The sequence below is a fragment of the Streptomyces sp. NPDC002209 genome, assembly GCF_042890265.1.
Lineage (GTDB): Bacteria > Actinomycetota > Actinomycetes > Streptomycetales > Streptomycetaceae > Streptomyces.
In genome coordinates this window covers 1-54,752 of record NZ_JBIARX010000026.1, presented here as the reverse complement: position 1 = coordinate 54,752, position 54,752 = coordinate 1, and the positions used below count along the sequence as shown (strand labels likewise).

Genomic DNA, 54,752 nt, shown 5'->3' with positions numbered 1-54,752 from the left:
GTCCGTCGCTGCCCAGCCCCCCCCCGAAGGACGCATGCCACCTCCTGCACCCCACAACGCATGGCTGCCCTGATGCTCCCCCGCTGATGCCTCAGCCCACTCACCGTCACTTCACTGGAGCTGTACTTTTTGTGCTCCCTGCTCACTCCCACCCAGCCTCTCGTCAGGACAACTTGCCTCAGCCGCTCTGGTGAGGCCTGCGACCTACACCTCCGAAAGTCAGCCCCATTGGAGGGCTCGACGAAGGAGTGCGGTCAGTGGCCAGCCGCACCACCCACTCACCTCAACCACGCTTCAGGTCTTTGCATCACACCACCCGCAGCCGCCAACATTCACCGGCCACCCCGGCGGGGCACCGCAAGCCCGCCAGGGCTGAGGAGCTACCGACCCTGGGCGAGAGCGGAGCGATGTGGACGGTGAACTCATCTTCCAAGTTGGCCAGGCTTGCTACATGGAAATCGCACCTCAACCCGAAAATTCCGTCACACCGGCTGAAAACCGACCCACAAAATGGCACCGCCAAGCGGCGATCTCAAGCCTTCTGGTGTGAAGGGACGTTCCGCCCCCTGGAAGGCCTCCAGAAGGCCGCACGCGACCTTTCGACCGTTCAGAGGGTGCTGCAAGGCCCTTATTTCTGCGCGATGCAGCGATGCATGTGACTGAGCGCGATAGTTGGCCCTTGAGCACGACAGTTGACCCCTGAGCGTGATAATTGGACTGCGGGGTGGCGGCTGGGAGGGGAACCGCTCGCGATGATCCCGGAGCCCGTCAGTAGGCTCCAGCACCATGACCAGCGATATCGGCTTCACCTGCTCGTGCTGCGGGACCCAACATCCTGAGCTGCTGATGAACTACACGGCCGAGGCCCCGGCGGTGTGGGATCCGGCCTTCGCCAACGCTGATGACTGCCTGCTCTCCTCGGACCAGTGCGTGGTCCGCGGGCAGCACTACTTCGTCAAGGGCATGATCGAGATACCGGTCATCGGCAGCGACAAGGTGTTCTCCTGGGGCGTTTGGGTCTCGCTGAGCCGCGAGAGCTTCTCCCGGGCTGCGGATCTGTGGGACACCCCCGGCCGCGAGGCCGAGAAGCCGTACTTCGGCTGGCTCACCACTGACCTGCCGATCTACCCGACCACGACCCTCAACCTGAAGACGTACCTGCACACCCGCCCGGTCGGTGAGCGCCCCTTCGTCGAGCTCGAGCCCACCGACCATCCGCTCGCCGTCGAACAGCGCACGGGGGTCACCCTGGACCGCGTGCGACAGATAGCGACGGCTGTGCTCCACTCCGGTGACGGCGAGCAGCAGTGACGGCTGACGACTCCGTATCGCCGATCCCGGTTGGGCCCGCTGGCCTCAGCCGCAGAGCCCAGAGGTTCGTCGAGGTGGACGGTATCCGTCTCCATCGACGTGACATCCGGCGACACCGCGGTGCGTGGATCAGGCACGGGATCCCCGTTTAGGAGATCGAACGGGCCGCAGCCTTCCAGGACCGGTGGGGCGGCCTCGCCCTCCCGCCGGCACCGTTCTATGAGGGCGGCCCGCGCATCCTGGACGCCGACTGCCCCGAAGGATCGGCCGCAGAGGGCTGGTCATTCCGGCGGGGGGCTGCCGGGTGTCCATGGCCTACGGATTCATGATCGGCCCTGATGGGGCATTCGGAATCGACGCCTACCACTGGACGCCCCTGCATGCGAGCACGGACGGATGGGTGGAGTCCTTGGCGCTCGCCGTGCATGCCCGTCGCTGGGCCAAGATCACCACACGGCTCACGGGCAAGGCCGCCGCGGCATTGGACCTCGGCGGCTACGAGCCGGTGCCCGAAGTGCAGGGCGTGACCGATACCTGGTGGCGGGGCAAGGACTCGCTCGTCGCCCTGTACCGAGGTGAGGCCGTAGGCCTTGACGCCCCGCAATGCCTTGAAGCCCAAGGTTGGCCACAGCCTCAGTACCTGATCCATATCCCCGTGGTACTCCTCTGCCGACGTGAACTTGGTCCATGTAGCGTCAGCGCCGGGGGGATGAGATGAACTTCGACGAGAACGAACCGCAGTCTGTTCGAGAGGAGCGCTTCGCCGCAGAACGGGCCGAACGCAGAGAGGCACGCAGGACCGCGTTACTCGACTCGCGAGGAGCCCACCTCGGCGTGGCCATCGTGACCATCGCCCTGGTCCTCCTCACCTGGAACAGGAAGCTGGTCGCTCTGGGCGTCGTCGGCGGAGTCCTTCTGTTCTGGTTCTCCGCAGCCGTCGCATGGGCCTACGCCGACGGGGACCATGGCCGACACGCGCTCCAGCGTGCATACAACATCACTTTCGGATGGGGCGGTTGGTTCTGAGCACCAAGATCAGACCCAGGAATGGCGATTCGACGTTCGGGGCGTTGCCGTTCGTCGAACGATTCGCTTCGGGAACGCCAATCCCTCATCAGGCACCGCCGCGAGCAGAACACGGCGTCTGACCGCCGATCCACCCCGGCCACCCAACCCGTCCCGCACACGGGACACACCACCCGGCCCGACCCGCCCAACTCCGACTGCACCCGCCGCCGCAACCGACGCTCCCGCCGCCACGACCTGGCGCGACACGACGTCGAGCAGAACACCGCGTCCGACCGCGCGGCCGACCCAAGCCGGTCACCACACCCCCCGCACACCCGCTCCCCGGGCCGCCCGGATCCCTCAGACACCTCCCCAGCCTAGAACCCCAAGCCCGCCAAGAAGCGGGATATGGATCAGGTACTCAGTTCCGCGGGACGGCCCGGTGCCGACGCCTGGACAGCTGCCCGGGCAAGATGGGTACGAAGACCTGCCAGCCCTGAGTACGCCCGCGCAAGCGAGTCGGCGCCGGAGCCGATTGCCTCTACCCATGCACGAGACGACTCCCTTCCTGACCAGCGACCGCACCGCCGCGACCCCTGTCACCGACGTGGCGCTGCGGTGGGTCACGACCCTGGCAGCGGCCCTGATTCCGATGGCGTTTCTCTTCGGGGCCTTTGCCGGGATGGCCGCGGAGGCTCATCCTCGAACCGTGGCAGTCGTCACGGTTTGCTGGTTTGGGTCCTGGACGGCTACTCCACTGCTCGTGGCGGCCTTCTGGCTGAGCCGGGACCACCCGGCCCTGGCCAGGGCGGGCCGCTGGGCGGGGTGGGTCGCGCCGGTCCCACCGACGGTCACGATCCTGCTGACCCTTGGCCTGTAAACGGCGGCCCTGCAGCGAACGCGTATTGCCGCCCGCCGGTTCGTCAGCGAAGACAGGCCGTCTGATGGACGTTGCCCCTTTGCGCACGTCGCCAACGTCGTAATGGCCGACTGCAGGAGCATCACTCGGAGCTGGCAGCGAAGGCCCCGATGTTTCGTTGCGGAAGCACCGGGGCCGCAGTTCGGTCCGGTCGTACTGCCCCAGAGCGCTCTGGGCACCGGCCCTGACCCACGCACCCATGTCGGCGCGGACTACCCCAGACCCTAACGGGCCATCGCGCCAGCGACGTCAGGAACCTGCCACTCATCCGCGACCGGGAATCCGGCCGCTCGACCATCCACTCGGCGCGAACCATTTCTATCTCTCCCCGCGGAGTGCGGCCTGTCCCTAGTCGGCACGTGTTCCGCCGGACCGCCCCAGCCGTACTGCCCGAGGTCACTGCCTTGTCCCTCCTCCTCCTCCTCCTCCTCCTCCTCCTCCTCCTCCTCCCCCGCTGGAGAGCATTCACAGGCCTGACACCCCAACACTCCGCGTCGTGTCTCCGCCGATCCGGAGGCCGAAGCGTTCAACGCCTTGCCCCGGGCAGGGCCTGCCTCGCCGGACTTGATGCGATGGCGGTGGCAGGCCGCGGGCGTGATGCCGACAGCCCCCGGAGCAGGCGTAGGCACGCGAGAAGCCCAGCCTCCCTGATGGGGGGCTGGGCTTCCTTGCTTGAGCTGCGCCGGTGCATACGTCGCGTTGCCTTCTTGGGAAATGGCGGTCACCTGCCGGGCGTCCAGGAGCCAGGGGCTCGCCGCTTATAGCGCGCGTAGACGGTCCGCAACTTGCCCGAGGATCTCGGCCAGCTGGCGGCGCCCTTCCCGGGGGAGACCGCGGGAGAGATCGGCGAGCAGGCCTTCGGTGCTGCCGCTGCGCTCGATGTAGCGGTGGAGGAGGCGGGATCGCTGCTCTGGGCTCAACTCTGCGAGAGCCAGGTCCATGACGGCGATCCCGTCATGCCAGGGCACGACGGTCGTGCTGGTGACCTCCTGCTGCGGTGTGCCGGGCGCATCCAGCACGGTAGCGCCGACGGCTGCTGCTGCCGGGGCGGGCGCCGGCGGCACCTGGCGCTCCCCCGCAGGGTGCTGTGGCGTGCTTGTGTTTTGAGCCCCAGCGGACCGGTCGGGCTGGGGCACCGCTCGGACAGGCCCTCCTTCCGCTGCCTGGACCTGGTCGTCCTGCGGGGTGCTTACGGCGTAAGCACCCTCGTCGGGTGTCGGCTCACTTTTGGGACGCGACTTGGCGGCGGCACGGGCCGCGAGGGCCTCTTTGGCTGCCCCGTGCTGTTGTTGCTGCGGCAGCTGTCCCACCTGCCGGGCCACCTCGACAGGGAGGGTCTTGGCCTCAACGGCCTGCTGCAGCTCGGGGGTGAGCTTCAGCAGGGCGAGCCGTTGGGTTACCCAGCCGGAGGACTTATGCAGAGCCTTCGCGACCTGGCGCTGGGAGCCGTGCTTGGCCACCAACGTCTCCAGGGCCCGGGCTTGCTCGATGGGTTCCAGGTCCTTGTCGTGGACTGCCGCCACGAGTGCACTCTCGAGCAGTGTGTCGGCATCTTCCGCGAGTGAGCCATCGAGGTGGGCGGGAAGGTCGTCGAGCCCTGCCATGACCGCGGCGACCAGGCGCCGGTTGCCGGCGACGACGACGTACGCGGCGTCGCCGATGCTCTGCTCGTGGTCGGGGTGGGCGGTCAGGAAAGCCTGCCGGGTGACGACGGCTACGGGCTGGATGAGACCGCGGGCCGCGAGGCTGTCGGCGAGGTCCTCGATGTCCTGGAGTTCTTCGCGCGGGTAGTAAGAGTTGTGAGCCAGCGAGTCGGCGGAGTCCCCCAGCATGTCTGCCTTGCTCATACCGCCTTCACCGCCCGGGCGATCTTCCTCATCTGGTGCGACTGGTCGCAGTCAGGCGCGTAGTCCAGGAGCGGCCGTTGCTTGCGGACGGCTTCGCGCTGCTCCTTGAGGTCAGGCACCACGGCCAGGACGGGCGGGGTTCCGAGGGACTTCCACTTCTCCAGGGACGATGTGGCGATGTAGCCGCGGCGGGAGTCGAACTTGTTGACGACCAGGCCGATCTGCTCGATGACGATGTCGTAGTCGCGGGCCAGGGAGTCGGTCTGCTGGATGAGCATGCCGTAGGCCTGCGCGGAGGTGTCCTCGGCTTCGACCGGGATGACAAGGCCGGAGGAGCCGGGCTTCTCATCATCGCGCTGGCGGCCGTAGTAGAGCGCGGCGTCCATGGCCAGCCCGAGGCTCGGCGGAGAGTCGATGACGATGACGTCGAAGTGCTCTTCGATGGGCGCGAGTGCCCGCTCGAGACCCTCCGCATGAGCCGACAGCGCGAAAGGCTGGCACCTCGGATGAGGCGCCAGCCCTTCGTCCGCATCGCTCCCGCTCAGCCCTGGTGAGCTGCCAGCAGACGCTCCAGCAGCACCGTTCGCTGCTCCTCGTCCATTTTTTCGAAAACGAGGTCGGCTACGGCGTTTCCGTCGTCCCACCGCACCCTGGGCAGCTTGCGGATGTCCATCACCCAGGGGGCATCGTCCGGATCGGCGCCGTCAACAGCGACGTGGGAGTGGGCGGCGTCCAGCTCTGCGGAGAAGGGCTCTTCCTCCGTCGCGGTGGGGCTACTGCCGCCATCTGACGTCAGGTCCTCGGAGGGGCGTGCCGGCGGAACCGACGCGGCCGCCGGGGTGCTTACGGCGTAAGCACCCGCCGTGGATGCCGTACGGCGTGCTTTGGTCTGCTGGCGCTCGGCCAGTGCCTGGCTGGCCGCTTCCTGCTGCTGCTCGCTGGGCATCTGCCCCACGCGGCGGGCGACCTCAACCGGGAGGGTCTTGTCCTCCACCGCCTGCTTCAGGTCTGGGGTGAGCTTCAGCAGGGCCATGCGCTGGGTCACCCAGCCACTGGATTTGCCGAGGGCGCGGGCGACGGCCCGCTGCGAGCCGTGCACTGCGACGAGCCGCTGGAGCGCCCTGGCCTCGTCCATGGGGTCGAGGTTCTCGTGCTGGACTGCGGCGATGAGCGCGGTCTCTAGCAGTGTGTCCGCGTCCTCGGCGAAGGAGTCGTCGACGTGGACGGGGACGTCATCGAGTCCTGCCTGGTTAGCTGCAGCCAGCCGCCGGTTCCCGTCGACGACGATGTACCGGGCGTCGGCGAGCGCCTCCTCGTGCCCGGGATGAGCGGCGAGGAAGGCGGCACGGGTGACGACCGCGAGGGGCTGGATCACTCCGCGGGCGGCGAGGCTGTCGGCGAGCTCATCGACCTCCTTGAGCTCGTCGCGCGGGTTGTACGGGTTGTGGGCGAGGGCGCTGAGGGGAAGGCGACCCGACTCCGGGCTGTCCGGGGCGGGGGCTGTGGCCGACTGCTCCTGGCCGGCGAAGCGCGCGAAGGCGGCGGCGCGGCTGCTGATCGGCTGGGCCACGGCGTCGAAGGTTGCCGACTCCCCCAGCATGTCTGCCTTGCTCATACCGCCTTCACCGCCCGGGCGATCTTCCTCATCTGGTGCGACTGGTCGCAGTCAGGCGCGTAGTCCAGGAGCGGCCGTTGCTTGCGGACGGCTTCGCGCTGCTCCTTGAGGTCAGGCACCACGGCCAAGACGGGCGGGGTTCCGAGGGACTTCCACTTCTCCAGGGAGGATGTGGCGATGTAGCCGCGGCGGGAGTCGAACTTGTTGACGACCAGGCCGATCTGCTCGATGACGATGTCGTAGTCGCGGGCCAGGGAGTCGGTCTGCTGGATGAGCATGCCGTAGGCCTGCGCGGAGGTGTCCTCGGCTTCGACCGGGATGACAAGGCCGGAGGAGCCGGGCTTCTCATCATCGCGCTGGCGGCCGTAGTAGAGCGCGGCGTCCATGGCCAGCCCGAGGCTCGGCGGAGAGTCGATGACGATGACGTCGAAGTGCTCTTCGATGGGCGCGAGTGCCCGCTCGAGTGTGGCGTGGCGAGGGCCGCGGAAGACGGTGAGGCCGGAGTCGAGGAGGAAGGCGTCAAACGCTGCGGGAAGGATCCGCAGGCGGCCGCCGAACCGGTCACCCTCTATGGCCACGGTGAGGTCGATGAGCGAGTGCGTGGCCTGCTCGCGGTGGAGCATGTGGGTGATGAGGCTTTCTTCACCGGCCGGGATTGCCTTGAGCCCGAGCTGGTGGGAGAGGTGGCCTTGCGCGTCGTAGTCGACGAGCAGAACGCGCAGACCGTCAGCGGCCGCTTCCATCGCTCTCTCAAGCGCGTCTGCGTCCGCGATGGGGCCCTCGGCGAGGGCCTCGGCCAGCCCTGCCGACACGGCGGTCTTGCCGACCCCGCCCTTCTGGTTGCAGACGACGATGCGCCGCGTCTGCGGTTGGGCATCGAGGTCTGCAGGGTGTTCCACCAGCCAGAGTGCAACCGACTGGGCCAGTCCCTGGATGTAGGAGACACCGCGATCGCGGCAGTCCTCCTTGAAGGCGTCGTAGAGGCCTTCGGGCAGGAAGGTGCCGAAGGAGGCGGCACCGGCGGTGTTGACGGTGGGAAGCTGCTCGGAGCTGCTGCGCCAGGACTGGATGCCGGCGGTCACGGCGTCCTGCATGTCCGTCTGCAGCTGGGCTGCGCGGATCTTAAGGGCCTGCTGGAGGTAGGCGGGCAGCTTGGAGATCAGCTTCTCCCGCTCACCTCCCTGGTTCGGAGATGACATGCACGGCAGCATACTGCCGCCGAGCAGTATTTCTGGCGTTCCGTTAGGCGTGTTTTGCCTCCAAGTTGCGTTAGTTCCCTGTCCGGAGGGTCAACGAGCAACTCGCTGGTTGCTAGACAGGGTGCTTACGCCGTAAGCACCTACCAGGCCCCAGGCGTCCTTCCGAGGTGCTTACGGCGTAAGCACCGACCCCTCTCAGCGGACCTCGCCCAATCTGACCGAAGTTCGACGACAACCCGGTTCGTTCAGTTTGACCACATCTTGTGGAAGGCCGACCTCGGCTCCGCACCTCGCCACCTTGCCCCCAGCCGGTCGGCACCGACGGCCCACGGCGCTTTGTCTCTGGCGACGACCCCAGACGATGTGCTGCGGCCGGTGTCAGGGGCCCTGGATACGGTTGCCCGGTGAATGGATTGAATGCACCGGGCACCCCCGACGTGCCTGCCCAGCCCGACACCTTGTTGTCTCTCTTAGGCACCGACGAAGCGGCCGTCGCCTTCTTTACCGAGGTCGCGGACCTCGACGCGACGAACCCGGCCGACCACGAGCTGGAAGACGGGGTCCGCCTAGCCTCCGGGGCCCGGCTGGAGCAGTTCGCGCGGGCGGGCTCAGGGGACGCCTTCTGCTTCGTCGGCGAGGGCGGAGAAGAACGCCCAGTGGTGTACGTGAGCCTCGACGGCGAGGCCGGTCCGCTCGCTCTCGGACTGCCGGAGTTGGTGCGGCTATGTCTCGTGGCGCCGTGGTGGCGGGACGCTCCCGGACGGACAGCCGAGGAACTCCAGGCGGTCGCCGACGAGTACCGAAAGGACCTGCCAGACCTCGACCGGCGACGTGACCTCGCGGCCCGGGCGCTCGGCCTCGATCCAGCCGAACTTCTATCCGAAGCAGCAGCCCTGGCCCGGCTCGTCGAACTCTCGAGGGGACCGGTCGCGACGGCCTGTCTCATCGTCGGGTACGACGGCGATCCGCTTGATCCCCTCTTCGGCAGGCTCTTCGGCCCTGATATGCCACCCGCGACACGCGACTGATCTCACCCTCGGGGTGCTTACGCCGTAAGCACCCCGAACTCGCCACCACCAGTCCATGCCTGGGTGCTTACGGCGTAAGCACTCCTCGCCCCGGCTTCACTGTCCCCTCACGGAACGGGTGCTACGTGGTGATATCTCCCCCGCCAGGACGCCTTAAGGCATCTGCAGTCCGAGAGTCCCGACACCAAACGGGCCCTGTCCCCGGCGCGGCCGGGGACAGGGCTTCGAACGGTGCTCAGTCAGAGCGCCCGAGGCGTGTGCGGGCCAAGGTCCGCGCTGGAGACTACGGCCGTTGCCAGCAGCGCGAAGGCGTCACTCTCGTACGGGTCGCTGCAAATCGCGTGATCGCTTACGTCGCATCCGCTCGGAGACCGAACACCGGGCACCCGGCGGGAGTTTCAGCGCCGGTCGAACCAGGTGATGACGACCTGAAGTACAGGGTGGGCCAGTACGTCGATCACTCCTGTAGCGATGCCTGACAGGATCGCTTCAAGCACGTAGCGCTTCTCCTTCGGCCTGGTGGGGGAGGAGGGCTGTTCGGGCATGTCGTGCGTGGTTGTGTTCGTCATGGCGCCGAGATTGCGGATCCGTTGAGCATGCTGCGACATCGCATATCGAGATATGGGGCAAAGCTGCAGGCGAGGGCCGATACGGTCGGATCTCCGGAGCGGATCCGGACCGGAGAAAACCGGAGGTGGGGGTTGTCGCGGAACCAGGAACCGACTTCGGCCCGGGCGCAGCTCGCCCAACGTGTCCAGAGCTTGATCACGGCATCAGGCTTGACGCGTGAGGAGTTCGCGAGTCGCGCCACACAAGTTGAGCGGACACTGTCCAACCCGCCGCCGAGGGTGCCGGTCTTCAACGAGAAGCGGCTCGGGGAATGGTGCGCCGGCAGGCATGTGCCCAGCCAGCGGGTGATGGACACACTCGTTCACACGGCCGAGAGGGCGCGCAGGGAGCGGAGGCTTTCTCCTCTGCAGGTCGGGGCGCACATCCTGTCGATCGACCGGTGCCGCGAGTTGCGTCAGAGGGCTCAAGAGGAAAGGGCCTCGGTGGCCTCGGCTCCGTCCCTGTCACCGGAGGTGGCGCCCGCCAGGTTGGGATTGCCACTCGTTCAGCTCGACCCGGTTCAGCATCTGCAGGTGCACCAGGCCATTGCGGTTGATCGCCGTACGCCGTCCACCGATGGGCCTGGGCAGCTGCCGCAGTACGTGCTACGGGCTCATGACGGTCGGCTTCAATACGAAGTGGCTCAGGTGGTGGCCGGCCAGAGCCGTCTGGTGGTGTTGGTGGGGGACTCATCGACCGGCAAGTCCCGAGCCTTGTGGGAAGCCGTCACTCGACTACCGGCGGGGTGGCTGGTCTGGCGGCCGAGTGACCGTGCCGATCTCCTGCAGGGGCTACGGAGTCAGCATCAGCTGACTCACACCGTGCTCTGGCTCAATGAACTCGAGCGCTACCTTCTCCCCCACGGCCAACCGGACCCCGGCGGACGGGCAGCCAGTGCCTTGATGTCGTTGATGCACGAGGCCGGCCGGGGACCCGTACTGGTCCTGGGCACGCTGTGGCACAGGCACCACACCACTCTCGCTCAGCGTCCCAGCGGCTCCCAGCAGCACGACCCCCACCAGCAAGCACGCACGTTGCTGGACGGTTCCACCCTCACAGTGGCTGAATGCTTCACCTCCGAGGACTTGAGCACGCTGCAGGGCCTCGCTGCGGACGATCCGAGACTGGCCGAGGCCTTGGCCAACGGCGGCAGCAGGATCACGCAGTACCTCGCCGGAGCCCGCGAGTTGGTAGCCCGGTACGAACAGGCATCACCGGAGACCCGCGCTGTACTTGACGCCGCAGCCGACGCCCGCCGCCTGGGACACGGCGAGTTGCTTCCGGAAGTCTTTCTCCGCGCGGCAGCCAGCTCCTACCTCCACCTCGACTACTGGCGGACCCAGACCTCGCAGTGGCGGCAGACGTGGTTCGAACGCGCCGTGCACGTCACCGATCAGGCATGCCGGGGAATCCCGGGCCCTCTCACACAGGAAGTGGCTCCCCCCGGTCAGCCGAACAGCGTCGAGCCTCCGTACCGGCTGGCTGACTACCTACAGGCTCACACCGCGCGCACGAGGCGCGGCGAGTGCCCGCCGGCCGGCTTCTGGGGTGCCGCGGCTGAGCACCTTACGGAGCCGGCTGTTCTCATGTCGCTTGCCCGTGCCGCCCATCAACGTCAGCGACTGCAGATTGCAGACCGCCTCTATCAAGCGGCGGTGGAGTACGGGCACAGCGATGCGCTGTACGACTTGGCGCTGTTGCGGGAGAAGGTTGGCGACCACGGCGGCGCGGACGGTTATGCTCTGCGATCTGTTCGTCATGGCAGCGGGCGAGCCGTGTCCGAAGTGGCTGAGATGCGGCAGGACGCTGATGACTGGAGAGGGGCCGAGCGGCTCTACGTGAAGGCCGCTCAGGTCGGTGACACGTGGGCTCTGTGCTGTCTGGCACGGTTGCGACGGGAAGCAGGAGACTGGACCGAGGCTGAGCACTACGCCCAGCAGGCCGCCGCGCTGGGCGACACCCGCGCATTGCGCGAACTCGCCAGGCTGACGGATGACCTGGGCAGCGCTGAACACTTCGCGTTGATGGCCGCCGACCTGGGGGACACACTCGTCCTGAGAACGCTCGCCCGACAGCACGAGGCGACAGATCCCAAGAAGGCAGAGCGGCTATACCGGTCTGCTGGGGACCGCGGAGATGGCGAGGCTCTGCGCGGCCTTGCCACGATGCGTCAGCAAAGCGGGGACAGAAGCGGTGCCCAGAAGCTGTATCACGAAGCTGCCGATCTCGGCGATACCGAAGCCATGCAAAAGCTCGCACTGAGATACAAAGAGGCGGGTGACGCGCAGGCCGCGGATCGAATGTACCGCCGGGCTGCCGAGCACGGGGACATGCTGGCACTGGGGATTCTCGCCTTAAGGCGGGAGAGGGCCGGGGACCGGGAAGGCGCCGAAGAGTGCGCCCGCGAAGCCGCCAGCCAGGGGGCCGCGGATGCTGTGTGGCTCTTCGTGCAGGAGCGGGAAATGGGCGGCGATCCCCGCGGTGCCGAGGACTATGCCCATCGCTGTGCGCGCGAGGGAGATGCCACGGTTCTGTGGTACCTCATCCAACGACGTGAGTGGATGGGGGACCGGGACGGCGCCGAACGTTTGTACCGCTGCCTCGTCAACCGGGGAGAGACCAGCGGAGTGCTGGGCCTGCTGCGACTGCGTGAATGGGACGGGGATCGCGAGGGTGCCGAGACCTACGCCTTCCAAGCCGCCGGCCAAGGTCACCCCGAGGCCTTGCGACTTCTCATCCAACTGCGACAAGCGGCGGGTGCCGACAAGGATGCAGAGCGGCTGGCGCACGAGGCAGCCGACCGAGGCGACACGGCCCCCTTGCTGAGCACAGCGAATCGGCGCGAAAAGAGCGGGGATGGAAAAGGCGCTGAGCGGCTCTACCGGATAGCTGCGGATCGAGGCGACGCCAAGGCTCTCCTGGCCTTGGGCCGGCTGCGTGAGGCTGTCGGGGACCACGATGCGGCCGACGAACTGTACTGCCAGGCGGCGGAAGGTGGCTGCCGGTGGGACGTGCATCTCCTGGCTCTGGGCCGTGAGGGTGACGGGGACCGAGAAGGCGCTCTGCGTCTGTACCGGAAGCTCGTCGACGATGGAGACCCCTGGCCTCTGCGATGCCTGGCGCGGATTCAGGAGGCAGACGGAGACAGTGACGGAGCCGAGCGTCTTTACCGCCGAGCAGCTGACTACGGGGGTGTGTCGTCAGAAATAGCGCGGCAGCGCTGGCCGTTCGGGCTGGATGCGAGCGGCAAACCCGTTGGGCAATGGTGGTGAAGTCTGCCCTCACCCTAGTGTCCTGAGTCGGAGATTCGTCGTTGGTCTGGTGTGAGTCGTCCTGGACCGAAGATCCCCCCGGTGGTACTTACCGATGCCGAGCGGGCGATGTTGCAGTCGTGGGTGCGTCGTCGTTCGAGTGCCCAGTCGTTGGCGTTGCGATCGCGGATCGTCCTGGAGAGTGCGGACGGTCACGCGATCGCGGAGGTCGCCCGACGGCTGGGCGTCACCACGGACACCGTCCGAGCCTGGCGGCGGCGGTTTCTTGAACGTCGGCTGGATGGTTTGTGCGACGAGCCGCGGCCGGGGGTCCCACGAAAGATCACCGACGCTGATGTCGAACGGGTCATCGTGAAGACGCTGGAGGAGACGCCGAAGGACGCGACGCACTGGTCGACCCGATCGATGGCCGCAGCAACCGGGGTGTCACAGTCGGCGATCTCCCGGATCTGGCGGGCGTTCGCCCTCCAGCCCCACCGGGCCGAGACGTTCAAGCTGTCGAAGGACCCGCTGTTCATCGACAAGGTCCGTGACGTGGTCGGCCTGTATCTCGATCCGCCGGAGCGGGCTCTGGTGCTCTGTGTGGACGAGAAGTCGCAGATCCAGGCCCTGGACCGGTCTCAGCCGGTCTTGCCGATGATGCCCGGGGTGCCCGAACGCCGCAGCCACGACTACGTTCGCGCGGGCACCACCACGTTGTTTGCCGCCCTGGACACCGCGACCGGCAAGGTCATCGGCTCACTCCACCGCCGCCACCGGGCGGTGGAGTTCAAGAAGTTCCTGGCCAAGCTCGACAAGGAGGTGCCCGCCAGCCTCGAGGTCCACCTGATCCTCGACAACTACGTCACCCACAAGGTCCCGGCCGTCAAGAAGTGGCTGGCCACCCACCCTCGGTTCCACCTGCACTTCACCCCGACCGGGTCCTCGTGGCTGAACGTGGTCGAGCGGTGGTTTGCCGAACTCACCACGAAGAAACTCCGCCGCGGCGTCCACCGCTCGGTCCAGGTCCTCGAACGCGACATCCGGGCATGGCTCGCCGACTGGAACGAAGAACCCCGGCCGTTCGTCTGGACGAAGACTGCCGACGAGATCCTCGACAAGGTCGCCGCTTACTGCCGACGAATCTCCGACTCAGGACACTAGTAGTGCTTCGTTAGCGACCGCGTGGACCGCCCAGCTGGTCAACGGCACGACGGTGGTTGTCAGTAAGAGGGCGCGCTGGCCGATCCGGCCCTGAACGCGCAGGAGGGACGACATACCTGGGTTTTCCCTCTCGTCTCGTACGGGATGGATGGGCCCGAGACAGCCGTCAAGCCGCCAAGCAGAGCGACTGTCCCGGGGCAGAGCTACAGCGCGACGTCGCTGCGGGTGGTCCAGCTGACGGGGTTGTGCCAGAGGCCGGCCCGCGCGGCGGGCCACTCCATCTGCCAGCCGGAAGCCCACGCGCTCCCCAACTGTCCGGCTTCTTGCCGGGGAGACCTCGAGTCCGGCCGTGTGCGCGGCGAGCGCGGCGTCATACACCTCGCGCGCGAGGCGTAGGGCCGCGGCGGGGGAGTCAGCGACGCAGGTGAAGACGTGCACACCGTGCCGGTCGGGGTGGTGGGTGTCGTGTATGGGGACGTCGACCTCGTAGATCCGCAGGCGCATGACGTCCAGCTCCTCTCTGTGCTCGGTGGTGAGCCACCGAGACCGCCCCGGCCCCGGGCGGATCGCCAGGGGTCGGGGCGGCGCGGCGCCCCCGGACTCGTCGGCTGGCATGAGTGGCTCGTCGCTCGACGAGGTGCCCGGCGACGGCGGCGGCCAGGAGTCGGGATGGGCCGGGTTCAGCTACCCGACGACGGGCCGCAGTGCTTGGCGTGGTATCGGGCGGAGCTGTGGGCCACTGTCTCGGCGACGGCGGGCGGCACGTCGCTGGTGTTCTCGTCGGTGCCACAGCCGGTGCAGGGTATTCGGTAGGCGCCCCAGGAGTCGGGGCCGACCACTTCCGTGCGGGCGCCTCCAGTGGTGGGGTAGCCGGGTGTTTCGAGCACAGGTGGCATCGCGTACGTGCCCCATGGGTCGGGGCCGTCCACTGGTAAGGGAGTCATGGTCATCGGCTGCTCCTGATCGGCGCGACAGTCAGCTCGGGCGGGCGCTCGGGGTCGGGTGTGCGGCAAGGGTGCGCCTGCGGGACAGCGCGCGGCGCTCGGTCCAGGTGGCGGCCGCGGTGGCGGGGTGGATGCCGCGCAGGGCCTCGGTGTAGAGCCACCGGTCGCGCTGTTCGTCTGAGAGGCCGGTGGCGTATCCGGCGTTTGTGAGGGCCTGCCAGGTGGTGGCTCCGTGTTGAGCTCGGCAGGTTGTGCACAGCGGCTGGGTGGTGGGCCGGGGTCGGTCATCTGGCAGCCGGGGCTGCATGTCCAGGCCGTGGTACAGCCGCAGCCGAAGCACGCACCAGGGTCAGTGATGCCGGCGCGGACCTTGTACAGGCTGACCCGGTAGTCGTCGGCGGATGGCCATCGGGTTTGGCAGTGGCGGCAGGTGCGGACGCGGGAGTAGCCGGCGCGGCCCGGACTGATGGCGGTGTCGCTGGTCCGGCTGGCCCGCCCGCAGGCCGGGCATTCCTCCTGGACCGCCATGTCCTCGGTCTCCAGCCAGTCGACCGAGACCAGGGTGACCGGCAGGGCGTGCATCGCCTCGGGGCTGGTCAACTCGGTGTGCCATGGGCAGCTGTCACCGCCAGGGACCGCGCGGGCCCACGTCTTCGTCACGCCGAACGGGACCAGGTCCTCGAGTTCGCTGCCGGGCAGGATCCGCTGGCCGTAGACACGACGGTACTGGGCGGACGTCGCGGCCAGGATGCTGCGCGCGCCTGGGTGCCCGAGCATGAGCAGGGTGCCGCAGTCCTCCTCGATGGCCACGACGGGGATGCCGTAGAGGTGGGTGAAGCCGGATGCCGTGCTCAGCGGGAAGGCTTGGGCGGCGTTGGTGAGCGTGGTCATGGGGATGCCTCCGTTCGATGGGGTGTGTGACGGCACAGTTGGCGCTCGAGGACGGGGCGCCCTTGCGGTTACGGGCGTGCCCACATCCACTGGTCGAGCTCGTAGTCGGCGAGTTGGGCGACGGCGATGATGGACCGCTCGCCCCACTCGTCCTCGACGGTCAGGCGGCCGTGGTCACCACGCAGGCGGCGGACGACGTAGAGCATGCCGGGCCGCTCCTTGTGCTCTCGTGGACCGTCCGAGCCGTTGTCGTCGTGAGTGCTGGGGCGCAGGGCCCAGACCTGGCCTGTCTCGGCCAGGACGAACGGGTCGCTCTCGAGGACGGCGCGGCATACCGCGTCGTACGCGGCCGGCTCGGGGATGCAGTCCTCGGTGATGAGTTCGGTGACGCAGTCCGTGATGAACTGCGCGGCCCGGTGAGGGCCGATGAGCAAATCGATAGGCAGGGCTGCAGGCATGGGGGGATCCTCCGGTCGGTCGGGCATGGGTGTGAGAGGTCACCGCGTCCGTCTCTGCCCCGCGGCTGCGGGGCAGAGACGGCACGGAGATCCATCACTCGCTACGCCGTGGGCAGGGCCTATTGCCGCTGCCCCGGCAGGGCATCGGGTCGGAGGCTGGAGTGCACGGTCTCGGTGGAACGAGGGGAGCGGGTGCGGGGGCGTGAAGGGCCCGGAGCAGCCGCTCGGTGTTGCGCTGCTGCTGGTCAGGGGTAAGCGGCTGGGGCTTCGGGCCGCACTGGTGCCACATGGGGTGGGCGGGCGGCTCGGGGTAGGCCAGGGTGTGGTCGCTGTCATGCTGCGGGGTGTTGCTCATGAGGGCCTCCAGGTGGAGGGTCAGGCGTGGTAGTCGTCGCGCTGGCGCTTGGGCTGGGCGTCGGAGGCGAACCGGCCGAGGCGGGCCTTGGTGGGGTTCGCTGCGATCCAGTCCTCAGCGCACGTCGGGTCAATCGAGAAGGCCGCCAGGGCCGGGATCAGGCGCGGCTCCGGCGGCTTCTTGCCTCGCGTGCGGGGTCACGGCCGCAGGTTGGGCAGCTGCTGGAGCACCTGCGCGACCAGGTTCTCCGTGGGCCGCCAGGGCCCGAGCTGTCCGCGCGCAGGAATCGGCAGAGTGAGAGCCTGGACGTCCGTGAGCTCCAGGTGCCAGGCGTTGGGCTGCGCCCATGGGGTGCAGGGCGGGGAGCCGGCCGGGTCCTGGTGGCAGCCGGTCAGCCGGGCGACGCCGATTACGGCGTCGGTCGCCAGTTCGCGGCCGCGGATCGTACGGCCGACCAGCGGCAGGCGCATGGCGGGCCGGTCGATGCTCTGGGCCGCGTGTAGGAGCAGCCAGCCGCGCCAGGTCCAGTGCCGGGGACGGTTCTCGATGCCCTTCGCGCCGGTCAGGATGCAGGCGGCGTGAGGCTGCTGGGCGGTGATGCACCGGATCCAGTCGCCCTCGGGGAGGGCGCTCATGCTGCCCGCCCCCACGCTGCCGTTCCCGGCCGGCCTGCCCGGCGGCCGTTGATGGACGGCACCGTGGTGTGCGCGACGGTGGCTTGGACCGCGCGTCCGGAGTGCTTGCCGTCGTACAGGGCGGCATCGGCCGCCCGCTGGAGCTTGGACAGATCACGGGTGCCGATCACGTCCGGAGATGCGGCGCCGACAGAGGCGGCGACGTCGAGCGTACGGCCGTCGTCCAGGACGACCGGCTTGTGCAGCATCCGGACCAGCTGGTCCAAGCGCTGCTCGCGCCGGTCGGCGGGCAGCTTCAGGGCGATGGCGAACTCGTCGCCCCCGAGGCGGCCGACGGCGGCGCGCGGGCCCGCCCAGGTGGTGAGCCGGGTACCGATCGTGGCGAGGACGCTGTCCCCGGCCGCGTGCCCGAACTCGTCGTTGATCCGCTTGAACTTGTCGGCGTCAATCATGATCACGGCCACGTCGTCGTGGCGGGCCACCAGGCGCCGGGCGCGGGCTGTGTAGGCGTCGCGGCGCAGGAGGCCGGTCAGCGGATCGCGGCGCGTGGCGGCGAGCTGCTTGTGCAGCGCGACCGCGTGGAGGGCCCAGCCGGTCAACGGCACGGCAGCGGTCGTCAGAAGGAGGGTGCGCTGGCCAATCCGGGTCGGAACGCGAGGTAAGGGCAACATACTTTGGGTCTCCGTCTCGTCTCGTCTCGTACGGGATGGATGGGCCCGGGACAGGCGTCTGGATGGACACCGTGTGCGTCTGTCCCGGGGCAGAGCTACAGCTCGATGGGGCTGGAGTTGAGCCGGCTGTACGGGGTTCCTCCAGGGGTCGGCGGTCGCGGCGGGCTTCTTTGGTGTGTCGGTCGGTTCAGAAGTCGAGGTCGAGCCTGATCGTGATGGGGGTACGGCGGTCGCCGTAGTCGCGGCGGGGGTCGTGGATGGTGCGGCGGTGTGCGGCGAGGCCGGCCGCACCGCCCTGGACCGGGGTGGTGCAATCCCCGCAGCCGTTCCACCAGTCGTCCCCGGCCGGGAGTTCGGCGGGGGCGAGCGGGTGCGGGTGTGGGCCGTCAGCGGCGCGGCTCACGGCCGGGACCCGCGGACGTAGTCGATGGCGCTGGCGACATGGGTGTTGGCCATGAGGCTGCCGCCGTCATCGATCCGGTCCCGGAGCTCGTCCAGCCGTGCCCATGCCGTCGCGAGCTGCTGCACCAGCCACGCCTCATAGCCGACGGCGTCCTTGCCCAGTCGGGTTGCGATCGCGGCGAGGCGGTCGGTGTCCTGGTGTCCAGCCTCCAGGAAGGCGTCGGCCCGGCTGAGCTCGTCTGCGGTGAACGCCTCCTCAAGACGCCGGGCTGCGTCGGCCACCGGGTCGTCGGCGTGCGCGGCAAAACCGCGCAGCTGGACCGCCAGGCGGGCCAGCTCCCAGTCGCTCCAGCCGGGGGTATCGGCGGCGGGCCGATTGAGGCGGGTGTGGGAACGGCTGGTCACTGGGTGGTCGCCTTGGTGGTGGCGACGAGTGCGGCGACGGTCTCGCAGCCGTGATGCCACGCGCCGTCGAGGTGGAAGGCCCCGTTAAGGCCGAAGTCGGCCAGGCGGTAGAAACCGCCTTTGCCGGTCTTGTCGGCCAGTTTCTCCAGCAGGCCCTTGCCGGGCACGCGGCGGTCCGCGGCGTAGTGGGTGCCGAAGGACACCGCGAGCGCGGCGGCGGCCGCGGCGGGGTGGACCCGGATGCCGAGCGCGCGGGCGCCGAGCCCGGTGACGATCGCCTGCGTGGCCACATAGGTCAGGCAGTGGTGCAGGCACGCGGCCCGGCCGCTGGCCGTGCCGTGGGTGGTCTCCTCCTCGGTGACGGGGTCCGTGTAGGTGACCGGGTCATCGTCGGAGGCGCCCTTCACGCGGGCGCAGAAGTCGTTCTGGACCCAGAAGTCGCCGATGGCGCTTCCGGCGCGGGTCAGTCCGAGCAAGGCAGCGAAGACGGCAGGACGGTACGTCATGATGGGGTTTACTCCTGATCTCGAAGGGGTGAAAGAGCAAGGTGGTCGGCTCTTTGCCGACGCGCGGTCACCTTGGCCTCGACCCCTGCCAGACCGGCCAAGGTCGAGGCACCTCAGAACGGGGGCTCGTCGGGCCAAGCCGGGGCGGTCAGCAGTCGGATGCGCACCTCGCGCCGGGCGGACCAGCAGCCGCACGCCTCCATCTCCGGGAAGGTGCCGCCGGTCTACGAGCCGCCGGTCCCGTGGCAGTTTGGGCAGGCCGGCCGAAGCCGGGCGGTGACCTCAATGCGGTATCGGGTGGCGGAGAGCCGGAGGTGGCCGGCCTTGAGCACGGCGGCGGCCACCGTCACGGTGACAGGCACGGCTGCGAGCAGCAGGGCGGTACGGAGGCGGCGGCCGGTCACCTGAGCGGGATCGCGCGGCACAGGCCGGCGTGGGCGTTGGCGTCACGCCGGATGCGGAACAGGTAGTCCTGGTTCGGACAGTCGGAGGTCTCCTTGCAGCCGCGGCACGTCCAGGAGTGCTTGTCGGAGGAGTGGCCAGGGCCGGTGACGTCGACGTACGAGCCGCCCAGGGTGACGAACCGGATCTGAAGGTCCTTGGGGCGCTCGGGCTCGGCGAGGGCAGTACGAAGGGTGCTCATGAGTGGGTGGTCCTCTCGGAGGTCAGGCAGCCAGCCCGTGTGCCGTTCGGGGCCGGGGGAGCGATGTAGCTGCTGGGGTCTGCGGGGGTGCCGTCGTGGCACTCGAGGCAGCTCTTCAGTGAAGTCGGGAGCACGAAGAAGTAGCGGCGGCGGCCAGTGCCACGGGTCTGCCGGGCGGCCATCGCCTTGTCGAGCGCGTACGCCTTGGCGAGGGTCATCGGCCGCACCGGTCGGGCTTTCGCGATCTCGTACAGCAGCCCGTTCTTGGGGCCGCGGGTCTCGACCTCGGCCACCGGTTCCCGGCCGCCCGGCCGCAATCGCATTGCCCTGAGCTGGCGTTTGGTCGCGTACCCCGAGGGCGCGCATAGGCGCTTGAACACCGGGATCGTCGTCTCGGGTTCGGAGGGGGGATAGGGGTCGACGTCGACCAGGTCCTCGTCCTGGCCGGCCATCACCGGCTCCAGGTACCGGGCAGGCGGCGCTGGGGCAGCGGGTAGCGGGGGCCGGGGATGGTGGGGCGCGGGCGGCCGATCCTGCGGCGCGGCCGGGGGATGAGCACGATAAACCCTCCAAGTCGAAGCAGTGGCTGGGCACGTACAGCGCCTGCAGCCCCGGGTCGGGGCGGCGGGCGCGGGGGTTGGGCTGGGGCCGGTCGGCCTGCCCGGGTCACCGGAGCCGGCCGCCCCGGAGTGGGTCGCGGCGGTGCCGGTGCCCAGGCGGAGCGGCCGGAGCTGAGGTCAGAGGGCTGCGGAGATGACGCCGAGGACGAGGGCGGCCGAGCCGCCGAGGATAAGGGTGGCGCCGGCGCTGGCCCACCAGTAGTGGCCCACCGTCTTGGTGTCGCGGAGGTCGCTCAGCCCGTCGGCGATGCGGGCGTGGAGCGCAACGAGCGGCGAGAGGGCGGCGTACCAGCGGCCGAGGCGGTCGACCTGGCCGGCGGCTTCGTCGTCGGGTATGTGACCACCGTGGAGCGCGAGGCGGTGGGCCTCGCCTTCGGCGGCCAGGTCGTCGAGCTGGTGGACGACGGGGCTGGTGGTGCGGCAGACGGTGCAGCGGTAGCGGTAGCGACGCACGGGGCTGGTCTCCTGATGGCTGGAGTGGGCTGGCACAGGGCAGGGCAGTGCGACGCCCCGCTCGGAAGGTTCTCCGGGCGGGGCGCGGGGCTGAGCTATGGGGTTGGGGTGCCTGCGGCTTCTACGCGTTCTTGCGGTACACGCCGTACGTGACGTGTTCGATCTCGCCGGTGTCGACCAAGGCGGTCAGGACGTTGGACAGGGTTTCCTCGCTGAGGCCGGTGAGGACGCGGATCTCTTCCTCGCCGATCTCCAGGCCCACCGGGTCGTTGAGGCAGGCCAGCACGGCGGCCCGCGGGGTGGGCGCCACCGGCGCGGTGAACACCGGGGGAGACGCGAGGGGCCGCCAGTAGTTCCTGACGGCGGCGAGCTTGAAGACCCACTGCTCGGTCTCCGGGTCCTGCCACTCATGCTCGGGAAACACGTGGTAACTAGCGCGGAGAACTCCGAGGGCTTCCAGGCAGGCGGAACGACCACCCGTCACCTCGATCTGGACCCGCGAGGTATGGGCACAGTTCGGGTTGCGCGGGTGGTCGCCGAGGGCGCCGCAGTTGCACGGCGCCTGGAAGTCGGTCGTGCCCTCGGTCGAGTCCATGCCTCATGAAAGCGCAGTTGGGCCTCCTGCGCCCAGGGATACCGGGGCCCGACTTCAGCGTGCGGCGCGGAGCAGGAGGTCGAGGACCGGACCGGACCACGTCTGGGCGTTGTTGAAGCGGGGCAGGTCGTGGGCGTCGAGGGTGCCCAGGGTGGTCATGAGCTGTGACTCGGCGGCCCGCACCTCCCTCGCCCACACGGCCGGGTCGTAGGCGAGTGCTGCGGCCTGGACCGATCCGAGGAGGCACAGGCCGCTTTGGTCGCAGAGGGTTCCGCGGGTCCAGCCGTAGCGGATGATCAGCTCCCGCGCGGTGCGCAGGGTGTGGCGGACGCTGGGCTCCGGGTAGCCGGACCGGCCGGTGGCATACGCCTCTTCGACCTGTCCGATCAGGGCCTGTACGGCTCTCGGGTCCGGGCGGGCTCCCGTACGGTGCGCGGGACGGACGAGGTTGTCGATCATGTCTGCTGACTCCTCTTTACGGGTTCTTGCGGTAGACGCCGGACTTGACGCGTTCGATCTCGCCCTTCTTGACCAGGGCGGTCAGGACGTTGGACAGGGTCTTCTCGTTAATGCCGGTGAGGGTGCGGATGTCGTCCTTGGTGATCTCCAGGCCCGTGTCGTCGAAGCAGGCCAGGACGGCCGCGTCGGCGCTGGGCTCCGCCGGCGCTTTGGTGAATCCGCCGTCGAGCGGAGGCGCGAACTCGCCGCCGCCCCAGCCCGGGCCGTTGCTGGGGGTGTAGCCCGTCTCTCCGATGACAGGCGCCTCGGCGATGTCGTGCCGGTCGTCCCAGCCGGGCCAGTCCGCCGGCCAGATGATGGCGTCGTGGCGGATGTGGGGGGCGGCGGACTCCAGGATCCAGCTGCGCATCATCTGGACGGGCTCGCCGGGGGATCCGACGTAGCCGAGGCCGAACGTGCGGGCTGGGTCGTTGAGCGGGATGTCGTCGGACCACACGAGGGGTTCGTCTTCGGCGGACCAGGCGGCCGGGATGGCGCCGGGGTCGATGCCCTCGAAGCCGTCGACGGTGATGAGGTTGGACTGGGCGGAGTCGGTGCGCAGCATGACCATCGCGCCGCCCTGGATGACGTTGGTGCGCAGGGCGGTGGAGCCGCCGAGCTTGTCGGCGTTGACGGCCTGGTTGACGATCAGCAGCGTCATGCCGAGGTTCCGGCCGAGGGCTGCGATCTTGTCCAGGATGAAGACGGCCTCCTTGCCTTCGTCGGTGGCGGAGTCGGTGATCATGTGGGTCTCGTCCACGATCACCATGACCCAAGGGCAGTTGGCGGTGGCCTTGAAGTTCTTGCGGCCGAGCCTGGCCGATTCCGCGACTCGGTGCTGCAGCAGGGCGTAAGCCAGGCGCAGGGACTTGATCGCGTCGGTGCCGGTCGCCGAGTAGGCGGCCATGGTCTCGACGTCGGGGTTGGAGCTGCCCTTCGGGTCGGCGTAGATGATCGCCATCCCCGCGAGGTGTGCGGCGAGGGCGACGATCTGGACGACGCCGCCCTTGCCGGAGCCGGTGACCCCGGCGATGAACACGTGCTGGGCGCCGAGCACGGGGTCGAAGAGCTGGAGGCGGGCGACGCGGCCGCTCACCCCGCGGCCGATGGCGATGTATCCGCCCTTGGACGGCTCCAGCGCCTGCGGGCCGGGGAAGGGAACCCCGTCCTCGAGGGGGTTCTTGTCCATGAGCCGGATCTTGCCCCTGCGCGGGTCGGAAGCGTGGGGCTGGTAGTCGACCAGGGTCATGCTGCTGCGCAGGGCGCCGACCAGCAGCTTGCGGTCGGGGACGGGGACGGCGGGGACGTCGTCGTCGGCGACGACCCACGCGACCCAGCCGCCGGTCGCGGGGTCGACCTGGGCGTCCTTGAGGTGTGTGCCTGGCATGACCTTCGGCCGGACCAGGCGGGCCCACATCCCCTCCATCGTGTTCGGGTCCAGTTCCGCCGGCGGGGTCCGGCGCACGGTCACGTACTGCTCGCCGGGGTGGTGGCCGGAAGCGAAGGACACGCAGGCGGCGGGGACCCGGTAGGCGGAGCCGACCGCTTCGGCGGACACGTTCACGGCCTTGCCCTGGGGGGCCTCGATGATGCCCTCCCACAACTCGCCGGTGTCGGTGACGCCGACGAGGTGCTGGCCGGGGTGCGCGCCGCCCTCGCCGGAGATGTGGTCAGCCCAGATCTTGTATAGGCCGCCGGGCCCCGGGAGCCCGGGCGGGCCGGCTTCCGGGCTGGGGGCGGAGATACGGACCCTGCGGGCGGCCAGGGCAGGACGCAGCTTGACGGTGAGGCCGGCCCACATCGTCCACCAGGCGGCGGAGACGAGCCCGGACACGCTGGCCGGGTCGAGGAACCCGGCCAGCAGACCGTCCGCGTACGCGGGGCCGAGGAACACCCCAGGGGCGACGGCCATGGAGGTGAGGAGGCTGGAGCCCAGGAGGGTGGAGCGCTGTGCGGTCAGGACGTCCCCGATCCCCGTGGCGTTCAGGACGCTGGCGGGGATCCGGCCCACGTAGTGGGTGGCGAACGCCGCGCTCCCGCACACCGTGGCGGCCGCGGTGAGGGCGGCGAGGCCGGGCTCGAGGAGAGGGGTGAGGGCGCCGAGGGCGGGCGGGGCGATCACCGAGACGAGCGCGGGGACCTGGTCGGCGAGGTGGGGGCGGCGGGTCACGGTGATCTCGGACATGCTCGGCTACTCCTGCGTGTAGAAGGCGGCTCGGGCCATGGGGACGGTCATCGCACCGACCTGCTCGTCGGTGCCCTCGTGGCTCTTGCGGGCCTGGGCGTCGGCGGCGCGGGCGGCGCCGGCGACGTTGTCGGCGGCGGACGCGGCGGCGATGGACGCCTGGGACAGGCCGCGCATGATCCGCGCCGTGTCCTTGGCTTCGCCGGTCGTGTGGGTGTCGGCTTCGAGGTTCGCGAGGCCGTCGGCGACGCGGGCCACGGCCTGGGCGTTCTGGTCGGCGCGCTGGCCGATCTGCCGGATCGTCTCGCCGTCCTTGGCGACGAGGCCGGCCAGGTTCTGCACCTCGGCGCGCAGCTTGCGGTAGGTGGTGTCTGCCATGTGGGTGTCTCCTATCGGACGTAGAAGGCGCGTTCGGCGGGGCTGGTCTCGTCGGAGTCGGCCACGGCCTTGTAAACACCGCCGTGGCGCACCTCCGCGTTCTTGTTAAGGGTCCGCAGCGCCTCGATGCCGCGCACGGCGTTGCCGTGCATCTTCTCGGCCTCCTTCGCCTGGGCCTCGGTCGCTTCGTGGAGCTTCTGCAGGGAGGCGATCAGGTTCTTGCCGCCCTTGATCTTCGGGTCCTTGCACTGGTCGATCAGGTCCTGGATCTCCTTGACGCGACCTGCGGAGACCTCCTTGGCCTGCTTGCATTGGTCGACGATCCGGTGGGTGTCGCGTTCCCGGCCGTCCAGGAACTGGGTGAGGCGGCGCAGGGTGCGAACCTCGCCGATGGTCATCGTGTTGCCGTTGGAGAGTTGGACGTTGCCGCCGGACACCTTCGCCCCGAGCGGCGCCCCCGACGCGGGCTTAGGGGATGCGGTGGGCTTGGGAGGTGCAGTGGGCTTAGGCGGGGCGCTGGGCTTAGCGGGCACGGGCGGAACTCCTCGGGTGCGGTTTCGGGCGGCGTCCATCTGCGCTTTGTCACGGGCGGCCTTGTCGCGGATGGCCTGCTGGCCGTCCGCGTAGCCGTCCTTCCAGGCCGCCTTGTCCGCTTCGGCGGCGGCCTGCTGCGCTCCGGCGTTGAAGCCGTCTTCGCGGGCGGGCTGCGCGGTGTACGGGCCCTTCCTCAGCTTGGCTTTTGCCTGCTTGCCCGTGGGGGCGGCGGGCCCGGTGGGAGCCGGGCCAGTCGGCGCGGACGGGCCGGGTGCAGGCTGGGGTCCCGGTTTCGTGGCGGCCGGATCCGGCTTCGCTGCCGTCGGCTTGTCCCCGGCCTTGGCCGGGGTGGGCGCCGTAGCCGATCCGGGGGCGGGGGCCTTCGGCGGCGGGTTTGTGGCGGCGGGCTTGCTCTCCGGCGGCTGCCGTCCGGCGCTGTCAGTCTTGCGGCTGGTCTTGTCGTCGCGGGCCGTACGGTCCTGCGTGTCCGACGTCGTCTTGCCCGACTGCTGTCGGGTGTTGTGGTCCTTGCGGTCCGAGGACGTCTTGGAGTCCCGGCTGTTCTTGTCCGCCGAGCTGCGCGTGTCCGCCGTCTTCGCGTCCCGGGTGTTGCTGTTCCTGTCGGTCGAGCTGCGGGTGTCCGCCGTCTTCGCGTCGCGGCTGTTCTTGTCGGCTTTGGTGCTGGCCGCCGAGGTCTTGGCGTCGCGGGAGTTGTGGTCCTTGGCGGATTTGTCGCTCTTGCTGGCGTGGGCGGTGGTCGCCGACCGGGTCGACTTGGTGTCGGAGGTGGCGCCCTTCTTCTCCGTGATCCCGTGGTTGATCTTGCGGTCGGTGGATGATCCGCGGATCTCGCTGATCGTGTGCTGCACCGCGATCTTCTGCTGCGGACGGTTCGCGATGTAGGCGGCGATCCCCTTCCACATACCGGGGCTCGCGGTGTTTTTCGCGCCCGTGCCCGGCTTGCCTTCCGTGCTGCCGTTCTCCTCCTGGGAGGCGTAGGCGGCGGACCCTCCGGAGGCGTCCCGGGTGGGGCGCGCGAGCGTAACCGGAGCGAGTACCCCGCCCCCGGCCGGGGGCGCTGGAGCGGGGGTTGAGGGCGGTGCGGGTGTCTGGGGCGCCGGGGTTGCCGGTGCCCCGACCGTGGGCGGCTGAGACGGCATCGGGGGCGGGGCGGGTGGTGTCGTCACTGCGGAATACTCACTTTCGGTGACTTCCTTCCTTCCTTCCCTCCCGGACGAAAGGCCCGTTCACGGCCCCTGGGAATCGGGAACAGGCCTCTCTGTGCGGGAGGGAAGGAAGGAAGGAAACTACGCGGCGTTACCGCTCTTGTTGGCCTTGCGGACCATGAGACCGACCCCGCCGACCGCGACCAGGGCGACGACGAGACCGCCGCTGACGCCGAGACCGCCGCCCTGATTGGTGTCGGAAGCGGAGGAGACGTTGGCCGCGCCCCTGGACCCGCCAAGGTGCGTACCGCCGGGGGCCGGGAACGCTTGCGCGCAGACGTCTTTGTTCATGCCGGCCTTCTCGATGCACTTCTGGAATCCGGCGATGCGCCGCTCTTCCGCTTTTGCGTCCGGGGCGTTCACCTTGGCCCTTTCCACCTCGAGCTGCTGGGCCTGGAGGCCGAGCTCCCGGGCTCGTACCTCGGCCTGCCCGGAGGAGGCGCTGTAGGCGGAGACGCCGACCGCGCTGGCCCCGGCGATGACCAGTCCGGCCATGGCGATGACGGCCTTGGTCTGCCCGCTCATCGGGGCCTTGACGGGCGGGCCGTAGGGGGTGGGGGCAGGCTGCTCCCACCCCGCGCCCGAGGTCAGGTTGGCGAAGTTCTGGTCGATGTATTCGCGCTCGCGGTTGTGGGTCACGCCGGTTCCTCCTTGGACGGCCAGGCTGTGCTTGTGCAGCCGGGGGATGGTGAAAAAGCCCAGTACGGAGACGGGGCATGTGGGGGGCGACGGTCTGCTGTACTGGGTGTGCTGTGGCTGCTTCCGGCAGTCGCGGCGAAGGCCAGCCCAACTCCCATGGGCTGGCCTTCACTGGTGGTGCCGGACACCGGTGCTGACGAAGTCAGCGGGTGGTCCTGCGGGGTCAGGCGGCCGGGGTGTAGCCGCCGGCGAGCAGCTCGGCGGCCTCCTGCCGGTACTCGGAGGCGGTGCCGGGGGAGGCGACGGCCAGCTCATGCTGGATGTCGGCGAGCGGCAGCTGGTCAGCACCGCCGGCAGCGAGGATCATCCGGGCGACCTTGCGAACCGCGCGCTCGCGCGGCTTCAGCTTCGCGGTGTCCTCGGCTTCGACCGCGCGCCGCTCGATTTCGGCGGTAAGCCGCCGGGTTTCGGCAGCGTCCCGATCGGCTTCGGCGGCCTGCTTCTTGGAGCGCGCAGTCTCGGCGAGAGCGGCCTCCCGGCGGCCCTCCTCCTCCGCCTTCTTGCGGTTGGCTTCGGCGGTGGCGCGCGCCGCTTCGGCTGCGGCCCGCTCGGTTTCGGCAGCGGCCCGGTTCGTTTCGGCAGCAGCTCGCCGGTTCTCAGCGACGGTCCGGGTCTCGACCGCCTGCGCCTCCGCCGCGGCCACCCGGTCGGCCTCCGCAGCTTCCTTCCGCTTCTCCGCCGCCTGGAGCTCAAGTGCCGCCGTACGGAGGTCCGCTTCAGCCTCCACCGCGCGCTCCTCGGCCGCCTTCCGGCCGGCCTCGGCCTCACGGGCGGCAGCCTCGGCGATGACCGCGTTGTCCAGGGCCTGCTTCTCCAGCTCGGCGGCCCGCTCCGCGGCACTGACCTGGGCGCGGGCGTGCGCGCGGGCCTGGCCGGTCTGGCCGTCGACCTCGGCGCGCACCGTCTCGACCTTGCCCTTGGCCCGCAGTCGGTCGGCCTCGGCCTCGGCGTCGGCGATCTCGCTGCGGGTCTCGGCATCTCGGCGCCGGCGCTCTGCTTCTTCCTCCCGTTCCTGGGCGGCCCGTTCCTGCTGGTCGGGCATGGCCAGGGCCTGCGCGACGGTATAGCCGTACGGCGCCATCCGCATCGGCAGCAGCTCGTCCTCGGTGGCCTGGGAGAGGTCGCCGTCGTACTTGCGTTTGAGCCACTGCTCGTAGGCGATGAGTTCCTGGTCGCGGCGGATCATCTCCGGGTAGGAGGTGACACTCCACAGCCGCATCCGGCGGAAGATCTTCGCGGTTGCCGCCGGGGCGAGCGTCCAGCGGATCCACGGGATCGAGTCCCGCTCGGCCCGCTCGGGCCGCACCATGCGGTCGATGGCGTCACGGCCCAGCTCCACCACGGTGATGAAGAGGATCGGTACGACTCCGTGCGCGCCGGCCGCGACGTAGTCCAGCAGCTCCCACGCCCGGTCCTTGGGCGCGCCCGAGGCGGCGTTGAGGACGACCGTGGCCGCGGTGAGCAGCCAGACGGGGTAGCGGATCCAGGCGATGGGCCGCTTGAGCCAGGCCATCAGCAGGTCGACCGCGATCATCACCATGATGCCGACGTCAACGCCGACGGCGAAGAGCTGGCCCTTGCCGAGCGAGCCGAAGCGGAGCTCCTTGTGAGCGAAGACCGCGACGTGCTCGAAGCTGAGGTACAGGCCGATGGCGGCGAGGACGAGCGCGGCGGCCACGATCGCTCCGGTCGCCCACTTCTGGCTGCCGGTCAGCTTCCCTCCGGAGGAGTTGTCTCCGGTTCCGTTTTCCGTCTCGGAGGCGGGCTCCGGCGCGTCCGAAACGGTGCCGGTCGTCTGCGAAACCGGCTCGGGCGTTCCCGAAACGACGGCCGGTCCGGCCGGGTCGAGGTTGGGATCGGCCGCGGTGCGCGGCCAGTCGGTGAGCGTCATGGGGGCCTCCAGGAGGAGTCGTTCAGGGCGTGCGCGAAACGGCGGGGGCTGGCCGCGAAACGAGGTGCGGCGTTCTCGAAACAGCGGTCGGTGCGGATGGTCGTCGGTGCATCGGACACCGGCTCTACCCGGCTCGCGAGCACGAAAGGGCCGGCGGACCGGAGGACGGGAAGCCGGTCGCGCGAAGTGCCGTGGGGCGGGCCGAAACTGGGGACGGCTCCTGCGAGGCGGGCGCGAAGTCGAAGCGGTCAGGCGGCGCTGGCGACGTGGCCGCGGGCCGCGCGGCGCTTGAGGGAGCGGCGCTCGTCCTCGGTGAGGCCGCCCCACACGCCGTACTCCTCGCCGCGCTCCAGCGCGCCGTCGAGGCAGGACGCCATGAGCGGGCAGGTGGCGCAGATCGCCTTGGCCCGTGCGATCTGCAGGGTCGACAGTGCGTGCGCGAAGAACAGTTCGGGGTCGGCCCCGGCGCAGCTCGGACGGGGCTTCGGCGTAGCGGCGGGCGTGCTGGACGAGGTGCGTACGATGGTGCGCATGAGGGCCTCCAGAGGGTCCGTGCGTACGAGACAGCCCCGGGGCGGCATCCCCGGGGCTGTTCTGTTCCTGCGGCCGACGGGCCAGAGCGGGATGAGGAGCGGGAGCTCCCGGCGCCGCCGGCCCCGCCCGGATGAAGGGCGGGAACGACGGGCAATGCCGGAGGGTCAGGTGCGGCGCTTCGCGGACTGCCGGGCCAGGTAGGCATCCTGGGCTGCGGCGAACGCCGTGTGGATCGGCGCTCCGGCCTCGCAGACCTGGCCGTTCTGGCAGGCCGTGCAGCTGCGGGTGTGCAGAGTGGAGGCGCTGAACGCCTCCATATAGCGGACGTACAGCGGGTCTGCCTTCGGCGCGGTCATCGGCCGCTGCCCTGCGACGAGCGCCTGTTGATCTCGGCGAGCTTCCGGCTCAGCTCCTCCTGGTCATCGGCCATCAGGGGGCGGACCAGCTGGTAGAAGCGGTCGGTCTCGTCCCGCTCCGGGCCGCGCTGGTTGTCCTCCTCCTCCATGTCGCTGTAGACGCCGTTCGACGGGGCGGCGGGGAGGGGGCGTGCGATCATGTCGAGCATCAGGTCCTCCGAGTCAGGTCCTGGACAGCCCCGGGGGCGCAATCCTCGGGGCTGTCGCGATCACTCCCCGGCTGGGGGAGTTGACTGCCGTACGAGCAGCCACGGCCCCGGCCGCCCCCACTAGTTGCGGGGCGGCCGGGGCCGTGGTCGATCGTCGCGGTGTGCGGATCAGGCAGCTGCTGTGACCGGCGCCTTCCGCGCGTGCTGCTTGCCCAGTTCGGCCTGGCGCCGGTCGTGCGCCGCCGGGTTCTGCGGTGTCAGCGGGAGCTGGGGGCCGCGGAATTCGGAGAGCGATCCCGCGATGCGCTCCGCGCAGCGGTTGTTCGCCGTCTCGACCGCCTCGCCGCCGTGCTTGGTCCACTGCGCCCTGCGAACGGCCGGCGCCGTCTGCTTCCGCACGGTGCGTCGCTCCTGGCGCTCCTGCTCCTCGCGAGCCTCGCGGCGGGCGGGCTCCTGGTTGAGCGCGCGGACGTAGCGGCGGGCGAGGATGCCGCCGTCCGTGCAGTGCTGGCCCTTGACGCACCGCGTGCAGCCCTTGCGGTGGGCGAGGTACGACTGGCGGGCCGTCTCCAGCGTGATTTCCGCGTTGATCCGGGAGACCGGCACAGCCGGGGCCGGGATCGGCTTGTAGAACTGCTGGGCGGCGCGCCGATTCTCCTGCGGCATCGCGTCGCGCAGCAGCCGGTTCTGCCGGGCCTGCCAGCGGCGGACGTCGATGTCGATTTCCACGAGCTGGTCGCTGCCAGGACAGAGGGTGTGCTTCTCGCCCTCGGCGACCTTGTCGGAGATGCAGTGCTCGCGGATCTTAAGGACCGTGTCGCCCATGATCCGGCGCCAGGTACGGCAGTCGGGGCAGGCAATCGACTTGGTCTCGCCGGGTCGGACGTTGAAGTCCTCCGGGGCCATGGTGCTGAGCAGCAGCGGCGCACGGCGGTTGGTGTGCTTGGTCCGGACACGGCCGGGACGCTTGCGGGGCATCGAATCCTCCTGATGTGGGATCGGGTGCGGGTGCTGCCTTCTCTGCCGCGCCAGGCCGGCCTTTCGGCGGGTTGGTCCTGGCGGACAGACAGCGCAGCAGCGCCGTTCGAGGTGGATCAGGTGGAGCTATTCGGTACAGGCGCCTCGGCCGGGGGAGCGCGGCTCACCCCACTGCTTCCGCCCCGAAGGGCGTGACTCCCGCTGTTTTGCGGTGGTGCAGGCGGTGATCCGGAGGACCACCGCTTACCTACATCAGGTTGCCTCAGGTACCCTCAGGTGTCAAGCGGTATAGTGAGGCAACCAGATGGAACTGAAGGAGGCGAGGCACATGTCCGGGCCACCCCGAGCCGACAACCGGCCGCCGTACGCGCGCATCGCGGGCCACTACCGCGACCTGATCAGCTCCGGGGACCTCGCGCCCGGCGATCTCCTGCCCAGCATCAAGGCGCTGGCCACCGAGTGGAACGTCAGCACGGCTACTGCAGACCGCGCTATGAGGCTGCTGCGTGAGGAGAAGCTCGTACAGGGCATCCCAGGCGTAGGCACGGAGGTGATGGCCCGCCCCATCTCGCTGTCCTCCGGGTCGGAGCGTCACGACCGCAGCAGCAAGACCCAGTCCTCTTGGGGCGTAGGCGAGAAGTCGTCCGGCCACACCGCCGGCATAGTCGAAGCCCCCGAGGATGTTGCGAACGCGCTCGGCATTTCGCCTGGTGACGATGTGATTCGCCGCAGCCGTGTCTACCGGGACGATCACGGCATCGTCTCCCACTCAACATCCTGGATCCATGCCGAGTTCGCACGACTACTCCCGGAACTGGCGCGCAGCGCGCGACTCAAGGGCGGGTTGTCGCTCGACCTGATCGCTCGGGCAACCGGACGGCAGGTTGCTAAGCGGGTGGACGAGGAATCGGCGCGCATCGCTACCCCGGACGACCTCGAGCTCCTGGAACTGGAGGCTGGCACCACCGCGGCGATCCTGGTCCTCACCGCCCGCTTCTTGGACGCTGATGGCGAGGTGCTTGAGTACGGCGTGGACCTGGGCGCCCCCGGCCGCACGCGCAGGACGACCTCGGAGGTCCTGCGGTGACTGCACGCGACGCCGGGCTCCTGGACGACACCCTGGCCGGCTGCCTTGAGCACCGGCTCGACGTACTCCTGCACGCGCAGCGCACCGACACCCTGCCTCTGGAAGGACGATTCGAGATCCGACCCATCGCCGCAGCCCTGTCCGGCCGACCGAGCCCCGCGCCGCGCGCGATCCTCCTGTCCGGTCTGCAGGGATCTGGCAAGACGACCCTCGCCCGCGCTCTGGAGCAGGCTGGGTTCCGGCGTCTCTGCCCGGACGAGGAGATGTTCCGCCGCTACGGCCACTACGGCAGGGATTTCCCGCGCGGGGAGTTCAAGGTCAGGGAGGCTCCCGTACTCAAGGACATCGCCCTTGAGCTTCAGGAGCTCCTGGAGGCCGGACACGAGGTCGTGGTCGACCATGGCCTCTGGAGTCATGAAGAACGGGCCCAGTGGGCAGCGACCGTGATGGAAGCCGGCGGGGATCCCGTCCTGATCTACTTGCCGGTGCCGCACGAGGTGCGCTGGGACCGGATCCGGCAGCGCAACGAGCAATCGCTGGTCGACGCCAACAGCATCGAGTTCAGCGAGGAAGACCTGCTTCGACATGCGGGCCGTTTCGCTCCGCCGACCGACGAAGAACCGCACATCGTGTACGACGGTGTCCCGGAGCACGTCCTGGCAGAGCTGCGCCGTGCGCGTCCTTCCACAGATGGCGACCCTCATTGATTTTTCGACCTCCCACGAGCGGCTATGCACGTAGGCCATCCCACTCTCGACGGAGGAGACAGACCATCACAGCGCCGTGAGCAGCTTCATTCACGGGTTTTCAACATCTGCATACACACGGGATTTCGGGGCGTAGCCCTAGGCTCGCGGCCATGACGATGACGGAGGGGACCAGGGTGGGGAAGCACCGTTCAGGGTGGAGGCCGGACAAGCTGCGCGAGCAGCGCGAGGCCCATGGCCTGACCCTTGAGAAGGCTGGCGAGCGTCTCCGTGAGGTCGCCGAGAAGGCCAAGCTCAAGGGCATCCCGGCAGCGAACCCGCAGACGCTGTGGCAGCACGAGCAGGGCGAGGTCTACCCGGGCCCGCACTACCGGCGAGCCTACTGTCTCCTCTACCGGGCCACCGAGCCCGACCTCGGCTTCAGGACAGCCCTGCCCGGTGAGGAGACGTCCTTCAAGCTCACGCCGATGGACGATCGCCTCAACGGCGCGCACGTCCTGGCCGTGGAACGGGCGATCCACCGCATCTCACCTGGCAGCGAGGACGCAGGCCACTTCGCCCTCCAGCAGCGCATCATCGACGCCTGGAAGCGGAGGCACACCGGCGGCGACCCGCACCGCCCCGCTCTGATCCTGGTCGGCGGATATGCGGGCAGCGGCAAGACCGAGTTGGCGCGGTTCTTTGTCCAGCTCACCGGATGGCCGCTGCTCGACAAAGACCCGCTCACTCGCCCGCTGGTGGAGCGCCTCTTGGTCGCGCTGGGCGGCGACCCGAATGACCGGCACACCGATCTCTACCGGGAGAAGGTCCGTTCGGTTGAGTACGACTGCTTGATGCAGTCGGCCATGGCCAACATCAAGTGCGGCATCTCCACCGTGTTGACCGCGCCGTTCATCGCAGAAATGACTGACCCGGCCTGGATGCAGCGCCTGACCAACCGCGCTGGCTCGATGGGTGTCGACGTCTTCCCGGTGTGGGTCCGCTGCGATGAGGAGTCGATGCGCGAATACATCGGCTTCCGATCCGCTGCCCGGGACGCATGGAAGCTCCAGCGCTGGGACGAGTACATAAAGACGATCGACTTGGACCTGCGGCCAGCGGTGCCGCACCTGGTCGTCGACAACCGCTTGGGGACCGCGGTGACGCTCGCCGACCAGGCCCGCCAGGCGATGGGGGCGATGTACGGATGACCGCGAAGCAGGGAGTCGTCCTCTACGGCCCGCCGGCGGCGGGCAAGGACACCGTCACCAACGCGCTTACCGAGCTGCGTTCGACGTACACGCAGTTCGAGCGACTCAAAGTCGGATCGGGCAAGTCCACCGGCTACCGGATGGGCACGGCGGAGCAGCTGCGCGCCCTGGAGGCCGCAGACGCCGTCGTCTACGCAAACTCCAGGTACGGCAACACCTACGTCATCGACACGCCGGGCCTGGATGTCGCGTTCGCCGCCGGGGTGCCGGTGGTGCACCTCGGGCAGGTCAACGGCATCCGGGCCCTGGTCGATGGCTACGCAGCCGACTGGACCGTGGTCCTGCTGTGGTGCCCGCGCGAGGTGACCGCGCAGCGATCTGCGGGCCGGGGCGACCGTGACACCACGGCGCGCTTGTCGGCGTGGGAGGCGACCAGAGAAGACCTGGCCGCGCACCCGAACATGGTCTGGGACCTGACCGTGGACACCACGGAGTCGTCACCGCAGGACGCGGCACGGCTCATCGACGGGCTGCTGGCGCAGCGGGCTGGGGCAGCGACGGCATGAGCGCGCGTTACGGCTGCGCGAGGCGATTCAGGGCGTCGGTGAGCGTGAGCTCGCTGTCGTCCTTGACGTCGTGCCACCGTGACAGCGTGGACGCGGCAGCGTGCAGCATGTCGGGCGGCAGTCCGATGGCCGCGAGCATGTCGGCAGCTTCCTCCAGCTCTGGGCCCCATCGCCAAGCACGGGCCGCCGTCTTGGCGACGTACTCCGGCTCCGCGAGGTACGAGTCGGTGCGCCGGGAAGCGATGTCGATGAGCTCCTGGTCGACGCCGTGCTCACGCGCCATGCCGACCGCGAGCGCCACCAGCACGCGACTCGTCTTCTGGAACGACGCGTACGACAGCTTCAGCGCAGAGGCCTTCCCGACTTCCGGGCCCAGCGTCCTCGTCTTCACGGAGGTGCCCGCGAAGAGCACCTCGATCCGCGCGGTCGCATCGGCCGGGCCGGAGAGGTACAGCGTCGGCGTTTTGCCGCGCACGGGCGGGGAGCCGACGACGCCGCCGTCTACGACGGTGGCGGTCGGTTCGAGCAGCTCGGCAATCCGAGTCGCCCGCTCGGGGCTGATGGCGTTCGCCTCCACGTACACCCCAGCGAAGCCGTGCGCGGCGACGTCACGGGCCAGGTCCTCAGCGGCCGCCGGCGGGCAGAGGCTGATGACGATGTCGCTGCGGTCCAACAGCCCGGACAGCGTGCCCACCGGCGTCAGGCCGAACTGCTCAGCGCGCGCCGCAGACGCGGTGCTGCGCCCGGCGGCGCACCAGAGGACGGCGCTCGCGTTGGCCGCACCGCAGGCGGCGACGGCCGCACCCATGCTGCCTGGGTGGAGGATGCCGACGGTGGGCTGGTCCACAGTGCTACTCCGAGGTCTCGTTGAGCAGGATGGTGATGGCATCGGCGGCGTCGTCGACGGTGTGGTCTGCGGTGTGAAGGCCGTCGGGCCAGGGTCGGCCACGGAGCCAGATGGTGCGCAGGCCCGCCTGGTGCCCGCCGCCGATGTCTCCGGCCGGGTTGTCGCCGATCATCCAGCCGCCGTCGGCCAGGGTCCGGCCGCAGCGGCTCGCTGCGAGCTCGAACAGTTCGCGGGCTGGTTTGCGGATCTCCAGGTCGCCGGAGGCCGCGATGCCGTCGACGAGGTCGGTGAGGCCGGCTGCATCGAGCTTGGCCCGCTGGATGTCACTGGCCCCGTTGGTGGCGATGCCGATGGTCCAGGCCGCCGCGCGAAGTTGGCGCATGCCCTCGAGGACCTCCGGTCGGCAGGTGACAGTCCCGGCGATCAGATCGACGTACTCCTTCCACAGCTGCTCGGCAGGCTCCGTCAGTTCGAAGTCGGTACGCAGCCGGGCGAAGTCGCTGGGGTTCGCGCGGTCGGCCAGCGCGGTGCGTAACCACTGCTCAATGGGGGTGTTGAAGGCGTGGGCGCGACAGAGGGCGGTCACGGCATCACTGAGCGCGGCCTGACGGTCGATCAGCGTGCCGTCCAGGTCGAAGAGGACGAGCATGCAACCGACCCTATCGAGGGACCGGTTGACGCCCACCCAGGCCGCTCCCGTGGTGTATCTTTCGGGGAAACATCGATCATGAGAGGTTGGGCCATGACCGACGCGGACCCCTTGCGGCGGGTGAACGCCCTACTGGACGACGTCCTGCCGCCGCCGCATGTGCGGCAGCAGCTGCGCCTCGCCGCGGGCCTCACCCAACTGGAGGTCGCCGAGGCTGTGGGCGTCCAGCGCCTCGCAATTGCTCGTTGGGAGCTGGGGCAGGTTCAGCCGCGCCGGCCTCACCGCGCCGTCTACATCCACCTGCTCAAGAAGCTCGCAGAGCGATTCCCGCAGGCCGCTGAACCGGACGCAGGCATGCCGACGCCGGTCTCCGGAAGGGGATCGGGATGACCTAAGGCCATCGGCCGCGCGCGCCAGGCGGATTAACCACCCGCTCCTCGCGCGGCCCGTCTACCGACCGGATTAACCACCCGCGTCGGCCGCTCAGGTCCCAGTTGACGCTGGTCCTGAGCTGCGGCTCACCGAGCCGCTCGTTTTCCTTCGGCCCCTAACCAGGGCCACTGCACCGCCGGCCACTAACCACGGCCACCACAGCCGCAGAAGTACCAATCCGCATTACCCGCGAGCCCCCACCACAGGGGCGTTGCGGTTCAGCAGTACCGGGAGGGGAGGAGAAATCTCCCCCACCCGATCGGTGTACGCCCGCTTCTCACGAAGGGGGCTACCCGGCACATCCGTACATCCGGCTCGTCCGGCCCCGAGGGGCTCGATCGGTCCAGCTATGGAAGGCCAGGTCGTTTCTCATAGTGCACGAGAGTAGTGTCCCCTGTCAGCTCGACCCTGTCCGTTTCACCCCGGTTCGGGCTCGGCGAGCTTCCCGTGTGACGGAATCGGCGTCCGGTTCATTCACTTTTACGCGCTTCGTACCGGAAATAGGATTTCCGGTACGAAGCTACAAGAGCAGCACTGTCGGGGCGGTGGGCCGATGAGTGCCCTGGCGACGCCGGCCACCGTGATGGACAACGCCTTCGGCGACCGCTTCAGCAACTCCGTCGGCGAAGCCGCAGTCATGATTCCCGGTCAGCGGAAGAGCCTGCGGTCGGTGCCGGCCTTCGGGTCGGGCGACGCCGGCCTGGACGACGCGCTGCGCCTCGGCCGCGGGATGCGTCTGCGGCTGCGCGCCGCGGTGCTCACGCTGCTGGCGGACCCGTCGATCGCCGGGCTGAAGGACGCGCCGAAGCTGGCGGCCGTGGTGCTATACGCGAAGTCGCGGGCGCCCAAAGGCGAGAAGAACGACAACCAGACCTCGATCTGGGGCTCCGAGCTGGGCCGCTGGATGGGCATGAAGGAGTCCACGGTCCACCACAGGGTGCTGCCCGTACTGCGCAGCTCGGGCGCGCTGCGCACCCGGGTGGTGACGGACGCCAAGGGGCACCCGACCGGGCTGGACTGCCTGGTCATGCCACTGTGGAACGCCCGCAAGGGTGGGGGAGCGGCGCACCCGCTGGCCCTGTCTCAGACGGAGCTTGCGGTGCTGCTGCGCCTCATCGAGGCCCTGTTCGGACATGGCTGGACGCCGGAGGACAGGGAGCCGACGCCGCCGGGGCTGCTGGCCGGCCGTACAGGCAAGGGGGCGGCGACCGACCGGCTCGGACTGCTGCTGATGGTGCTGAACACACGGGCGTCAGGCTGGCTGCAGCTGTGCGGCGGCTCGGTGAAGGCGAAGGAGGGGCGCGGGGCGGCGACGCTGGCTCGGCTGCTGCGCTGCTCGCCGTCCGGGGCGCGGAAGGTCCTGGCGCGGCTGACGGAGGCCGGTGTCGTGGCGCGGCAGCGCAAGGAGACTGCGACGCGGATGCGCGGCCGGGGCCGGGTCATGCTGTTGCCAGTCGCCCGCGCGTACGGCCGTACGCCGGCTCCCGTGGAGGCCGTTCAGGGCTCTCGGGCCGTGTTTTCGCAGCGTCCCGATGGTGCAGTCGGAGATCACGCTCCCGCCGACGTTGCCGGGGCCCTTGAGGCGTCTGGGATCCAGGGTGCTGAGGCGGCCCGGGAGACGGCGGATCGGGAGCGTCCCGATGGTGCAGAGCTCCACACAGACCACGCTCCTGTGGTTGCTCCCGTAGTTCCTCCCCAGCTCTCTTTAGGCTTTTCCGGCGCAGGCCGTGGGGCTGAGGGCCGTCGGCCGGAGCGCGTGTGCGTGCGCGAGGACCAGACCGTCGACGGCGAAGACGCCGTTGCCGTGACCGGGTCGCCGGTGGCGGAGGACGGCCCGCTGCGCGGGGAAAAGCCGAAGAAGTCCCCGGTCGATGAGCGGGTGGGGCAGCGCGCCTCCGGGGCTGGGTCCGGAGGCCAGCCGAGGGCTGCGGGGTGGGAAAAAGCGCAGCAGCAGCGGAGGGTGGGCCTTCCGGCTGATCTTCGTCTGCGGGTAGCCCTGGGGCCGGTCTCGTGGCTCTGGAAGCGGCTGTCCGGGTGGCAGCAAGACCAGGTGGAGGCGGCCACGAAGGCGGAGCTGGCACAGCTGGCTGGCTTGGGAGTGGCGCCGGAGGGCGCGCCAAGGCTGCTGGCCGACCGGCTCACCAATCGGCTGGAGGAGACGGGCGGCGAGGCCATGGTCACCCGCCCGTACGGGTGGCTGGTCCGGCGGGGTCTGCCCCAGCGGCGCGCGTGCTCGCACCGCAAGTGCGATGACGGGATCCGCCTCGACACCGGCGAGGACTGCGAGAACTGCGCCAACGTGCTGCACCTGCGCCGTGCCCGTCGGGCCCGGATCGCTGCCGAGGTCGAGGCGCAGTTGCCCGGCCTGGACGACCGCGAGCGCCGCCGGGTTCTCGAGGAGCGCCTGCGGGAGGCTTCCGCGCTGGAGGCGGAGGACCTCATGTGGCGCCGCCAGCAGGCCCGTGAGGAGCAGGACCGGAGGGCAGCCGCCCGTGCAGGGGCGGCGGCTCTGGCCGAGGCCGAGCGCCAGGCCGCGGCGGCCGTGCTCCGGGTCCTGCCGTGCGAGGAATGCGGCCAGGAGCAGGCGGCCAGGCTGTGCGAGGTGTGCGGCTACCGGCGCCAGACGGAGGCCCTGACGGCGGAGGCCGGGCTGGTCGAGGCCGCCTGGTCCGCCGACCTGGACGACTCGAAGGCCGTTGCCGCGGTTCTCGACCACGTCCGGGAAACGCTCCAGGTGGCCGCCCGGAGGGCGGTGGACGACTTTCTGGAGTCGGCGGAACCGGGCGAGCTGGACGCGGACCCGCTGGGCACCGCGTCCGTGCTGGCGTTCGGCGCGCTCCAGGCCGTCCAGAGCTTGGCCCCGGAGTACCGCCGCCGGGCTCTGGAGATGCTGGGCCTGACCGAGGAGGCCGAGGCAGAGGCTCGGCGGGCGTTCCGGGCCGAGCAGGGGCGCCACTGGTTCCGGCATAACCCGGTCGGCGCGGACGCCATCGCAGCGGCGACGAAGGCCGCCGACGCGGCCAGGGAGCGCACCGCGCAGTTCCTGCTGGCGGCGCGGGTGGAGAGGCTGCGCGAGCAGGCCGTCGTTCGGCCCGAGGCCGTGGCCGTGTGGTGGACGGGCCGGCTGCCCGTGCTAGCCGCGCGTCCGCTGGACGGCGCCGCTGCCGGGGCGGTGATCGCATGACCACCGAGCTGAGCGGCGTGGATCTCGCGCGCCAGGCCCTGGTCGCGGCCCGCGAGGCGGCGAGGAAGAGCGGTGCCACCAGTAAGAAGCCGAAGCGGCGCACCACCACTGTCGTACGGGGCGACGGCCGCGAGCCGCTCGGGCTGGGCAGCGCGATCAGCCAGATGATGACCGAGCGTGGCATGGTCGCCCCGGCCGCCGGCGGCAGCGTCCTGGCCCGCTTCGACACCATCCTCGCCGCAGCCGTGCCCGAGCTCGTCGGGCGCGTCCAGGGCGTGGCGTTCGACGTGGACACCGGCCGCCTGGACGTCGTCCCCGACGCCCCTGCGGTAGGCACGAAGCTGCGCTGGAGCGCACCGAAGCTGATCGAGGCGGCCAACGAGACGGTGCCCGGCGCAGACGTCCGCGCCCTGTACATCCTGGCGCCGGCGGCCGTGAAGGCCAACTCCGCCACGGCGGCCGCCGAACCGGTCTCGCAGCCGACTATGCCGGTCGTGCCAGTGGAGCGCCGGATGCCGCCGGAGGGCTATCGCCGTGCGCTCGAGGCGCACCGCCGGGCCGCGCCGTCGTCCCAAATGGACCCGGCCATCGCACAGGCAGTGGAGCGACAGAACGCCGTGAGGCGCGAGCTCAGCCAGCAGGCGTTTCCCGATCCGGAGGAGCTCGCCGACGAGCAGCCGGAACCGATCGACAGCGCCGTCCTGCAGCGGTGGCGCGAGTTCGCCGTCATCGAGAACGCTGCCCTGCACCGGGCCCGAGCCGAGCGCGCCCTGCGGTCCGGGCCAGCAGTCATCCTGCCGCAGGCCGCTCCGCTGCGGTCCACGGCGTGACGGTGCGGCGCACTGGGGCCGGGCTGCTCCTGGCGGGCGGGCGCGGATTGATCAGGTGGTGCGACTTCTTGAAGGCCGCCACAGCCGGGTTCAGGATGCAGGACAGTAGTCCGATGGCAAGTACGAAGAAGAGCGTGAGCAGCCGCGCCAAGCGGGTGGGCAAGCAGAAGGCCGCAGCTGAGCAGCGGCGCCAGCAGCGCGAGTACGACGGCGTACCGGCTGAGATCGTGGAACTTCTCGAATCCGGGGACATCCTGCCTGAATGGGACAGGTTCTATCGTGCGTTTCCTACCGTGACTGCCGCGGCCGCGGCCGTAGCGCGTGGGGAGGATGTGACGCTGGAGAGCCACGAGCACGAGCTGCTCCTGCTCCAGATGGTGTTGGAGGACGGCGAGCCGGTCGTGATGACCACCCTCTACGTCCCCTACGGGACCAGGGACGCGCTGCTGAGCGGCCTCTTCAACTCCGAGGCCCCCGACCGCGAGCAGCTGATGACCAAGATGGCTGATCTCCTGCCGGAGCTGCTACCTGAAGACGCCCGGCTCGAGGGCGTGGAGGCAGTGGTCGAGCAGCCGGCCCCGGGCTCTTTGGCTCCCCGCTTCGCCTACCGATTCAGGACCCCCGCGCTTGGGCTGACCACGTGGAACTCGTACTACGAGGCGACCCGTCGATTCTCCCCGCTTCAGGAGGCCGTAGCCTGGATGGACACCCGGGCAGCCACCCACGCCGAGGCCGTCGCCATCCTGCGCCGTCACGGCATTCCGGCAGCCAGCTGTGCACAATGCGGGCACGCAGTGACCAACCAGCACCCCGCCTGGCCCGGCCTGTGGGTGGACTTCGTAGCCGAGTGCGGCCCGGTCTGCGAGCTCTACGACGACACACCCCTGGCCCGCGAGAACGAGCTCGACAGTCTCGCCATCGGAGGGCCCCACCAGGTCCTGACCCTGGAGGAAGCCGAACAAGCTGGCCTCACCGGCCCGCAGAACCGGTAACGTCCGGGGGTGGTCGTCGACCGGATGGCTGCGCTCGAGCAGTCCGTTGAGAGTGCCCGAGCCGCCTGCGGGCCAGGGGAGGGCGACAGTCGCAGCTACAGGTGGGCCAAGTGCTCGCGGACGGAGTCGGCGAGCTCGGAAATCGACGCGGCCTTGGGCCTGGAGGACCTGGGAGCAGACGGTGAGCATGCCGGTGCGGGCCTCGGGCCGGTCCAGGACGGGGGCCAGCTCGGTCCGGATGCGGGCGGCTGTTTCGGGGGACAGCAGCGCGTACACGTAGAGGGTGGCGGCGTCGTAGCCGTACGGGGCGCGGCCCCGTCCTTCCCAGTCCAGGATGTGCGGGCCGCGGGTGACGTTGCCGTAGTGGAGGTCGCACCAGATCCTGTGCTCGGCGGCCACGTGCTGCTTGCCGCTGCAGTTCAGCCGCGGGCACACGTCCTGGTGCCCGGCGCCGTCGTGATCCCCGACTTTCTCGGCGAACTCCGCCGAGGCCAGTCCGCTGGCCCCGGGGCGGCAGCATTACCTTGATCAACACTGCTGGTCCTCCAATAGCGGCGACACCAACCGTCGTCACAAGGGGGTCTCACGCGCCCAGGCGAGAAGCGCAACTCCCTTGGATGTGAGGGCGCCAGCCCGTTCAAAAGGATCCAGCAGCGTAATCACCTCCCGAGCTGCATCGCCCTCATCCTGTCCCGTCTGCGAGAGAAGCACGATGGCAACGCCGAGTTCCTCGGCCAGATCCGTACGAAACGGCTCCTGCTCATAGAGACGGCGACGCATCGATGCAGCCCGCTGGAACCACTGCGCCGCCTGAGACGCTCGCTCATCGCTCAGACATATCGATCCCAGGCACTCGTACGAGACAGAGAGGTCGCGGGCGTAGACGGTGTTGTCAGGCTCGGCCTTCGCCAGCCGCTCGGCGATGGTCAGGGACTGGCGATACAGGTCTTCGGCTTCGCCGGCCTGCCCACTGGAGACAGCCAGATCCCCCAGCTTGTTGTACGAGACAGAGAGGTCGCGGGCGTAGACGGTGTTGTCAGGCTCGGCCTTCGCCAGCCGCTCGGCGATGGTCAGGGACTGGCGATACAGGTCTTCGGCTTCGCCGGCCTGCCCACTGGAGACAGCCAGATCCCCCAGCTTGTTGTACGAGACAGAGAGGCCGCGGGCGTAGACGGTGTTGTCAGGCTCAGCCTTCGCCAGCCGCTCTCGGATGGTCAGGGACTGGCGATACAGGTCTTCGGCTTCGCCGGCCTGCCCACTGGAGACAGCCAGATCCCCCAGCTTGTTGTACGAGACAGAGAGGTCGCGGGCGTAGACGGTGTTGCCAGGCTCAGCCTTCGCCAGCCGCTCTCGGATGGTCAGGGACTGGCGGTACAGGTCTTCGGCTTCGCCGGCCTGCCCACTGGAGACAGCCAGATTCCCCAACCGGTCGTATGAGATGGAGAGGTCGCGGGCGAATTCGGCATTGCCGGGCTCAGCCTCCGCCAGCCGCTCGGCAATGGTCAGGGACTGGCGATACAGATCTTCCGCTTCGCCGGCCTGCCCACTGGAGACAGCCAGATCCCCCAACCGGTCGTATGAGATGGAGAGACCGCGGGCGAATTCGGCATTGCCGGGCTCAGCCTCCGCCAGCCGCTCGGCAATGGTCAGGGACTGGCGATACAGATCTTCCGCTTCGCCGGCCTGCCCACTGGAGACAGCCAGATCCCCCATCTTGATGTACGAGACAGAGAGGTCGCGGGCGAATTTGGCGTTGCCGGGCTCAGCCTCCGCCAGCCGCTCGGCGATGGTCAGGGACTGGCGGTGCAGGTCTTTGGCTTCGTCGGCCTGCCCACTGGCTTCGGCCAGATCCCCCAACCTGTCGTATGAGACGGAGAGGTCGCGGGCGAATTTGGCGTTGCCGGGCTCGGCCTCCGCCAGCCGCTCTCGGATGGTCAGAGACTGGCGATACAGACGCTCGGCTTCGCCAGCCTGCCCGCTGGCACGAGCCAGATCCCCCAGCCTGGTGTATGCGACCGCGAGGTAAAGGGCGTACCCAGTGTTGCCAGGTTCGGCCTCCCCCAGCCGATCGGCGACAGCATCGGTGAACAAACGGAGCAATCCGCCGACGATCGTGAGCCGGCCCGGCCTGTCAGGTGTGCCACGCGCCTGGTCCTCGGCCCGGAGGGTGAGCTCAATGTGACGCGTGGCAAGGATCTGGATGACAGGGGTGCTTGTGTGCTCCTGGGCTGTGGTGAGGCGTGCCAGCAGGTCCAGGCAGCTGGCAACCTGGTCGTCGTTGGGAAGGTCGAGGACAGCATTGAGCAGGGCGAGTCCATGGTCGGCGTGTCGGGCCAGGACATCGGCGAGGAGAGCTTCACCGAGCCGGTCCGGGCGCAGCGGGTTGAGGAGGCCCGGTCCGGTGTAGATGGTGGCGAGCCAATTGACCGTGCGGCGGCGCAAGGGTGCGGTGGCGGTGTCGGCGAGGTCGGGGAGGGTGGCAAGGAGCTGGTCGGCCTGGTCGTGGTCGTCGGCGCCTGCCAGCGTGGCTAGGGCGACAGCGGTGCGGCGCAGAGGAGCCGGGAGGTCTGCCGGGGCGGTGGCGTCCCAGTAGCGCTGTTCGTGGTCGAGGGCTCGGTCGACGGTGGGCCGGGCGAGGTCGGGCTGGTGGGCGGACAGGGCGTGGTCGAATGCCTCGAAGAGGACTTCGAGGGGCAGCTGGTATCGGTCGGGGGTCAGGTCCGGAGTCTTGGGCCGGGAGCTGGTGACGTGGTCGGGGTGCCAGGCGCGGGCGAAGGCGGAGATCGCGGTGTCGTAGAGGGTGTGTCGTTGTTCGAGTGTGAGGGTTCTGGCAGCGTGGCTGTCCTTCGCGTCGGCGAGGATTCCGCGCAGCTGTGCGGTGGCGTTCTTGGCGATCTCTTCCAGGGTGTCTGTGGTGCCTGCCTTGCTGGTCCGCGTGAGGAGGAGCAGACGTACCGGGGCGAAGGTATCGGCGTGATGGGTGAGCTTGTTCAGCGTGTTGCGCAGGACGTCGATGGCGACGGCTTCGGTGTAGTCAATCACTACCAAGCGGGGCAGGGGGGTGGTGGCAATGTCATCGATGGAGTGGTCGCGGTTCCACAGTCCTGTCATCCAGCCCTGTTCGGCCATGCGGCGGCACAGTTCGATGGCGAACCGGGTCTTGCCGGCTCCGCCGCGGGCGGCCACCTGGGCAACTTCGACCGGAGCGGGCTGCTCGCACCACGCCTGGGCACGGTCCATGTCGGTGTCACGGAACAAGTAGGGCACCACCCCGACATCGGCCAGGAGCAGCTCGGACGGCTTGGAGCGTGGCCTGCGGGTGAATGCCGACCAGGGCTGGTCCAGCAGGTGTTCGGTGCCGTCGATGGGCAGTACCCGGTTCCACCCGGCGCGGTCGGCCAGGACCGCCGCTTCGTTGTCGCGGACGAGAGCCTCCCGATGGGCGGTCAGACTCTCGGGGACGGCTCCCGGTCCGCCGGTGAGCAGGGCCTGCAGAGGTGAGGCCCAGCCACCCAGGTCGCTGTCGGCGTCACGGGTGGCACTGACCACGCCGACCACAGCACGCCGCCCGGGGCACAGCAGCGGTGCCCCGGACAGGCCGGGGGCTGCCTGGCCTGCTTTGAGCTTGAAGTATCCGTCACCCTCCACGCCTTCGAAATGGAAGGACGCCGGCGAGCCAGGCGGGATCACGCCGTGCTCGCGGCGGGGGAAGCCCCAGGCGTGGCACTCACCGCCGATCGGATCGCCCGGGTACACCCGTACACACGGATGATCCAACTCGCTGTCCAGGCGTACCAGAGCTAGGTCCGGGAACGGCCACAGGGCGGTGCCCTGCGGTGGTTCCGACCGAGCCTTTACCACCGCCGGCACTGGGCTCGAGCGAAGACTGGAATCAGGAACAAGTAGGACCTGGTCGACCTCGGTGCCCTGGCTTGCGTCGAAGACCACATGCGCGCACGTCACCACCCAGCCCGGGGCGACGAAGAAGCCCGTGCCGAGCACCCGGCCGTCATCGGCACGGTCGATGCGCACCACGTAGCGGCGCAGCTCTCGGTCTTCCCAGCGGCTCAGCATCATCAGCCTTTAGATCACGCGCTGCCACTGTCGTTCTTCCAGGTCAGCGTGATCGTCAGACTCGACTCGGTGGCGCCGTCCACGATCAGCGCGGTCAACATGCCGGTCTTCGCCGAGAATGACAGCCCGAAGGCCACAGTGGCCTCCGACGGCTTCACCCGATCCCATGCCGCGGACAGCTGGCCGGCCAACGCTTCAATCGTCGCGCGGACCCCGTCGAAGGAGAGCACCTGGTCCGCGGACACGGTCTGAGGCCCGCCTCCATCAGCGACCTCGACGAAAAACTTCTGGCCATCGGCTTGGACAAGTACCTGCTTTCCCATTAGCTCACCTCCACCAAACAGGAGGGCACATAACCAGCAGATCACCATCCGTGCTTGCAGGCAACGCGGATTCTGCCCGAGCTCCCGCATAGACCGAGGTCCGTGGGGTGCGCTGGTGTCACGAACGGCTAGTGAGGCGGCGGCCCGCACCACCTACTGAGCGTCCACGTCCTGCGATGCCCGGCCGGGCACGGCTGGTCCAACCACAACGACGGCGGCTGCCGTGGAGACGCTGCTGTGGCTGCTACCGACGTGGGTGAGCGACCACTGGGTGGAGTTCACCGGGAATTGAAGCTGTCCCGCGCGATCAACCAGGCGTTCGCTGCGGAGGACCCTGAGTCCCTCTCCGTCTTCAAGACCGGCACATTGCGAGCGACGTTCACCATCAGCGGGATGCTCGCCCGCACTGACGAGCTCGTCGCGTACGCGGAGCTGGTGGTGGAAGCCGATGGCTGCGCCTACCGCTACCACCGGCTGTTCTCCGGGCTGGAGCTCAGCGCTTGCGAGCGCCGTACCGACGGGTGACCTGTCAGGCACATGCGGCGCTGTGACACCCCAGCCCTGATGACGCGGGAGCGGGGCGAAGGACAGCAGACGGACCGAACCAGCCTCAAAGAGCGGCCCGTCCCGGGAAGGGGACAGGGCCGCTCTGCGTTTACAGGCGTTCGTTCCTCGCGGAGCGGGGCTCCAGGAGTGGCTGTTTCGGCGTTTGGCTTGCCCCGGGGCAACTCTCTGGACGAGTTTTGTGTCCGCCCCTTCCAGTTGGGAGGGGCCTGATCGGAACTACGTCCGGTTATGGGGGCTTCGGTGCACCCGCTGGATGTCGATTCGAGGGGAGAGCGCCACCATCGCTACTACGCCGGGCACAGAAGAACCGATGGCTACCGTCGATCCTGCGGTCTTGCTCTACCAAAACGTCGAAGAACTTCGCCGCAAGGTCAAGGCCCAACGGATACGGCGCGTAAGGCTGCATGTCTCGTGGATCGGTGTCGTCGTGCTTGCCCTGCTGGTGGCCGTGCCCACGGCGGTCACTTGGGAGCGTTACGACATGGCGCCCTACAACGTGCCTCTCCTGATGGCTATGGCGGTCATGGCCATCACGTTCTTTGCCACCGCTAATGACATGGGGGCGAAGTCGGTGGACGAGCTCAGGATGGACCTGGAGCTAGCGGAGGAGCAGCGTGTTCTTCATGCCGTCGAGAACGTCAGGCCAGCCCACAGTCGGCAGTTCGCGTACAAGGAACTCCTGCCGCAGGAGATAGCTCGTCTGGGTGCGGAGAGCCGTCGCTACAGGCGCTGGCACAACACGCTGCAGATGGGATTGATCGTCTGCTCGGCCGGTATCACGGCGGCCTCCGCGGTGTACGACCCTCCGCAGCCGGGCAAGGGCATCATCATTCTTCTCGGTGCCAGCGTCACGGTCATCACGGCCGTGTCGGGGTTCTTCAAGTTCCGCGAGCGCGGCTTCAACCTTCAGCAGACCGCGGACGAGATCGAGCAACACCTCACCGCTCTCAACCTGTCGATCGCTCCGTACAACCAGGTCAGCGAAGAGGACAACTTGAGGCAGTTCACCGCGGCGGTCGAGGGCCTGCGAACTGAGCAGCGCAAACGCGAGCAGCAGCTGGACCAGCCTCACCAACAGCAGGGCAATGCGGTCTGACAAGTTTGGGCGGGTGCGCTACGCGGTGAGGTTAACGGCGCACCGGCGGGCCGTAGAGGCCTGTCAGGTGAGGCCCGGGGACTCCGGCAGGGAGCCCTCAGACGCCTCGTGGGCTAGCGCCAGCGGCGGGGGAGGAACCGGCGCCAGCTCCACCTGGCCTTCGTAGAACGGGACGGGACGCGGGGAAGGGGTTCCGTGCTGTGACCGGGTTCGGAGGCCGGTGACGGGACAGGGACAGGTGCAGCGGGCAGCACAGGGGTGGTCTCCTCGCAGGCGGGTGCTGTGGGGAGGGCGGCGTCGAGGGTGAGCTGCACGGGGACGGGGCGGCATCGGTCGTAGGCGGTACGGGCGAGGGCGCGGCGGTGCTCTTCGCGGCCACGTTGGGATGCGGCGAGTGCGGCCATGATCCGGTGGGCCGGGACGGGCCGGAAGGCTGGCTGGGCCAGGGCCGTCAGGGGGGTTGGGACGAGGCCCCACCATGCGGCGTCGGGTGCGGGGTGAGGCTGGGAGATGGTCCAGTCATTGAGCCAGCGGGCGGTGTCGCCGCTCCAGTCCTCGCCGTCTCGGGCCGGGTGGGTGACGGGGCGGCCGCCGTAGGGAATGAGGATCTTTTCTGCGGCGAGCCAGCAGACCTGCGCGCCAAAGGCGTTGATGAGGCGCTGGTCGGGGGTGGGGCGGATCTTGTCGTGGACGGCGTGTTCGCCGGAGATGCGGACGGTATGGGTGCCTGCGTAGTCGAAGGCGTGCTTGTCATCGCGGTCGTAGAACCACCAGTGCGCGGCATGTTCGCCATGGGCGGCTCGGACGGCCTGCAGGCGGGCCTGGGTGGTGCGGTGGTTCACGAGCCGGCGAGGGCGGTCGATGACGGCGAGGTGGCGGCCGCGGCGGAGGATGACGGCGGGCGGGAGATTCCATTCGGCTCCGGCGAGGGCCGGGTCGATCTCGACGCGGATCGTGGTGGCGGGCAGCGCTTGGGCAAGGCGGTCGTGGAGGTCGAAGGCGAGGGTGAGGTCGGTCTGGATGCTGGCGGCAAGGGCGGCGGGGGCCTTGCAGCGGTCGGGGTCGGCTCCGCCCGCGTCGTGGCGGAAGCGCGCGGTGAAGCCGGATCCGGTGGTGGCGGGTGCGGCGAATATGAGCGACTTGCCGCACGCGCAGCATCGGTAGCGTCCGCCCTTCTTGCCGCGGGGGAGACGGGTGGGGGCGTCGGCTTCGCGGTGGAGGTCGATGATGCGGCCATGGTCGGCGGTGTCGATGGCGTAGTTGCTGAGCCGGGGCGGGCGGGGCCGGCTGAGGGTGGATGCTGCGGTGCGGGTTCGGGTGCTGGGGCGGGACATCGGGCGGCTCCTGGTGAGATGGGGCGGGGGCGTGCGGTGGTGGACGGGGGAGTGCTTGGTGGTGTGGAGCCTTACGCCCTGGTGTGTGTCCGGCACTTTGTCCGTAGCCTTCCTGTAGGTGAACTCCGGACAACGAGCCCTTTGTCCGGGACATGGCCGGACAATGCCGGGGGGCAGGAATGGCGGGTGGCAAGGGGCGGGGCCGGGCGTGGGCGCCGCTGCGTCCGGAGTCGGAGGAGGCCGGCGAGTTAGCCCGGTTTCTCCGGCACCTGATGGATGTGCACGGGGTGACGATGCGGGCGCTGGAGGAGCGCATCCCGTACGCGCGTTCTACGATCAGCGAGAACCTCAAGGGGAAAGTGCCGCCGGAGGCGTTCGTGGAGGCCGTGGTCAAAGCGGTGGTCCTCGAGACCCGCAAGCAGGCCATCGACCTTCGGCGGGCCAGGGATCTGTGGCAGGCGGCCCGGACGCCGTCCACGTCCGTTGTCGTCCGGCCCGTTGCAGGGGCGGGGTCGGCTGTCGCGCTGGCGGACAAGACCTCGGACAGGCTGTACGAGGTGATGGACCGCAACCTGGAGCTGGAGAAAGACCGTCTCGGCTCCCAGCAGCTGGTGCTGCTGCTGATGCGCCTGGTCGCCAGCCTCCAGGACCAGGTCGCCGCACTCAGCGAAGTGCCGGCCGCCGCCGCCGAGATGGCAACGCTCACCGAGCAGCTGCACCTTGCGCAACAGGAACTGGATTGGGCCCGCCAAGCCCGGTCCGAAGCGGAGCTGCTCGCCAGCCGGGCGCAGCAGGAAAGCTTCGCTCTGCAGGAAGAACTCGCCCGGCTGAGGGCTGCGGCGCCGAGCGCGGAAGAGGCGGTCCCGGTCGCCGCCCAGCTGCCGGCCGAACTGCAGGAGGAGTTCTTCCTCGCCGACGTCCAACGGGCCCTGGCCACCGCCGAGGGATTCCTCCAGGAAGGGGCGCAGCTACGGGAGCGGCTCGGCGGTGAGCTGCCGGTCGCCACACCGCCCACGGAGGCGGTGGTCAAGGGAGAGCAGGAGGTAATGCGGATCGTGGTCCTGCTGGCCTGCCGGGCTCTGGGAGTCCTGCTGCTCGTGGGCGGCTCGATGGTCAACTATGCGCTCAGCACCTGGTTCTCCCGTACGGCGGGCGGGGTCGGGGTGTTCCTGTGGGCGCCCGGAGTGCTGCTGCTCCTGGATCCCTGGGACGCCTACACCGACTGGTGGCCGGCCCTGCGGGCCCGGATCAGGCACGACGCGGATCCGCCAGGCTGGAGTGTCGACCTCGGAAATGTGTTCACGAGGCTGCTGCGCGTCAGCTGGGCTGTGGCTGCGGCAGTCGGCGCGGTACTGATCCTGGCCACGTTCTACTGGTGGCCGCTCTGGTGGCTGATCCCGCTCGTCCCGACGACGCTCGGCTTGGCCGGGTACACGGTGGCCGGTTGCAGCCGGCCCGCCGTCCGCGTCCTGATCACCCTGACAGGGCAAGTCGCTGGCCTGTTCCCCGGAACCGCCCTGGCGCGAGCGTTCAAGGTGGAGGCATTGCCCGGCAGTCATGCTCAAGCTCCGTGAGGAAGCATTGCCAGGAGTGCCGCGTTCTCCGGATGTCCCGGCACCCGCCCCGGTGACGTATCGGCCGCCGCGGAGCAGGCGGCGCGCGTCGGCAGACCGTCGACCTGGAAGCGCTGCCGGGACCCTGGTTGGGGGCGGACCACGCATGATGCCGACGGTTTCGCCAGAGGGGCGGGCGGAATGGATGTCGACGTAGCGGAAGCTGATCCTCCGTAGCGGGCGGGTGCGGCCGCCCGGGATGCCCCTGGTATCGCGCTGGTTGCGGAACCCGCCGGCCTGCGGCGGCCCCGCCCCGCAACGACGCCCGCGGTCGTCTCAGTCGCGACCGTCCTGCCTTTGCGCCGTGCCGGCCTGGGGCAGGATGACGACGATCCGGCCGTCGACAACTTTCTTCCCGATCACCGGCTCCCCGCCGGGTGCGGCGACGGCTGCCCGGTGCAGCTCCTCGCGGGCGGGCCATGTCCAGGGGTGCTCCCGCCAGTAGGGGTGCCAGCGGATTCGGCGCGAGAGGTGGAGAAGGAGGCGGTCGAGCTCGCCCAGGGGAGGCAGAGGCGGGAGGGAGAGCCGGTTGTAGGTGCGGATCCACTCCACCTTGAGCTGGACCAGATCATCCGGGAAGCAGTTTTCCGCCATGGCTTGATTACACCATGAGATTCGAACGCGAGTACGATTGCTGTATGCCGTTCGACTTCCCTCCTCGCCTGCGGGCCCTGCAGGCCCAGCTGCACCGCGTGCGCGCCGAGTACACCGCGTACTGCCGGAGCCTGCCGTGGTCCGTGGAGCCTCACCCCGGGTGGCAGGCCCGTGAGGGCGTGTACTCGCACCGCGGCGACGTACCGGCCAGTCCCGGCTACACCGGCGAGCAGCGTCGGCGGAAGGCAGCCTTCGAGCGGCGGCTGCGCCGCCTGACCGGGGTGGTGAGCGATCACCCCTTCTGGTCGACGGTGGAGCGCGGCCAGGTCGTCGCTGCGCGGATGGCCCTCAAGCGGGTCCCCGCCGAGGACGTGCAGGAGTAGCCGTGGATATCGGTGGCGGGCCTGCTTGGCTCCCGCCGGACCTAGACCGGCTGCGGACCGTGGAGACCCTCTTGTCCATGCTCCTCACGCAGACCCGCGAGCGGATTGCCGTGCTGGAGCAGGCCGAGCGTGTCCACGTGGACGCAGCCCTCCACCGGCCCCCGGTCGTGGAATGGGTCATCGAGTACGGCATCAGCGCTCAGCGCCGACCCGAGGTCGTACACACCGGCGACTGCCGCATGACCTCCGGCCGCTCCAGACCCGCCACGCGGCAGCAGGCCGTCGAAACCCTGCACAACAGCACGGCTCGTGCGTGCGAGATCTGCCGAGCCGACTCCGCCCTCGGACTCCTGGACCTGTGACCAGCGGGCGCCGCCGCACGGATGCGATCACCGCGCGGAGGCCTTGTGTACGCGGGGATGGCCCCGCTGCGGTTATCCGAAGTGATGGCCGTCACTTGGCACGTTCTGAGATTCTTTGACAGAACGGGGCCGACCCGGGCCCGAAGGATGAAGCACCCGCTTCTAGTCCTGCAAGGAGCCCCGTGTATCCCAACCTGCACTTGCCCCGAACCTTCTTTCCGATCTCGTGGTGCCGCGTCGTCATCGAGAATCCGCGGTTCGATCGCGCGTTCCTGGTCCTGGACATCAGAAGCACTCCCATCACCTACGGGCGGCTCTACCCCCGGGTACGTCGCGGCTACCACTGGGACCTGCCGGCGTTCTATCCGATGAGCCGCCGCCAGTGGCCCACTCAGGTGGCGCAAGACCTTCCCGACCCGACAGTGCTCATTGGCTGTCTGGATGAGGCGGAGTTGATCCGCCGCGTCAGGCAACGGCAAGCCCATGGGTACCCCGCACACAGCTTGGGGTTCGCGGTCGGCCAGGTGCTTGTGTACGTCCGGCACCTCGCCCGCTCCTCCCCGGATCGCGAGGTGCGCGAACACGCTCAGCGCATGGTGGCAGCCGCTCTCGCAGCCCGGCAGGCCATTCTGGAGAGCGAGACGGTCGACGGGTGGAAGCCTGCGGTGGCCGACTTCGCCAGCACCTTTCTCGGTCTCTCCCGGCCGAACGCCGAGTGGCTGGAGGCTATGTCGACAGCCCTGCTTGGCAACTGGTTCAGCTCTCCAGGCACGACCACCCCCGAGGCGATCGGCACTCTCGACGAGCTGCGTCGCGAGGCACAAGTCGTACACCGACAGCTCATGCCCCTATGGGAACGCAAGGCCGGGCCAGGCCGCGTGTGGGCGCTCGACTACCTCCTGCCCTCCGGCGGCTCCGTCCATGAGGTCATCGACAACTCGTACCGGATCGAGGACGAGGTGCTGCCTTGGGAACCGGAACGAAAGGATGCCCTCTCGGTATTCGGCCGACTCAAGTCGGACGAACAGCACGTCGCTCGCGCCTACGCGCTCGGCGGAGGAACGTGGGAGGAAGCCGCTACCGAGGCCTGTCAGCCACGGATGACCGGGCAGCGGGTGATGCGCAAGCTCCGCCGCCTGGGCAACCAGCGGCTCGCCACCAGCCGCCTCGGTTGTGGTGCGGTGGTCACCGGATGAACACCGCCACGTCCCTACTCCTTGCCGCAATCCCCGAATTCCTCGGCAGCCTCGCCGCCTCCGCCGTTCTCGCCATCGCCCTCTGGTCGTACCGGCACGGCCGTGAAGCCCTCGCGCGAAAGCGCGCCACCGCAAGTACCAACACCGTGCCGTGATTCGAGCAACGCCCGGCGGGCGGTCGGGGCCCGCACCGCCCTGCCTTGCGCAGCGCCTGCCGGGCGTTCAGCAGCTTGGCCGTTGCACTCCGAGCGCCAGCGCCCACCAAGTGGAACTGGTCCAGAGAAGGACCAGACCAAAACCGATCGCGCCCGACCAGGCGGAACGCATGGGCAGACCTCCGCTCACCCACCCCATCCATCTTCCAGCGTCGCACCACACCGGCCCGCCCCCGCCCGCGTCACGCCGGGCGGCCCGGCGGCCGGACAAGGGCTAGCTGCGCTCCGGCCGACCCTGGCGCTGTTGGGGTGGGAAACCTGGCATCTGGCTAGTTACCGCAACTCCCGGTTCAGGCCGGCATGCCCTTCCTGGCTGTGATATCCGCCGCCATTTTCTTTACGGCATCCCGGCTCGTGTCATAGATCTCCGCGAGTGCGAAGTCAATAACTTCGGCGCTATCCAAGACGTTGGAAACCTCCAGTCCGTCTTCGTGACTGCCGACGTTGCCGATCCATTTTGCTGCCAGAAGCGCATCTGCGGCATCCGAGTAGTTCGGCTTCGCCTTCTTGAAGTCCTCAATCCTCTGATGGAGAGTGCCCCTCTTCGGGATCCCTTGATCTTCGAGAAGAGCTTCCACTGCTGATCGAAGCCGGTTCGCCGCGGAGCTTGGGTCAACCCAGATCACGGCGGCGCCAGCCTCGATGCGCTGCAGGACAGACTTCGGGGCGGACTCGTGACTCTGCACGAGAGGCAGCGAAGGGTGGAAAAAGGTGGGCGTAAGGATAACTCGCCACTGTTCTTGGTAGTCGTCCCATCCGGCGATATTGTCGACGACGCGCTTGCTCCCCAAGACTCTCACCAGGTCGCAGGAAGATTTCCCGCAGCGGAGGACGCAGTAGAATGCACCAGAAAACCAGTCGGCTTCCCAATGGTCGCCATAATCTGCCTGCATTTGCTTGCTCGTCTCGGCCTCTTCGTCGACGAAAGTGTCGACGACCGGACTCAAATTCCCTCGCCCGCAAGTAGGGCACGGTATGTCCGGCCACTTCTTGACGTCGTCGGAGAAGCCATCGGCGATCACCCGAAGGTCTTTGATGAGCAGGTTCGGCATGACTGGAAGTCTGCCAGCTTGCTCAGCACCCTACGAGGGGGTTTCCCAAGCTAGTTCAGAGAAGGTCAGCCTGCCGGTCGGCCTCTACACGGCGACCGACAGCCACACCATCCACTTCCACCAGCTGCAGCGCGGCACCGCCGACCGGATCCGCAACCGCCGGGTGAACGAGCGCACCGGCGACGAGGTGGACCTGGGCGACATCGTCAAGGGCTATGACACCGGCGAGGAGTACGTGCTCGTCGAGCCGAAGGAGCTCGACGAGATCGCCCCGGGCCGCTCCCGCTCCCTGGAGATCGCCGGGTTCGTCGAGCTGGACGAGGTGGAGCCGATCTTCTTCGACAAGACTTAGTGAGCGTTTGATTCTCGGTTGTCTGTTTCATTTGGGGTCAGGTGTCGCGCCAGTTGGGGGTGTTCTGGTGGGTGAGGCGTCGGGTCATGA

General features: G+C 69.1%; 55 protein-coding genes and 2 pseudogenes. 24 read left to right on the top strand and 33 right to left on the bottom strand.

What is annotated here, in order from left to right:
- Positions 1-257 precede the first annotated feature (257 nt).
- From ACFYXK_RS31455 to ACFYXK_RS31435, 5 genes and pseudogenes are all read left to right on the top strand, one after another.
- Positions 258-659: a hypothetical protein gene (locus tag ACFYXK_RS31455; protein WP_389414239.1), complete on the top strand. Its 402-nt coding sequence runs from the start codon at positions 258-260 to the stop codon at positions 657-659.
- 187 nt (positions 660-846) lie between these two features.
- Positions 847-1,311, top strand: coding sequence for a DUF2199 domain-containing protein (locus ACFYXK_RS31450; protein ID WP_389414254.1), 465 nt, complete (start codon positions 847-849; stop codon positions 1,309-1,311).
- Positions 1,308-2,029: pseudogene (locus tag ACFYXK_RS31445) on the top strand (hypothetical protein). The gene ACFYXK_RS31450 and the pseudogene ACFYXK_RS31445 overlap by 4 nt, the downstream one beginning before the upstream one ends.
- Positions 2,026-2,337: a hypothetical protein gene (locus tag ACFYXK_RS31440; RefSeq protein ID WP_389414238.1), complete on the top strand. Its 312-nt coding sequence runs from the start codon at positions 2,026-2,028 to the stop codon at positions 2,335-2,337. The pseudogene ACFYXK_RS31445 and the gene ACFYXK_RS31440 overlap by 4 nt, the downstream one beginning before the upstream one ends.
- Before the next feature lie 529 nt (positions 2,338-2,866).
- Complete coding sequence (locus tag ACFYXK_RS31435) at positions 2,867-3,199, top strand: hypothetical protein (RefSeq protein ID WP_389414237.1); 333 nt, start codon at positions 2,867-2,869, stop codon at positions 3,197-3,199.
- A gap of 797 nt (positions 3,200-3,996) precedes the next feature.
- On the opposite strand, the gene ACFYXK_RS31430 is transcribed toward ACFYXK_RS31435, so the two are convergent.
- From ACFYXK_RS31430 to ACFYXK_RS31415, 4 genes are read right to left on the bottom strand one after another with little or no spacing between them, the layout of a single operon-like run.
- Complete coding sequence (locus ACFYXK_RS31430; protein ID WP_389414236.1) at positions 3,997-5,085, bottom strand: ParB/RepB/Spo0J family partition protein; 1,089 nt, start codon at positions 5,083-5,085, stop codon at positions 3,997-3,999.
- Complete coding sequence (locus tag ACFYXK_RS31425) at positions 5,082-5,729, bottom strand: ParA family protein (protein ID WP_389414235.1); 648 nt, start codon at positions 5,727-5,729, stop codon at positions 5,082-5,084. Before ACFYXK_RS31425 ends, ACFYXK_RS31430 begins: the two co-directional genes overlap by 4 nt.
- Entirely contained in the window at positions 5,627-6,700 is a 1,074-nt protein-coding gene (locus ACFYXK_RS31420) for a ParB/RepB/Spo0J family partition protein (RefSeq protein ID WP_389414234.1), read from the bottom strand. Before ACFYXK_RS31420 ends, ACFYXK_RS31425 begins: the two co-directional genes overlap by 103 nt.
- Positions 6,697-7,899 (bottom strand): ParA family protein, encoded by a 1,203-nt coding sequence (locus ACFYXK_RS31415; protein WP_389414233.1) that lies wholly within the window; start codon positions 7,897-7,899, stop codon positions 6,697-6,699. Before ACFYXK_RS31415 ends, ACFYXK_RS31420 begins: the two co-directional genes overlap by 4 nt.
- Before the next feature lie 404 nt (positions 7,900-8,303).
- On the opposite strand from ACFYXK_RS31415, the gene ACFYXK_RS31410 reads away from it, so the two are divergent.
- The gene (locus ACFYXK_RS31410) at positions 8,304-8,927 is read left to right on the top strand and encodes a hypothetical protein (RefSeq protein ID WP_389414232.1); all 624 of its coding nucleotides are present in this window, start codon (positions 8,304-8,306) and stop codon (positions 8,925-8,927) included.
- Positions 8,928-9,325: 398 nt separating this feature from the next.
- Here the strand turns inward: ACFYXK_RS31410 and ACFYXK_RS31405 are convergent, their stop codons facing one another.
- Complete coding sequence (locus ACFYXK_RS31405) at positions 9,326-9,496, bottom strand: hypothetical protein (protein WP_389414231.1); 171 nt, start codon at positions 9,494-9,496, stop codon at positions 9,326-9,328.
- A gap of 210 nt (positions 9,497-9,706) precedes the next feature.
- On the opposite strand from ACFYXK_RS31405, the gene ACFYXK_RS31400 reads away from it, so the two are divergent.
- The gene (locus tag ACFYXK_RS31400; RefSeq protein WP_389414230.1) at positions 9,707-12,808 is read left to right on the top strand and encodes a hypothetical protein; all 3,102 of its coding nucleotides are present in this window, start codon (positions 9,707-9,709) and stop codon (positions 12,806-12,808) included.
- Positions 12,809-12,916: 108 nt separating this feature from the next.
- Positions 12,917-13,951 (top strand): IS630 family transposase, encoded by a 1,035-nt coding sequence (locus tag ACFYXK_RS31395; RefSeq protein ID WP_389414253.1) that lies wholly within the window; start codon positions 12,917-12,919, stop codon positions 13,949-13,951.
- 680 nt (positions 13,952-14,631) lie between these two features.
- On the opposite strand, the gene ACFYXK_RS31390 is transcribed toward ACFYXK_RS31395, so the two are convergent.
- The 21 genes from ACFYXK_RS31390 to ACFYXK_RS31290 form a co-directional block, all read right to left on the bottom strand.
- Positions 14,632-15,786, bottom strand: a complete 1,155-nt coding sequence (locus ACFYXK_RS31390; RefSeq protein ID WP_389414229.1) for a hypothetical protein — start codon at positions 15,784-15,786, stop codon at positions 14,632-14,634.
- Positions 15,787-15,854: 68 nt separating this feature from the next.
- Positions 15,855-16,244, bottom strand: coding sequence for a hypothetical protein (locus ACFYXK_RS31385; RefSeq protein WP_389414228.1), 390 nt, complete (start codon positions 16,242-16,244; stop codon positions 15,855-15,857).
- Between the two features lie 552 nt (positions 16,245-16,796).
- Positions 16,797-17,234, bottom strand: coding sequence for a hypothetical protein (locus ACFYXK_RS31380; RefSeq protein WP_389414227.1), 438 nt, complete (start codon positions 17,232-17,234; stop codon positions 16,797-16,799).
- Entirely contained in the window at positions 17,231-17,905 is a 675-nt protein-coding gene (locus ACFYXK_RS31375; RefSeq protein WP_389414226.1) for a GGDEF domain-containing protein, read from the bottom strand. The genes ACFYXK_RS31380 and ACFYXK_RS31375 overlap by 4 nt, the downstream gene beginning before the upstream one ends.
- A 187-nt stretch (positions 17,906-18,092) precedes the next feature.
- Positions 18,093-18,308, bottom strand: a complete 216-nt coding sequence (locus ACFYXK_RS31370) for a hypothetical protein (RefSeq protein WP_389414225.1) — start codon at positions 18,306-18,308, stop codon at positions 18,093-18,095.
- Complete coding sequence (locus ACFYXK_RS31365; protein WP_389414224.1) at positions 18,305-18,712, bottom strand: hypothetical protein; 408 nt, start codon at positions 18,710-18,712, stop codon at positions 18,305-18,307. Before ACFYXK_RS31365 ends, ACFYXK_RS31370 begins: the two co-directional genes overlap by 4 nt.
- The gene (locus ACFYXK_RS31360; protein WP_389414223.1) at positions 18,709-19,218 is read right to left on the bottom strand and encodes a hypothetical protein; all 510 of its coding nucleotides are present in this window, start codon (positions 19,216-19,218) and stop codon (positions 18,709-18,711) included. Before ACFYXK_RS31360 ends, ACFYXK_RS31365 begins: the two co-directional genes overlap by 4 nt.
- Positions 19,219-19,618: 400 nt before the next feature.
- Positions 19,619-19,861: a hypothetical protein gene (locus ACFYXK_RS31355; protein ID WP_389414222.1), complete on the bottom strand. Its 243-nt coding sequence runs from the start codon at positions 19,859-19,861 to the stop codon at positions 19,619-19,621.
- Complete coding sequence (locus tag ACFYXK_RS31350; RefSeq protein WP_389414221.1) at positions 19,858-20,313, bottom strand: RRQRL motif-containing zinc-binding protein; 456 nt, start codon at positions 20,311-20,313, stop codon at positions 19,858-19,860. Before ACFYXK_RS31350 ends, ACFYXK_RS31355 begins: the two co-directional genes overlap by 4 nt.
- Positions 20,314-20,598: 285 nt before the next feature.
- Entirely contained in the window at positions 20,599-20,934 is a 336-nt protein-coding gene (locus ACFYXK_RS31345) for a hypothetical protein (RefSeq protein WP_389414220.1), read from the bottom strand.
- Positions 20,935-21,055: 121 nt separating this feature from the next.
- Positions 21,056-21,529, bottom strand: a complete 474-nt coding sequence (locus ACFYXK_RS31340; protein ID WP_389414219.1) for a hypothetical protein — start codon at positions 21,527-21,529, stop codon at positions 21,056-21,058.
- A gap of 54 nt (positions 21,530-21,583) precedes the next feature.
- A complete protein-coding gene (locus tag ACFYXK_RS31335) occupies positions 21,584-21,988 on the bottom strand; it encodes a hypothetical protein (RefSeq protein WP_389414218.1) in 405 nt (134 codons plus the stop codon).
- Positions 21,989-22,004: 16 nt separating this feature from the next.
- A complete protein-coding gene (locus ACFYXK_RS31330; RefSeq protein ID WP_389414217.1) occupies positions 22,005-24,212 on the bottom strand; it encodes a hypothetical protein in 2,208 nt (735 codons plus the stop codon).
- Positions 24,213-24,218: 6 nt separating this feature from the next.
- Positions 24,219-24,590 carry a hypothetical protein gene (locus ACFYXK_RS31325; protein WP_389414216.1) on the bottom strand — a complete coding sequence of 124 codons (372 nt, stop codon included), beginning with the start codon at positions 24,588-24,590 and terminating at the stop codon, positions 24,219-24,221.
- Positions 24,591-24,601: 11 nt separating this feature from the next.
- Positions 24,602-26,047, bottom strand: a complete 1,446-nt coding sequence (locus tag ACFYXK_RS31320; RefSeq protein ID WP_389414215.1) for a hypothetical protein — start codon at positions 26,045-26,047, stop codon at positions 24,602-24,604.
- 384 nt (positions 26,048-26,431) lie between these two features.
- On the bottom strand, positions 26,432-26,989 hold the full coding sequence (locus ACFYXK_RS31315) for a hypothetical protein (protein ID WP_389414214.1): 558 nt from the start codon (positions 26,987-26,989) through the stop codon (positions 26,432-26,434).
- A gap of 223 nt (positions 26,990-27,212) precedes the next feature.
- Positions 27,213-28,940, bottom strand: coding sequence for a DUF2637 domain-containing protein (locus ACFYXK_RS31310; RefSeq protein WP_389414213.1), 1,728 nt, complete (start codon positions 28,938-28,940; stop codon positions 27,213-27,215).
- Positions 28,941-29,188: 248 nt separating this feature from the next.
- On the bottom strand, positions 29,189-29,473 hold the full coding sequence (locus ACFYXK_RS31305; protein ID WP_389414212.1) for a WhiB family transcriptional regulator: 285 nt from the start codon (positions 29,471-29,473) through the stop codon (positions 29,189-29,191).
- 165 nt (positions 29,474-29,638) lie between these two features.
- Positions 29,639-29,830 carry a hypothetical protein gene (locus tag ACFYXK_RS31300; RefSeq protein ID WP_389414211.1) on the bottom strand — a complete coding sequence of 64 codons (192 nt, stop codon included), beginning with the start codon at positions 29,828-29,830 and terminating at the stop codon, positions 29,639-29,641.
- On the bottom strand, positions 29,827-30,039 hold the full coding sequence (locus tag ACFYXK_RS31295; RefSeq protein WP_389414210.1) for a hypothetical protein: 213 nt from the start codon (positions 30,037-30,039) through the stop codon (positions 29,827-29,829). The genes ACFYXK_RS31300 and ACFYXK_RS31295 overlap by 4 nt, the downstream gene beginning before the upstream one ends.
- Positions 30,040-30,207: 168 nt before the next feature.
- Positions 30,208-31,017 (bottom strand): hypothetical protein, encoded by an 810-nt coding sequence (locus tag ACFYXK_RS31290; protein ID WP_389414209.1) that lies wholly within the window; start codon positions 31,015-31,017, stop codon positions 30,208-30,210.
- A gap of 328 nt (positions 31,018-31,345) precedes the next feature.
- Here ACFYXK_RS31290 and ACFYXK_RS31285 point away from each other — a divergent pair, with 328 nt between their 5' ends.
- The 4 genes from ACFYXK_RS31285 (at position 31,346) to ACFYXK_RS31270 (ending at position 34,567) form a co-directional block, all read left to right on the top strand.
- A complete protein-coding gene (locus ACFYXK_RS31285) occupies positions 31,346-32,104 on the top strand; it encodes a GntR family transcriptional regulator (protein ID WP_389414252.1) in 759 nt (252 codons plus the stop codon).
- On the top strand, positions 32,101-32,811 hold the full coding sequence (locus ACFYXK_RS31280) for an AAA family ATPase (RefSeq protein ID WP_389414208.1): 711 nt from the start codon (positions 32,101-32,103) through the stop codon (positions 32,809-32,811). Before ACFYXK_RS31285 ends, ACFYXK_RS31280 begins: the two co-directional genes overlap by 4 nt.
- A 152-nt stretch (positions 32,812-32,963) precedes the next feature.
- Positions 32,964-34,001 (top strand): AAA family ATPase, encoded by a 1,038-nt coding sequence (locus ACFYXK_RS31275; protein WP_389414207.1) that lies wholly within the window; start codon positions 32,964-32,966, stop codon positions 33,999-34,001.
- Entirely contained in the window at positions 33,998-34,567 is a 570-nt protein-coding gene (locus ACFYXK_RS31270; protein ID WP_389414206.1) for a guanylate kinase, read from the top strand. The genes ACFYXK_RS31275 and ACFYXK_RS31270 overlap by 4 nt, the downstream gene beginning before the upstream one ends.
- A gap of 7 nt (positions 34,568-34,574) precedes the next feature.
- On the opposite strand, the gene ACFYXK_RS31265 is transcribed toward ACFYXK_RS31270, so the two are convergent.
- Positions 34,575-35,414, bottom strand: a complete 840-nt coding sequence (locus ACFYXK_RS31265; protein ID WP_389414205.1) for a DUF1932 domain-containing protein — start codon at positions 35,412-35,414, stop codon at positions 34,575-34,577.
- A 4-nt stretch (positions 35,415-35,418) separates the two neighbouring features.
- Entirely contained in the window at positions 35,419-36,063 is a 645-nt protein-coding gene (locus ACFYXK_RS31260; protein WP_389414204.1) for an HAD family hydrolase, read from the bottom strand.
- Between the two features lie 93 nt (positions 36,064-36,156).
- On the opposite strand from ACFYXK_RS31260, the gene ACFYXK_RS31255 reads away from it, so the two are divergent.
- The 4 genes from ACFYXK_RS31255 to ACFYXK_RS31240 all read left to right on the top strand — a co-directional run bounded on the left by ACFYXK_RS31255 (position 36,157) and on the right by ACFYXK_RS31240 (position 41,501).
- Positions 36,157-36,453 carry a helix-turn-helix transcriptional regulator gene (locus ACFYXK_RS31255; protein ID WP_389414203.1) on the top strand — a complete coding sequence of 99 codons (297 nt, stop codon included), beginning with the start codon at positions 36,157-36,159 and terminating at the stop codon, positions 36,451-36,453.
- A 595-nt stretch (positions 36,454-37,048) separates the two neighbouring features.
- Complete coding sequence (locus ACFYXK_RS31250) at positions 37,049-39,679, top strand: hypothetical protein (RefSeq protein WP_389414202.1); 2,631 nt, start codon at positions 37,049-37,051, stop codon at positions 39,677-39,679.
- Positions 39,676-40,509 carry a DUF721 domain-containing protein gene (locus tag ACFYXK_RS31245; RefSeq protein WP_389414201.1) on the top strand — a complete coding sequence of 278 codons (834 nt, stop codon included), beginning with the start codon at positions 39,676-39,678 and terminating at the stop codon, positions 40,507-40,509. The genes ACFYXK_RS31250 and ACFYXK_RS31245 overlap by 4 nt, the downstream gene beginning before the upstream one ends.
- Before the next feature lie 113 nt (positions 40,510-40,622).
- Positions 40,623-41,501, top strand: coding sequence for a hypothetical protein (locus ACFYXK_RS31240; protein WP_389414200.1), 879 nt, complete (start codon positions 40,623-40,625; stop codon positions 41,499-41,501).
- Positions 41,502-42,071: 570 nt separating this feature from the next.
- On the opposite strand, the gene ACFYXK_RS31235 is transcribed toward ACFYXK_RS31240, so the two are convergent.
- Positions 42,072-45,578: a tetratricopeptide repeat protein gene (locus ACFYXK_RS31235; protein ID WP_389414199.1), complete on the bottom strand. Its 3,507-nt coding sequence runs from the start codon at positions 45,576-45,578 to the stop codon at positions 42,072-42,074.
- 11 nt (positions 45,579-45,589) lie between these two features.
- Positions 45,590-45,898 (bottom strand): CU044_2847 family protein, encoded by a 309-nt coding sequence (locus tag ACFYXK_RS31230; protein ID WP_389414198.1) that lies wholly within the window; start codon positions 45,896-45,898, stop codon positions 45,590-45,592.
- A gap of 288 nt (positions 45,899-46,186) precedes the next feature.
- Here ACFYXK_RS31230 and ACFYXK_RS31225 point away from each other — a divergent pair, with 288 nt between their 5' ends.
- Entirely contained in the window at positions 46,187-46,423 is a 237-nt protein-coding gene (locus ACFYXK_RS31225) for a hypothetical protein (protein ID WP_389414197.1), read from the top strand.
- 352 nt (positions 46,424-46,775) lie between these two features.
- Positions 46,776-47,561: a DUF4231 domain-containing protein gene (locus ACFYXK_RS31220; RefSeq protein WP_389414196.1), complete on the top strand. Its 786-nt coding sequence runs from the start codon at positions 46,776-46,778 to the stop codon at positions 47,559-47,561.
- A 113-nt stretch (positions 47,562-47,674) separates the two neighbouring features.
- Here the strand turns inward: ACFYXK_RS31220 and ACFYXK_RS31215 are convergent, their stop codons facing one another.
- Positions 47,675-48,895 (bottom strand): hypothetical protein, encoded by a 1,221-nt coding sequence (locus ACFYXK_RS31215; RefSeq protein WP_389414195.1) that lies wholly within the window; start codon positions 48,893-48,895, stop codon positions 47,675-47,677.
- Between the two features lie 272 nt (positions 48,896-49,167).
- Here ACFYXK_RS31215 and ACFYXK_RS31210 point away from each other — a divergent pair, with 272 nt between their 5' ends.
- Positions 49,168-50,469: a hypothetical protein gene (locus ACFYXK_RS31210; protein WP_389414194.1), complete on the top strand. Its 1,302-nt coding sequence runs from the start codon at positions 49,168-49,170 to the stop codon at positions 50,467-50,469.
- Between the two features lie 315 nt (positions 50,470-50,784).
- Here ACFYXK_RS31210 and ACFYXK_RS31205 read toward each other — a convergent pair whose 3' ends face one another.
- Complete coding sequence (locus ACFYXK_RS31205; RefSeq protein WP_389414193.1) at positions 50,785-51,102, bottom strand: hypothetical protein; 318 nt, start codon at positions 51,100-51,102, stop codon at positions 50,785-50,787.
- 44 nt (positions 51,103-51,146) lie between these two features.
- Here ACFYXK_RS31205 and ACFYXK_RS31200 point away from each other — a divergent pair, with 44 nt between their 5' ends.
- The 4 genes from ACFYXK_RS31200 (at position 51,147) to ACFYXK_RS31185 (ending at position 53,198) form a co-directional block, all read left to right on the top strand.
- The gene (locus ACFYXK_RS31200) at positions 51,147-51,485 is read left to right on the top strand and encodes a hypothetical protein (RefSeq protein ID WP_389414192.1); all 339 of its coding nucleotides are present in this window, start codon (positions 51,147-51,149) and stop codon (positions 51,483-51,485) included.
- A 77-nt stretch (positions 51,486-51,562) separates the two neighbouring features.
- Complete coding sequence (locus ACFYXK_RS31195) at positions 51,563-51,847, top strand: DUF6233 domain-containing protein (protein WP_389414191.1); 285 nt, start codon at positions 51,563-51,565, stop codon at positions 51,845-51,847.
- A gap of 182 nt (positions 51,848-52,029) precedes the next feature.
- Positions 52,030-53,043 (top strand): hypothetical protein, encoded by a 1,014-nt coding sequence (locus tag ACFYXK_RS31190; RefSeq protein WP_389414190.1) that lies wholly within the window; start codon positions 52,030-52,032, stop codon positions 53,041-53,043.
- The gene (locus ACFYXK_RS31185; protein ID WP_389414189.1) at positions 53,040-53,198 is read left to right on the top strand and encodes a hypothetical protein; all 159 of its coding nucleotides are present in this window, start codon (positions 53,040-53,042) and stop codon (positions 53,196-53,198) included. The genes ACFYXK_RS31190 and ACFYXK_RS31185 overlap by 4 nt, the downstream gene beginning before the upstream one ends.
- 350 nt (positions 53,199-53,548) lie before the next feature.
- Here ACFYXK_RS31185 and ACFYXK_RS31180 read toward each other — a convergent pair whose 3' ends face one another.
- On the bottom strand, positions 53,549-54,310 hold the full coding sequence (locus ACFYXK_RS31180; protein ID WP_389414188.1) for a DUF4145 domain-containing protein: 762 nt from the start codon (positions 54,308-54,310) through the stop codon (positions 53,549-53,551).
- A 10-nt stretch (positions 54,311-54,320) separates the two neighbouring features.
- Here ACFYXK_RS31180 and ACFYXK_RS31175 point away from each other — a divergent pair.
- Positions 54,321-54,659, top strand: a pseudogene (locus tag ACFYXK_RS31175) (Ku protein); the annotation flags it as partial.
- Positions 54,660-54,752 lie beyond the last annotated feature (93 nt).

Excerpts from the sequence above, each read along its gene's own strand:
- ACFYXK_RS31375 (WP_389414226.1), bottom strand. The coding sequence starts at position 17,905 with ATGTTGCCCTTACCTCGCGTTCCGACCCGGATTGGCCAGCGCACCCTC.
- ACFYXK_RS31210 (WP_389414194.1), top strand. The coding sequence starts at position 49,168 with ATGGATGTGCACGGGGTGACGATGCGGGCGCTGGAGGAGCGCATCCCG.
- ACFYXK_RS31295 (WP_389414210.1), bottom strand. The coding sequence starts at position 30,039 with ATGCTCGACATGATCGCACGCCCCCTCCCCGCCGCCCCGTCGAACGGC.
- ACFYXK_RS31335 (WP_389414218.1), bottom strand. The coding sequence starts at position 21,988 with ATGATCGACAACCTCGTCCGTCCCGCGCACCGTACGGGAGCCCGCCCG.
- ACFYXK_RS31450 (WP_389414254.1), top strand. The coding sequence starts at position 847 with ATGAACTACACGGCCGAGGCCCCGGCGGTGTGGGATCCGGCCTTCGCC.
- ACFYXK_RS31340 (WP_389414219.1), bottom strand. The coding sequence starts at position 21,529 with ATGGACTCGACCGAGGGCACGACCGACTTCCAGGCGCCGTGCAACTGC.
- ACFYXK_RS31390 (WP_389414229.1), bottom strand. The coding sequence starts at position 15,786 with ATGACCACGCTCACCAACGCCGCCCAAGCCTTCCCGCTGAGCACGGCA.
- ACFYXK_RS31180 (WP_389414188.1), bottom strand. The coding sequence starts at position 54,310 with ATGCCGAACCTGCTCATCAAAGACCTTCGGGTGATCGCCGATGGCTTC.
- ACFYXK_RS31185 (WP_389414189.1), top strand. The coding sequence starts at position 53,040 with ATGAACACCGCCACGTCCCTACTCCTTGCCGCAATCCCCGAATTCCTC.
- ACFYXK_RS31385 (WP_389414228.1), bottom strand. The coding sequence starts at position 16,244 with ATGCCTGCAGCCCTGCCTATCGATTTGCTCATCGGCCCTCACCGGGCC.
- ACFYXK_RS31200 (WP_389414192.1), top strand. The coding sequence starts at position 51,147 with ATGCCGTTCGACTTCCCTCCTCGCCTGCGGGCCCTGCAGGCCCAGCTG.
- ACFYXK_RS31305 (WP_389414212.1), bottom strand. The coding sequence starts at position 29,473 with ATGCGCACCATCGTACGCACCTCGTCCAGCACGCCCGCCGCTACGCCG.
- ACFYXK_RS31245 (WP_389414201.1), top strand. The coding sequence starts at position 39,676 with ATGACCACCGAGCTGAGCGGCGTGGATCTCGCGCGCCAGGCCCTGGTC.
- ACFYXK_RS31405 (WP_389414231.1), bottom strand. The coding sequence starts at position 9,496 with ATGACGAACACAACCACGCACGACATGCCCGAACAGCCCTCCTCCCCC.
- ACFYXK_RS31240 (WP_389414200.1), top strand. The coding sequence starts at position 40,623 with ATGGCAAGTACGAAGAAGAGCGTGAGCAGCCGCGCCAAGCGGGTGGGC.
- ACFYXK_RS31420 (WP_389414234.1), bottom strand. The coding sequence starts at position 6,700 with ATGAGCAAGGCAGACATGCTGGGGGAGTCGGCAACCTTCGACGCCGTG.
- ACFYXK_RS31205 (WP_389414193.1), bottom strand. The coding sequence starts at position 51,102 with ATGGCGGAAAACTGCTTCCCGGATGATCTGGTCCAGCTCAAGGTGGAG.
- ACFYXK_RS31440 (WP_389414238.1), top strand. The coding sequence starts at position 2,026 with ATGAACTTCGACGAGAACGAACCGCAGTCTGTTCGAGAGGAGCGCTTC.
- ACFYXK_RS31430 (WP_389414236.1), bottom strand. The coding sequence starts at position 5,085 with ATGAGCAAGGCAGACATGCTGGGGGACTCCGCCGACTCGCTGGCTCAC.
- ACFYXK_RS31300 (WP_389414211.1), bottom strand. The coding sequence starts at position 29,830 with ATGACCGCGCCGAAGGCAGACCCGCTGTACGTCCGCTATATGGAGGCG.
- ACFYXK_RS31330 (WP_389414217.1), bottom strand. The coding sequence starts at position 24,212 with ATGTCCGAGATCACCGTGACCCGCCGCCCCCACCTCGCCGACCAGGTC.
- ACFYXK_RS31415 (WP_389414233.1), bottom strand. The coding sequence starts at position 7,899 with ATGTCATCTCCGAACCAGGGAGGTGAGCGGGAGAAGCTGATCTCCAAG.
- ACFYXK_RS31355 (WP_389414222.1), bottom strand. The coding sequence starts at position 19,861 with ATGAGCACCCTTCGTACTGCCCTCGCCGAGCCCGAGCGCCCCAAGGAC.
- ACFYXK_RS31395 (WP_389414253.1), top strand. The coding sequence starts at position 12,917 with ATGTTGCAGTCGTGGGTGCGTCGTCGTTCGAGTGCCCAGTCGTTGGCG.
- ACFYXK_RS31310 (WP_389414213.1), bottom strand. The coding sequence starts at position 28,940 with ATGACGCTCACCGACTGGCCGCGCACCGCGGCCGATCCCAACCTCGAC.
- ACFYXK_RS31215 (WP_389414195.1), bottom strand. The coding sequence starts at position 48,895 with ATGTCCCGCCCCAGCACCCGAACCCGCACCGCAGCATCCACCCTCAGC.
- ACFYXK_RS31380 (WP_389414227.1), bottom strand. The coding sequence starts at position 17,234 with ATGAGCGCCCTCCCCGAGGGCGACTGGATCCGGTGCATCACCGCCCAG.
- ACFYXK_RS31220 (WP_389414196.1), top strand. The coding sequence starts at position 46,776 with ATGGCTACCGTCGATCCTGCGGTCTTGCTCTACCAAAACGTCGAAGAA.
- ACFYXK_RS31260 (WP_389414204.1), bottom strand. The coding sequence starts at position 36,063 with ATGCTCGTCCTCTTCGACCTGGACGGCACGCTGATCGACCGTCAGGCC.
- ACFYXK_RS31195 (WP_389414191.1), top strand. The coding sequence starts at position 51,563 with ATGCTCCTCACGCAGACCCGCGAGCGGATTGCCGTGCTGGAGCAGGCC.
- ACFYXK_RS31350 (WP_389414221.1), bottom strand. The coding sequence starts at position 20,313 with ATGGCCGGCCAGGACGAGGACCTGGTCGACGTCGACCCCTATCCCCCC.
- ACFYXK_RS31285 (WP_389414252.1), top strand. The coding sequence starts at position 31,346 with ATGTCCGGGCCACCCCGAGCCGACAACCGGCCGCCGTACGCGCGCATC.
- ACFYXK_RS31275 (WP_389414207.1), top strand. The coding sequence starts at position 32,964 with ATGACGATGACGGAGGGGACCAGGGTGGGGAAGCACCGTTCAGGGTGG.
- ACFYXK_RS31360 (WP_389414223.1), bottom strand. The coding sequence starts at position 19,218 with ATGACGTACCGTCCTGCCGTCTTCGCTGCCTTGCTCGGACTGACCCGC.
- ACFYXK_RS31320 (WP_389414215.1), bottom strand. The coding sequence starts at position 26,047 with ATGTGGAAGGGGATCGCCGCCTACATCGCGAACCGTCCGCAGCAGAAG.
- ACFYXK_RS31235 (WP_389414199.1), bottom strand. The coding sequence starts at position 45,578 with ATGATGCTGAGCCGCTGGGAAGACCGAGAGCTGCGCCGCTACGTGGTG.
- ACFYXK_RS31325 (WP_389414216.1), bottom strand. The coding sequence starts at position 24,590 with ATGGCAGACACCACCTACCGCAAGCTGCGCGCCGAGGTGCAGAACCTG.
- ACFYXK_RS31270 (WP_389414206.1), top strand. The coding sequence starts at position 33,998 with ATGACCGCGAAGCAGGGAGTCGTCCTCTACGGCCCGCCGGCGGCGGGC.
- ACFYXK_RS31290 (WP_389414209.1), bottom strand. The coding sequence starts at position 31,017 with ATGCCCCGCAAGCGTCCCGGCCGTGTCCGGACCAAGCACACCAACCGC.
- ACFYXK_RS31435 (WP_389414237.1), top strand. The coding sequence starts at position 2,867 with ATGCACGAGACGACTCCCTTCCTGACCAGCGACCGCACCGCCGCGACC.
- ACFYXK_RS31250 (WP_389414202.1), top strand. The coding sequence starts at position 37,049 with ATGAGTGCCCTGGCGACGCCGGCCACCGTGATGGACAACGCCTTCGGC.
- ACFYXK_RS31230 (WP_389414198.1), bottom strand. The coding sequence starts at position 45,898 with ATGGGAAAGCAGGTACTTGTCCAAGCCGATGGCCAGAAGTTTTTCGTC.
- ACFYXK_RS31255 (WP_389414203.1), top strand. The coding sequence starts at position 36,157 with ATGACCGACGCGGACCCCTTGCGGCGGGTGAACGCCCTACTGGACGAC.